Annotated in this window: 55 protein-coding genes and 1 tRNA gene (1 of these 56 only partly in view); 24 read left to right on the top strand and 32 right to left on the bottom strand. The window is 69.3% G+C overall.

From position 1 onward, the window contains the following. Window positions 1-226: 226 nt before the first annotated feature. The 4 genes from ABIE19_RS10385 to hemC all read right to left on the bottom strand — a co-directional run bounded on the left by ABIE19_RS10385 (window position 227) and on the right by hemC (window position 5,079). Window positions 227-2,854: an ankyrin repeat domain-containing protein gene (locus ABIE19_RS10385; RefSeq protein ID WP_354089105.1), complete on the bottom strand. Its 2,628-nt coding sequence runs from the start codon at window positions 2,852-2,854 to the stop codon at window positions 227-229. Window positions 2,855-3,294: 440 nt separating this feature from the next. Next, window positions 3,295-3,370 (bottom strand) — tRNA-Thr (locus ABIE19_RS10380). 50 nt (window positions 3,371-3,420) lie between these two features. Then, window positions 3,421-4,125, bottom strand: a complete 705-nt coding sequence (locus tag ABIE19_RS10375; RefSeq protein ID WP_354089104.1) for a uroporphyrinogen-III synthase — start codon at window positions 4,123-4,125, stop codon at window positions 3,421-3,423. A gap of 3 nt (window positions 4,126-4,128) precedes the next feature. Further along, window positions 4,129-5,079, bottom strand: coding sequence for a hydroxymethylbilane synthase (gene hemC, locus ABIE19_RS10370; protein WP_354089103.1), 951 nt, complete (start codon window positions 5,077-5,079; stop codon window positions 4,129-4,131). A 50-nt stretch (window positions 5,080-5,129) separates the two neighbouring features. On the opposite strand from hemC, the gene tsaD reads away from it, so the two are divergent. The 3 genes from tsaD to ABIE19_RS10355 are packed head-to-tail and all read left to right on the top strand — an operon-like array spanning window position 5,130 to window position 7,803. Continuing rightward, a complete protein-coding gene (gene tsaD, locus ABIE19_RS10365) occupies window positions 5,130-6,371 on the top strand; it encodes a tRNA (adenosine(37)-N6)-threonylcarbamoyltransferase complex transferase subunit TsaD (protein ID WP_354089102.1) in 1,242 nt (413 codons plus the stop codon). 41 nt (window positions 6,372-6,412) lie between these two features. Further along, entirely contained in the window at window positions 6,413-7,411 is a 999-nt protein-coding gene (locus ABIE19_RS10360) for an NAD(P)H-dependent glycerol-3-phosphate dehydrogenase (RefSeq protein WP_354089101.1), read from the top strand. After that, entirely contained in the window at window positions 7,411-7,803 is a 393-nt protein-coding gene (locus ABIE19_RS10355) for a Rieske (2Fe-2S) protein (RefSeq protein ID WP_435521144.1), read from the top strand. The genes ABIE19_RS10360 and ABIE19_RS10355 overlap by 1 nt, the downstream gene beginning before the upstream one ends. Window positions 7,804-7,818: 15 nt before the next feature. Here ABIE19_RS10355 and ABIE19_RS10350 read toward each other — a convergent pair whose 3' ends face one another. From ABIE19_RS10350 to ABIE19_RS10320, 7 genes are all read right to left on the bottom strand, one after another. Further along, on the bottom strand, window positions 7,819-7,977 hold the full coding sequence (locus ABIE19_RS10350; protein WP_354089100.1) for a hypothetical protein: 159 nt from the start codon (window positions 7,975-7,977) through the stop codon (window positions 7,819-7,821). Window positions 7,978-8,068: 91 nt separating this feature from the next. Further along, a complete protein-coding gene (locus ABIE19_RS10345) occupies window positions 8,069-8,530 on the bottom strand; it encodes a phasin family protein (RefSeq protein ID WP_354089099.1) in 462 nt (153 codons plus the stop codon). Window positions 8,531-8,591: 61 nt separating this feature from the next. Further along, a complete protein-coding gene (locus tag ABIE19_RS10340; RefSeq protein ID WP_354089098.1) occupies window positions 8,592-9,353 on the bottom strand; it encodes a creatininase family protein in 762 nt (253 codons plus the stop codon). Window positions 9,354-9,436: 83 nt separating this feature from the next. After that, window positions 9,437-10,039: a TetR/AcrR family transcriptional regulator gene (locus ABIE19_RS10335; protein WP_354089097.1), complete on the bottom strand. Its 603-nt coding sequence runs from the start codon at window positions 10,037-10,039 to the stop codon at window positions 9,437-9,439. Then, window positions 10,039-11,640: a DHA2 family efflux MFS transporter permease subunit gene (locus ABIE19_RS10330; RefSeq protein ID WP_354089096.1), complete on the bottom strand. Its 1,602-nt coding sequence runs from the start codon at window positions 11,638-11,640 to the stop codon at window positions 10,039-10,041. Before ABIE19_RS10330 ends, ABIE19_RS10335 begins: the two co-directional genes overlap by 1 nt. Further along, the gene (locus ABIE19_RS10325; protein WP_354089095.1) at window positions 11,637-12,764 is read right to left on the bottom strand and encodes an HlyD family secretion protein; all 1,128 of its coding nucleotides are present in this window, start codon (window positions 12,762-12,764) and stop codon (window positions 11,637-11,639) included. The genes ABIE19_RS10330 and ABIE19_RS10325 overlap by 4 nt, the downstream gene beginning before the upstream one ends. A 107-nt stretch (window positions 12,765-12,871) precedes the next feature. After that, on the bottom strand, window positions 12,872-14,272 hold the full coding sequence (locus ABIE19_RS10320) for an amidohydrolase family protein (RefSeq protein WP_354089094.1): 1,401 nt from the start codon (window positions 14,270-14,272) through the stop codon (window positions 12,872-12,874). Between the two features lie 102 nt (window positions 14,273-14,374). Here ABIE19_RS10320 and nth point away from each other — a divergent pair, with 102 nt between their 5' ends. Further along, entirely contained in the window at window positions 14,375-15,127 is a 753-nt protein-coding gene (gene nth, locus ABIE19_RS10315; protein ID WP_354089093.1) for an endonuclease III, read from the top strand. Between the two features lie 21 nt (window positions 15,128-15,148). Here the strand turns inward: nth and ABIE19_RS10310 are convergent, their stop codons facing one another. Then, window positions 15,149-16,039 (bottom strand): ATP-grasp domain-containing protein, encoded by an 891-nt coding sequence (locus ABIE19_RS10310; protein ID WP_354089092.1) that lies wholly within the window; start codon window positions 16,037-16,039, stop codon window positions 15,149-15,151. Window positions 16,040-16,135: 96 nt separating this feature from the next. Here ABIE19_RS10310 and ABIE19_RS10305 point away from each other — a divergent pair, with 96 nt between their 5' ends. The 5 genes from ABIE19_RS10305 (at window position 16,136) to ABIE19_RS10285 (ending at window position 18,985) form a co-directional block, all read left to right on the top strand. Further along, the gene (locus ABIE19_RS10305) at window positions 16,136-17,161 is read left to right on the top strand and encodes an adenosine kinase (protein WP_354089091.1); all 1,026 of its coding nucleotides are present in this window, start codon (window positions 16,136-16,138) and stop codon (window positions 17,159-17,161) included. A gap of 57 nt (window positions 17,162-17,218) precedes the next feature. After that, complete coding sequence (locus tag ABIE19_RS10300) at window positions 17,219-17,938, top strand: heme ABC transporter permease (RefSeq protein ID WP_354089090.1); 720 nt, start codon at window positions 17,219-17,221, stop codon at window positions 17,936-17,938. 10 nt (window positions 17,939-17,948) lie between these two features. Further along, window positions 17,949-18,101 carry a heme exporter protein CcmD gene (gene ccmD / locus ABIE19_RS10295; protein ID WP_354089088.1) on the top strand — a complete coding sequence of 51 codons (153 nt, stop codon included), beginning with the start codon at window positions 17,949-17,951 and terminating at the stop codon, window positions 18,099-18,101. Next, on the top strand, window positions 18,098-18,658 hold the full coding sequence (locus ABIE19_RS10290) for a DsbE family thiol:disulfide interchange protein (protein WP_354089087.1): 561 nt from the start codon (window positions 18,098-18,100) through the stop codon (window positions 18,656-18,658). Before ccmD ends, ABIE19_RS10290 begins: the two co-directional genes overlap by 4 nt. A 72-nt stretch (window positions 18,659-18,730) precedes the next feature. Next, a complete protein-coding gene (locus ABIE19_RS10285; protein ID WP_354089086.1) occupies window positions 18,731-18,985 on the top strand; it encodes a hypothetical protein in 255 nt (84 codons plus the stop codon). 15 nt (window positions 18,986-19,000) lie between these two features. On the opposite strand, the gene ABIE19_RS10280 is transcribed toward ABIE19_RS10285, so the two are convergent. From ABIE19_RS10280 to ftsY, 3 genes are all read right to left on the bottom strand, one after another. Further along, on the bottom strand, window positions 19,001-19,639 hold the full coding sequence (locus tag ABIE19_RS10280) for a MarR family winged helix-turn-helix transcriptional regulator (protein ID WP_354089085.1): 639 nt from the start codon (window positions 19,637-19,639) through the stop codon (window positions 19,001-19,003). Between the two features lie 240 nt (window positions 19,640-19,879). Continuing rightward, window positions 19,880-20,524 carry an inner membrane-spanning protein YciB gene (locus ABIE19_RS10275; RefSeq protein ID WP_354089084.1) on the bottom strand — a complete coding sequence of 215 codons (645 nt, stop codon included), beginning with the start codon at window positions 20,522-20,524 and terminating at the stop codon, window positions 19,880-19,882. Window positions 20,525-20,528: 4 nt separating this feature from the next. After that, window positions 20,529-21,464: a signal recognition particle-docking protein FtsY gene (ftsY, locus tag ABIE19_RS10270; RefSeq protein WP_354089083.1), complete on the bottom strand. Its 936-nt coding sequence runs from the start codon at window positions 21,462-21,464 to the stop codon at window positions 20,529-20,531. Window positions 21,465-21,632: 168 nt separating this feature from the next. Here ftsY and ABIE19_RS10265 point away from each other — a divergent pair, with 168 nt between their 5' ends. Together ABIE19_RS10265 and ABIE19_RS10260 are read left to right on the top strand one after the other, a co-directional pair. Next, window positions 21,633-23,684, top strand: a complete 2,052-nt coding sequence (locus ABIE19_RS10265; protein WP_354089082.1) for an NAD(+) synthase — start codon at window positions 21,633-21,635, stop codon at window positions 23,682-23,684. A gap of 99 nt (window positions 23,685-23,783) precedes the next feature. After that, complete coding sequence (locus tag ABIE19_RS10260; RefSeq protein WP_354089081.1) at window positions 23,784-24,008, top strand: alkylphosphonate utilization protein; 225 nt, start codon at window positions 23,784-23,786, stop codon at window positions 24,006-24,008. Window positions 24,009-24,084: 76 nt separating this feature from the next. On the opposite strand, the gene ABIE19_RS10255 is transcribed toward ABIE19_RS10260, so the two are convergent. The 3 genes from ABIE19_RS10255 to ABIE19_RS10245 form a co-directional block, all read right to left on the bottom strand. Beyond that, complete coding sequence (locus tag ABIE19_RS10255; RefSeq protein WP_354089080.1) at window positions 24,085-24,981, bottom strand: alpha/beta fold hydrolase; 897 nt, start codon at window positions 24,979-24,981, stop codon at window positions 24,085-24,087. Window positions 24,982-25,048: 67 nt separating this feature from the next. Further along, entirely contained in the window at window positions 25,049-25,570 is a 522-nt protein-coding gene (locus ABIE19_RS10250; RefSeq protein WP_354089079.1) for a D-glycero-alpha-D-manno-heptose-1,7-bisphosphate 7-phosphatase, read from the bottom strand. Beyond that, entirely contained in the window at window positions 25,567-26,673 is a 1,107-nt protein-coding gene (locus tag ABIE19_RS10245; protein WP_354089078.1) for an AGE family epimerase/isomerase, read from the bottom strand. Before ABIE19_RS10245 ends, ABIE19_RS10250 begins: the two co-directional genes overlap by 4 nt. 197 nt (window positions 26,674-26,870) lie before the next feature. On the opposite strand from ABIE19_RS10245, the gene ABIE19_RS10240 reads away from it, so the two are divergent. Further along, window positions 26,871-28,031, top strand: coding sequence for a DegT/DnrJ/EryC1/StrS family aminotransferase (locus ABIE19_RS10240; protein WP_354089077.1), 1,161 nt, complete (start codon window positions 26,871-26,873; stop codon window positions 28,029-28,031). 5 nt (window positions 28,032-28,036) lie between these two features. After that, window positions 28,037-28,969 carry a Gfo/Idh/MocA family oxidoreductase gene (locus ABIE19_RS10235; RefSeq protein ID WP_354089076.1) on the top strand — a complete coding sequence of 311 codons (933 nt, stop codon included), beginning with the start codon at window positions 28,037-28,039 and terminating at the stop codon, window positions 28,967-28,969. 24 nt (window positions 28,970-28,993) lie between these two features. On the opposite strand, the gene ABIE19_RS10230 is transcribed toward ABIE19_RS10235, so the two are convergent. From ABIE19_RS10230 to ABIE19_RS10220, 3 genes are all read right to left on the bottom strand, one after another. Then, the gene (locus ABIE19_RS10230) at window positions 28,994-30,667 is read right to left on the bottom strand and encodes an MHYT domain-containing protein (protein WP_354089075.1); all 1,674 of its coding nucleotides are present in this window, start codon (window positions 30,665-30,667) and stop codon (window positions 28,994-28,996) included. A gap of 83 nt (window positions 30,668-30,750) precedes the next feature. Beyond that, window positions 30,751-31,218, bottom strand: a complete 468-nt coding sequence (locus ABIE19_RS10225; protein WP_354089074.1) for a MaoC family dehydratase — start codon at window positions 31,216-31,218, stop codon at window positions 30,751-30,753. A gap of 55 nt (window positions 31,219-31,273) precedes the next feature. Beyond that, the gene (locus ABIE19_RS10220; protein ID WP_354089073.1) at window positions 31,274-32,248 is read right to left on the bottom strand and encodes a threonine ammonia-lyase; all 975 of its coding nucleotides are present in this window, start codon (window positions 32,246-32,248) and stop codon (window positions 31,274-31,276) included. Between the two features lie 72 nt (window positions 32,249-32,320). Between ABIE19_RS10220 and glpK the strand changes: the two genes are divergently transcribed. The 4 genes from glpK (at window position 32,321) to ABIE19_RS10200 (ending at window position 36,318) form a co-directional block, all read left to right on the top strand. Next, window positions 32,321-33,865 (top strand): glycerol kinase GlpK, encoded by a 1,545-nt coding sequence (gene glpK / locus ABIE19_RS10215; RefSeq protein ID WP_354089072.1) that lies wholly within the window; start codon window positions 32,321-32,323, stop codon window positions 33,863-33,865. Continuing rightward, on the top strand, window positions 33,862-34,935 hold the full coding sequence (locus ABIE19_RS10210) for a phosphotransferase (protein ID WP_354089071.1): 1,074 nt from the start codon (window positions 33,862-33,864) through the stop codon (window positions 34,933-34,935). The genes glpK and ABIE19_RS10210 overlap by 4 nt, the downstream gene beginning before the upstream one ends. Before the next feature lie 92 nt (window positions 34,936-35,027). After that, entirely contained in the window at window positions 35,028-35,501 is a 474-nt protein-coding gene (locus ABIE19_RS10205) for an Rrf2 family transcriptional regulator (protein WP_354089070.1), read from the top strand. Between the two features lie 10 nt (window positions 35,502-35,511). Then, on the top strand, window positions 35,512-36,318 hold the full coding sequence (locus ABIE19_RS10200) for an SDR family NAD(P)-dependent oxidoreductase (protein ID WP_354089068.1): 807 nt from the start codon (window positions 35,512-35,514) through the stop codon (window positions 36,316-36,318). On the opposite strand, the gene zapE is transcribed toward ABIE19_RS10200, so the two are convergent. Further along, window positions 36,315-37,424, bottom strand: a complete 1,110-nt coding sequence (gene zapE / locus ABIE19_RS10195; protein WP_354089066.1) for a cell division protein ZapE — start codon at window positions 37,422-37,424, stop codon at window positions 36,315-36,317. The two genes, ABIE19_RS10200 and zapE, sit on opposite strands and share 4 nt — an antisense overlap. 159 nt (window positions 37,425-37,583) lie before the next feature. On the opposite strand from zapE, the gene ABIE19_RS10190 reads away from it, so the two are divergent. The 3 genes from ABIE19_RS10190 to ABIE19_RS10180 all read left to right on the top strand — a co-directional run bounded on the left by ABIE19_RS10190 (window position 37,584) and on the right by ABIE19_RS10180 (window position 40,334). Beyond that, complete coding sequence (locus ABIE19_RS10190) at window positions 37,584-38,630, top strand: aspartate-semialdehyde dehydrogenase (protein ID WP_354089065.1); 1,047 nt, start codon at window positions 37,584-37,586, stop codon at window positions 38,628-38,630. Window positions 38,631-38,730: 100 nt separating this feature from the next. Further along, window positions 38,731-39,735, top strand: coding sequence for an EamA family transporter RarD (gene rarD, locus ABIE19_RS10185; protein WP_354089064.1), 1,005 nt, complete (start codon window positions 38,731-38,733; stop codon window positions 39,733-39,735). A 32-nt stretch (window positions 39,736-39,767) separates the two neighbouring features. Continuing rightward, entirely contained in the window at window positions 39,768-40,334 is a 567-nt protein-coding gene (locus tag ABIE19_RS10180) for a YybH family protein (protein WP_354089063.1), read from the top strand. A 212-nt stretch (window positions 40,335-40,546) separates the two neighbouring features. Here the strand turns inward: ABIE19_RS10180 and ABIE19_RS10175 are convergent, their stop codons facing one another. The 3 genes from ABIE19_RS10175 to ABIE19_RS10165 all read right to left on the bottom strand — a co-directional run bounded on the left by ABIE19_RS10175 (window position 40,547) and on the right by ABIE19_RS10165 (window position 44,713). Further along, window positions 40,547-41,692, bottom strand: a complete 1,146-nt coding sequence (locus tag ABIE19_RS10175; protein WP_354089062.1) for a serine hydrolase domain-containing protein — start codon at window positions 41,690-41,692, stop codon at window positions 40,547-40,549. A gap of 48 nt (window positions 41,693-41,740) precedes the next feature. Next, on the bottom strand, window positions 41,741-43,390 hold the full coding sequence (locus ABIE19_RS10170; RefSeq protein ID WP_354089061.1) for a M28 family metallopeptidase: 1,650 nt from the start codon (window positions 43,388-43,390) through the stop codon (window positions 41,741-41,743). Between the two features lie 96 nt (window positions 43,391-43,486). Then, window positions 43,487-44,713, bottom strand: coding sequence for a BaiN/RdsA family NAD(P)/FAD-dependent oxidoreductase (locus ABIE19_RS10165; RefSeq protein WP_354089060.1), 1,227 nt, complete (start codon window positions 44,711-44,713; stop codon window positions 43,487-43,489). Between the two features lie 50 nt (window positions 44,714-44,763). Between ABIE19_RS10165 and greA the strand changes: the two genes are divergently transcribed. Beyond that, the gene (gene greA / locus ABIE19_RS10160; protein ID WP_354089059.1) at window positions 44,764-45,240 is read left to right on the top strand and encodes a transcription elongation factor GreA; all 477 of its coding nucleotides are present in this window, start codon (window positions 44,764-44,766) and stop codon (window positions 45,238-45,240) included. A 12-nt stretch (window positions 45,241-45,252) separates the two neighbouring features. Here the strand turns inward: greA and ABIE19_RS10155 are convergent, their stop codons facing one another. Both ABIE19_RS10155 and ABIE19_RS10150 read right to left on the bottom strand, forming a co-directional pair. Further along, a complete protein-coding gene (locus tag ABIE19_RS10155) occupies window positions 45,253-46,896 on the bottom strand; it encodes a leucyl aminopeptidase (protein WP_354089058.1) in 1,644 nt (547 codons plus the stop codon). Window positions 46,897-47,010: 114 nt separating this feature from the next. Further along, a complete protein-coding gene (locus tag ABIE19_RS10150) occupies window positions 47,011-47,151 on the bottom strand; it encodes a hypothetical protein (protein WP_354089057.1) in 141 nt (46 codons plus the stop codon). Window positions 47,152-47,240: 89 nt separating this feature from the next. On the opposite strand from ABIE19_RS10150, the gene ABIE19_RS10145 reads away from it, so the two are divergent. Beyond that, entirely contained in the window at window positions 47,241-48,194 is a 954-nt protein-coding gene (locus ABIE19_RS10145; protein ID WP_354089056.1) for a LysR substrate-binding domain-containing protein, read from the top strand. Window positions 48,195-48,254: 60 nt separating this feature from the next. Here ABIE19_RS10145 and groL read toward each other — a convergent pair whose 3' ends face one another. Further along, complete coding sequence (gene groL, locus ABIE19_RS10140) at window positions 48,255-49,901, bottom strand: chaperonin GroEL (RefSeq protein ID WP_354089055.1); 1,647 nt, start codon at window positions 49,899-49,901, stop codon at window positions 48,255-48,257. A 53-nt stretch (window positions 49,902-49,954) separates the two neighbouring features. After that, the gene (gene groES / locus ABIE19_RS10135) at window positions 49,955-50,242 is read right to left on the bottom strand and encodes a co-chaperone GroES (protein ID WP_354089054.1); all 288 of its coding nucleotides are present in this window, start codon (window positions 50,240-50,242) and stop codon (window positions 49,955-49,957) included. 239 nt (window positions 50,243-50,481) lie between these two features. On the opposite strand from groES, the gene ABIE19_RS10130 reads away from it, so the two are divergent. After that, window positions 50,482-50,934 (top strand): YMGG-like glycine zipper-containing protein, encoded by a 453-nt coding sequence (locus tag ABIE19_RS10130; RefSeq protein WP_354089053.1) that lies wholly within the window; start codon window positions 50,482-50,484, stop codon window positions 50,932-50,934. A gap of 60 nt (window positions 50,935-50,994) precedes the next feature. Here the strand turns inward: ABIE19_RS10130 and ABIE19_RS10125 are convergent, their stop codons facing one another. Together ABIE19_RS10125 and pgi are read right to left on the bottom strand one after the other, a co-directional pair. Further along, window positions 50,995-51,396, bottom strand: coding sequence for a hypothetical protein (locus ABIE19_RS10125; protein ID WP_354089052.1), 402 nt, complete (start codon window positions 51,394-51,396; stop codon window positions 50,995-50,997). Window positions 51,397-51,462: 66 nt separating this feature from the next. Continuing rightward, window positions 51,463-53,070 carry a glucose-6-phosphate isomerase gene (pgi, locus tag ABIE19_RS10120; RefSeq protein ID WP_354089051.1) on the bottom strand — a complete coding sequence of 536 codons (1,608 nt, stop codon included), beginning with the start codon at window positions 53,068-53,070 and terminating at the stop codon, window positions 51,463-51,465. 162 nt (window positions 53,071-53,232) lie between these two features. Here pgi and ABIE19_RS10115 point away from each other — a divergent pair, with 162 nt between their 5' ends. Next, on the top strand, window positions 53,233-53,709 hold the full coding sequence (locus ABIE19_RS10115; RefSeq protein ID WP_354089050.1) for a hypothetical protein: 477 nt from the start codon (window positions 53,233-53,235) through the stop codon (window positions 53,707-53,709). Between the two features lie 12 nt (window positions 53,710-53,721). On the opposite strand, the gene ABIE19_RS10110 is transcribed toward ABIE19_RS10115, so the two are convergent. After that, a protein-coding gene (locus tag ABIE19_RS10110) for a protein-disulfide reductase DsbD family protein (RefSeq protein WP_354089049.1) crosses the window boundary here: on the bottom strand, window positions 53,722-54,417 show its 3' portion. It continues 1,524 nt past the right edge of the window; only the last 696 of its 2,220 coding nucleotides appear in the window; the start codon falls outside the window, past its right edge — the gene reads right to left on this strand; its stop codon occupies window positions 53,722-53,724.

The following is a 54,417-nucleotide window of genomic DNA, read 5'->3' as shown; positions in this document are numbered from 1 at the left end:
CCCCATTCAGGGTCATGAAATTGAGCCGCCCCACGAACTTCCCAGATTGGCTCAGGGGGCTGTTTCGGCCGTTTCCTAGTTTGTGATCGTTAGCTCAGTCCGACGCGGAAATTCGACCTGCGCCATACCTGCAGAACAACATGCGCCAAGCGACCTGAGCCCAGCGATGGCGTTGCCATGCGTCGTCGCCGCTGATGATGATGACCGCTTGGGGGCATCTAACAGATTAATTTCGCTCACTCTGCTCTAGATCAAGGTCATCAGACACCCGCTCTTCATTTTGACGCTGGGCATACGCCGCAGGATCGAGCTCGGCGGCCGTTCGTCCACCAAGCGCCTTGAGGGCTGCGATCAGATACTCCTCTCGGTAAGTCGTCGCACGATCGAGGGGCGTTTCACCGTCGATGTTGAGAATGTTCACCGCCATGCCGCCCTCGCTGACCAGCAGATCGATGCTGCGGGGATTCATGCATCTAGACGCGACGATGTGCAGGGCGGTGTCGCGTGTGAAATTACTGGCGGGGTAGGTGGTAGGCAATCCTGCCTTAAGGAGGATGCGGCCGGTAGACGGCTTGCACGGTTGCCCCAGTCCCGCCCAAGCGTACCAGATTTCTCCCGGTTGTCGCGCTGACCGCAAGTCTAGGCCATTGGCCAGCAAGATTTCCAACACATCATTGTAGCCGCTGTAAGCCGCGCTCTTGAAGGAGGCTTCGAGAGCTTGCGGGCCTTCGATGCGTGCAGCTTCAGCCGCGACGATGCGGATTGCCTCGAGATTATCGGCTCCGTTGTTGTTGGGCAGGCGTTCAGTGTCTTCGTTGCGTGAGCCGAAAGCGATGGTTTGCAGTCCAGGCGGCGGATTTCCCAAATTTCCTAGCATTCCAATCGTCTGGACCAGGCCGCGAGCACCTGCATCCGCGAGAAGACGTACGCGTTCGCGCTCGCCGCGTCGCGCCGCCAAGATCAATGCGCTTTCGCCCATCCAAGGCTGCTGGAAGTCGAAACCGCGAGCAAGAATCTGTTCAAGCATCGGTACAGACCCGTGCTGCACCACGAGCCCCAGCAAGGGCGGCTTGTTTCGTTCTCGTACGTCGGAGACGTCGGCCAGCAGGTTCTGGAAGGCTGCATCATCGCCCGCCATGACAGCCGCTTCGATCGCCTGTTTGCGCTGGATCGCTTCGTCGATGCAGAGTTCAAGCAACGAACCATCTCCCTGCCTTATCGCTACGCCGCAGGTCTGAAGCCGAGCGGGCGAGAGGAGATTGAGGTCGCCCCCCCGTGTCCGCAACACATCGAGCGGCCCGGCTTGGCGAACTCGGGCAGCTATTCGCCAAAGCTCCGCCTCTGCTGGCGATCGCGCAGTTTCGGCCCCATTGGCTGCGACATATTCCATCAGGACATCGCGATCCCCCAGGGCGTCGAGAGCCTTCAGGGTAATGGAAGCGCGGTGATTCTGCCCTGCATGTGGCGACAAGCGTTGGATCGTGATCCGATCATTTGAACGGACGGCGGCCAGAAAGGCCTCGTCCAGTTCATAAGCGCCGCTCGCCAGCAGAGTCTGGCCCTCTGGGCCTGCGGCCAGCTCATCCAGCAAGTCAAAACGCTTCTTGAGGATCAGCAGACCCGCCCAACTGCAGCCGTTGTTGCCTTCCGGCGGGCCGCTGAAAAGTCCGAAACGTTCGCACCGTCCGGTCGGGCCCTGTAGTTTTGCTCCGCGCGAAAGCATCACTTGGGCGAGTTCAAACTGGTCCGCGTTCAAAGCAACGGCCAGCGGGCCGGGCTCGTTCAAATCGAAGGTGTTTGGATCGGCCCCTGCTTCCATAAGGGCCTTGGCCATGGGTTCATCACGGTTTCGCGTCGCCCAGCTCAGAGCGGTCACGCCGAAAACGTCTTTGACGTTGATGTCGGCGCTCGCTGGTACGTCCGCCAAGCGGGCCGTGTCCTTTGTTCGGGCAGCGTCGGCGTAGCTGCCGATAGCGCCAGTATGACGTTGAGCAGGTTGCCCGCCGTCCGGTCCACAGATGTCCTTGAAGGGGAAGCCGGGCTGTTGAATCAACGTCCGGTTATATGTGGCGATAAAGGACGCTGACGCTGCTGTATGTTGAGGGTCTCCCGGCCTGATGACGTCCTGATTGACGTGCCACTTGCCGACCATGTCACGGGTCCACGCTCTGCAGGTAACGCCTGTCGTGTCCCAACCTTGCGGCATGGGGCCTATGTGGTTTGTCGCCCCTAATCGAAAATCACCCCGAGCCGCCGCGTCGATGGCTTCGCGGCGAGGATCGCGGCCATTGAGCCGTTGGATCTTGGCGGACAGGATGTGGCACCGGGTGTCCTCGGTCTCGCAGTTTGGCAGCGGCCAGGGACGCCAAGGTCGTTCCCAGGTCCACAGCGCGGCGATATGCCCATATCGTTCAGACCCTCCGCAGGTCTCCGCCCGTCTTGCGTTTTCCGCCTCCATTCGTTCGAAGCCATTGTCTGTGTCGCCCCACGAACGGGGATCGAAGGTCATGGCGTCCGAACCGAACTGGCTCAGTGTTTGAATGCAGGCGTCGAGTTTCTGGGCGAGAACAGGCGAGAATCCGACCGCGCCCTGAGCAACCAACGGGACGACCCTTCCGGGCTGTCCGTTTATGCCCGGAATGTATTGGGTGAGAGTGGTCCCAGGGCGCTGCGAAAGAGCCTGGCTCCTCAATGTGTTGGCCCGCGCCGAATCCTGGGGCTGTCCCCTGAGGCCATGGGCGAGGATGATCGCCTTAGCGAACTGGGCCTCCGCTTCACCCCGCGTAACTGCCGTCTCGATATCCGCAGAAGGCGCGGTCAGGGCCAGAAGCAAAGGGTCGGCGGCTGGCGTCACAGCCGAACTGCTCGTCACTGCAGTTGCGCACCCGCCTAGCACAACACACGGCATCGCCGCAGCGGCGAGTATTCTGACAACGAGCCCGCTAAGGCTATTCCCTGCGTCCATCAGCATTGTGTCCCCCGCGCTAATATCGCGAAGGGATAGGTATCGCTTCTTTTTCACGCGGCAAAGATGCGAGACGCATTGGCGGGCCAGCAACAAATCTAGAGCTGTTTCTTGCCGTTAAAGGCCTATGGTCGGCTTAAAAAATAGCGCCCCACCCGCACCCCGACGTGATGTCAGGATGCGGGTGGAGCGCTTTGGATCAGAAGGCGGCCTGCTTCGCCGCCCCGGCCTCGACCGCCTTCAGCACAGAGAACCCACGCAACTCCCAAGCGGAAGCACCTTCCGGCTTATCCTGGGCGGGCGTTAAAGCTAACAGTGCTCTGGAAAGGTGGTGCCGCTTAGGTGACTCGAACACCTGACCCCCTCATTACGAATGAGGTGCTCTACCGGCTGAGCTAAAGCGGCTCCGGTCGGCGGGCTGACGAGTGTCGGAAGCGCCGCGCGAGGTCGGGTCTTTATACGGGTGCGGCGGACTTGCCAAGCGCTGAGAGCATGGAAGCGTCATCCGGCGTGTCCGCGACGCGGATTTCCTGGAAATTCAGGGGCGCCAGGGGGGCTGCCGCGGCGGCGGAGATGCAGATCGCCAGGCGCAGAGCGACGTCAGGGGCGACCTTGGCGGCGAGGGCGCGGGCCGCGCGGGGAGAGTGGAGCAGGACGGCGTCGAAATCCCCGGGCGCAGAAGCCTCCGTCTCGATAGCGGCGTAGACGGGCAGGCGCACGACGATCCGGTCGGGCAGGAGGGCGGGGAGGTCGCCGGCCGGCTCGCGGGCGCCGGGGGCCAGGATCGTCTCGCCGTTCCAGCCGGCGCGAGGCGTGGCGGCGATGAGGCGGGCCAGGGCGTGGATGTCGCCGGCGGCCGAGCGGGCGTCCAGGAAGCCGACGGCGCGGGCGGCCTCGGCCGTGGCGTCGCCGACGGCGAAAACGGGACGATCGCGCCAGAGGGGCGTCAGGGCCGCGAAGGCTTCAACGCCATTGGGGCTGGTGAAAGCCAGGGCGGCGACCGTGGCCGGATCGGGCGCCTGATCCAGGGCTTGAGGCAGGGGGCGGATCGTCAGCAGGGGCTGGATCAGGGGCTGGAAGCCCAGGGCGGCCAGACGCTCGGCCGTGCGCGCGGCGCCGGGCTGCGCGCGGGTGATCCAGACGCGGCGGATCGGCCGCATGGCCTAGAGGTCGATCTTCTGGTCGCCGGCTTCGGCGTGAACCTCGCCGCCGAGGCGCAGGCCCAGCGAGCGAGCGTGGTCGAGGGCGGTCGTGGTTGAGACGTCGGAGATTTCTCCGACCCGACGCCAGCGGGCCGAGCCGTCAGGGCTGAGCATTTCCGTGGTCAGGCGCAGGACGCCCCCCTCGATCATCGCATGGGCGCCGACGGCGGTGCGGCACGAGCCCTCCAGCGCCGTCATGGCGCCGCGCTCGGCGGCGACGGCCAGGGCCGTCAGGTCGTGGTTCAAGGCATGGGTCCAGGCGGCCTCGGCGTCGCCTTCGCGCGTCTGGATGGCCAGGGCGCCTTGTCCCGGAGCGGGCAAGAAGGCGTCCAGCGACAAGCGCTCGCGGATCACCTCGGAGAAGCCGAGGCGGTTCAGGCCGGAACAGGCCAGCAGGATGGCGTCGAAATCGCCGTCCTTCAGCCGCTTCAGCCGGGTGTCGACATTGCCGCGCAGCATCTCGATCTTCAGATCGGGACGCAGGGCCAGGGCCTGGGCCTGACGCCGCAGGGAGGCGGTGCCGAGGCGGGCGCCGTGGGGCAGGTCGGCGAAGGTCGCGAAATGCTCGCTGATGAAGCCGTCGCGGGGGTCCTCGCGCTCGGGCACGGCGGCGATGGCCAGGCCCTCGGGCTGTTCGGCGGGGACGTCCTTCATCGAGTGGACGGCGACGTCGACGCGACCGTCGAGCAGGGCCTCCTCGATCTCCTTGGTGAACAGGGCCTTGCCGCCGACTTCCAGCAGGCGTCGGTCCTGGATGCGGTCGCCGGTGGTGACGATCTCGACCAGGGGGACGAGGGTTTCGATGTCGGCCTCGGCGACGCCCAGGGCGCGGCCGATAGCGCGCTGCATCATGCCGGACTGGGCCAGGGCCAGTTTGGAGCGGCGGGTGCCGATGCGGAGAAGCGGGGTCATGGGGTCGCGCAGCCGTTGCGAAAGAAGACGCGGGCCGCTACCTCGACCCGATGAACACAGGCGCGGACTATAGCAGCGGGACCACGGGGGCAACCAAGCCTGCCTCCGGACCCGCCGGGACGGAAGGCCGCGCCCCCGGCGCCGTGCTGACGGTCCTGGGCCTGGAGACCAGCTGCGACGAGACCGCCGCCTCGGTGGTGCGCCTGTCGGCGGCCGGGGCCGAGGTCCTGTCCAGCGTCATTCACAGCCAGATCGACGAGCATGCCGCCTATGGCGGGGTGGTGCCGGAAATCGCCGCCCGCAGCCATGTCGAGATGATCGACGGGGTGGCGCGTCGGGCCATGAGCGAGGCCGGGATCGACTATGCGGCCCTGGACGGGGTGGCGGCGACGGCCGGGCCGGGACTGGTCGGCGGGGTCATGGTGGGGTTGAGCTACGGCAAGGCGGTGGCCCTGGCGCGCGACCTGCCGCTGATCGCGGTCAACCACCTGGAAGGCCACGCCGTGTCGGCGCGGCTGGGGGCGGAGACGACCTATCCCTTCCTGCTCCTGCTGGTCTCGGGCGGGCACTGTCAGTTGCTGGAGGTGCGCGGCATCGGCGACATGAGCCGGCTGGGCACCACCATCGACGACGCGGCGGGCGAGGCCTTCGACAAAATCGCCAAGGCCATGGGGCTGGGCTATCCCGGCGGTCCGGCGCTGGAGAGGCTGGCCGAAAAAGGCGACGGCTCGCGTTTCGACCTGCCGCGCGCCCTGCTGGGGCGCAAGGACTGTGACTTCTCCTTCTCGGGGCTGAAAACGGCGGCGTCGCGGCTGGCCCAGACCTGCGAGACGGATCAGGATCGGGCCGATCTGGCCGATGCGGTGCAGAAGGCCATCGCGCGCCAGCTGGCCGAGCGGACCGAGCGGGCCATGATCGCCTATGTCGAACAGCACCCGGAGCTTGAACAGGCGGAGGGCGCCCTCAAGCAACCGAGCGCCGCGCGCGAGGCGATAGGGCCTAAGAGTAAGGCGCTTCATTTCGTCGTCGCCGGGGGCGTGGCCGCCAACAAGACGATCCGGCGCACGCTGGAGGATCTGGCGACGAAGCACGGCTTCGGGTTCCTGGCCCCACCCCTCATCTACTGCACCGACAACGCCGCCATGATCGCCCTGGCGGGGGCGGAACGGCTGGAAAAAGGTCTGACCTCCGACATCGATGTCGCCGCCCGGCCGCGATGGCCTCTGGACGAGGCGCGCGCGAACGCCGATCCTGTGCACAAGAAAACGGGCCGCAAGGGCGCCAAGGCTTGATTGGCCGGGGCTCGGGCGGTGGTCGGGGGACCGGAGAAGACATGGAATTTCATACGGCAGGCGTAATTGGCGGCGGCGCCTGGGGCACGGCCCTGGCGCAGAGCGCGGCGGCGGCGGGCCTGGCGGTCGTGCTGCAGGCGCGCGAGCCTGAGGTGATCGAGAGCATCCGCGCGCGGCGGATGAACGACGCCTTCCTGCCGGGGATCGAACTGGACGCGGCGATCAACGTCACCTCCGACCTGGCCGACCTGGCCGACTGCGACCTGATTCTGGCTGTGCCGCCGGCCCAGCACATGCGGGCCACGCTTCAGGCCTTCGCCCCCTACGCCCGGCCGGGTCTGCCCATCGTCCTGTGCGCCAAGGGAATCGAGCGCGGCTCGCTGAAGCTGATGACCGAGGTCCTGGCCGAGACCATCCCGTCAGCCACGCCCGCCGTCCTGTCCGGCCCCAGCTTCGCCGCCGAGGTGGCGCGCGGCCTGCCCAGCGCCGTGACCCTGGCCTGCGAGGACGAGGAGATGGCGATCGCCCTGGCCACGGCCCTGTCGGGGCCGGTCTTCCGGCCCTATCTGGCCGACGACCTGATCGGGGCCGAGACCGGCGGGGCGCTGAAGAACGTCCTGGCCATCGCCTGCGGCATCGTCGAGGGCCGCGAACTGGGCCGCAGCGCCCACGCCGCCGTCATCACCCGCGGCTTCGCCGAGATCGTCCGCACGGCCCAGGCCCTGGGCGGCAAGGCCGAGACGGTGGCGGGTCTGTGCGGTCTGGGCGACCTGGTCCTGACCTGCTCCAGCCCGCAGTCGCGCAACATGAGCCTGGGCCTGGCCCTGGGCCAGGGCATGAGCGTCGAACAGGCCCTGGCCGGCAAACGCTCGGTGGCCGAGGGCTATGAAAGCGCGCCCGCCGTGCGCGAACTGGCGCGCAAGCTGGGCGTCGAGACCCCCATCTGCGAGGCCGTGGCCGCCGTCCTGGCGAACGAGACGACCGTCGACGCCGCCATCGAGGCCCTGCTGACGCGCCCGCTCAAGCCCGAGCGCGAATAGTGTCCGATACGGCCGAAGCGACGCCCGCGCCCGAAGAGCGCAAGCGGGTGTGGAAAACCCCGCCCAACGTGCCGCTCTGCCTCGAAGCCGACCTGGCCGACCCGGGCGCGCGCGGTTTCGTGCTTCAGATCGGCGAGGCCTTCTTCCACGGCTTCGTGATCAGGAAGGATGGCCAGGTCGCCGGCTGGATCGATCGCTGCCCGCACGCCGGCTTCCCCATCGCCATGGAGTTGGACCGCTATCTGACGCCGGACGGCTCTCTGATCCTGTGCGGCTGGCACGGGGCGGCGTTCGAGCCCCTGTCGGGCGCCTGCGTCGCGGGCCCCTGCGCCGGCGGCAAGCTGACGCCCTGGCCGGTCGAGGCCAGGGACGGCGTCATTCGGACGGCCTGAGGCGGCGAGCGGGCTCTAGGTCTTGGGAACCAGCTTGGGGTCCTTGGTGAAGGCCTCGTCGACCTCTTCCTCGGTGATCCGCTTGGACGGGTCGCCGGGCTGGTTGAGGTTCTGTTCTTCCGTTCCGTCGCCCATCATGCCGGGATGAGGGTCGGTCTTGTCCTGTTCGGCCATGGCGTCGCTCCTTGGGTGGGACACAGGCAGGCAACAGCGACCAACCCTGCCGCGTTCCATCACGACGCCTTGAGGCGCGGCGAAACCGTCTTCAGCGCTTCAGGCGCTTGGCGTTGGCCACGGCCGTGCGATGGATCGGCGACAGGGCTTCCGCCTGCATCCTCATGAGGGAGCCGCCCAGCTTCCAGCCGTCGGAGACGGCCCGCGACCAGACGCCCATGCCCCAGGCCGCCTGCAGGGCCGCGGCGCCGGCCAGGGTGTCGGCCTGGGAGAGCCGCGCCAGATGGGCCGAGGCTTCGGCGCCTTCGCGATCCGCGATCCGCCGTCCCTGTTCGGCCAGCCCCAGGGCGCCGGCGGCCACGGCCTCCGCCGAGGCGGTCAGGGCCTGGACCTTCTCGGTTCCCATGCGGCTCAGCTCGGCGTGGTCGGCGCGCAGGGGATCGGCCATGGCCTGGCCCAGTATGGCCATGCGCCGGGCGATGACCTCGGCCGAAGCCTCGGCGGTCTCCTGTCCGGCGTGGGCGGTGCGGGCGGCCTGATCGATCGGGTTCATCTGCGGATGGTGGGCCTGTTTCTCTGGTCGGGCAAGGGAAACAGGCCTCTCCGGCCTGCCGTCAGGGCAGGACCTCGGCCGCGAAGTCGGCCACGTCCTTCAGCAGGGCGGGCACGCTGGCGTCGATGATGGTCTGGCCCTTCTCCGGGCTGGCCTGGGCCGGATCGGAACCGATGCGGCCGTCAGGGAAGCGGGCGCGGTAGTCGAGCGCGTCGCGGATCGGACCCATGGGGGCGATCTTGGGGCTGTAGTCGGCGATCTTGATATGGTCCGGATAGGCGGCCTGCGTCACGGCGATCTCGGACGGGGTGGCGTGGGCGCCGTGGCCGACGGGGAAGATCTCCTCGCACAGCCTGTGCACGCCAGGCAGGTCCCACCAGTTACGCAGCTTCAGCACGAACGGAGGCCGTTCCTCGACGAAGGACCATTCGGCGTAGATCTCGGCGAAGGTCGCTTCGATGGTGGCGACGTTGCCGCCGTGTCCGTTCAGGAAATAGATCCGCTCGAAGCCGTGGCGGGCCAGGGACGAGACCCAGTCGGTGATAGCCGACATGAAGGTGGACGGACGCAGGGAGATGGTGCCGGGGAAGGCCAGGTGGTGCTGGGCCATGCCGATGTTGAAGGTCGGCGCCACGATCAGGCTGTCGTCGCCTCTCTCCGCCGCATGGGCGATGATTTCCGGGCACAGCCAGTCGGTGCCCAGAAGGCCGGTCGGCCCATGCTGCTCGTTCGAGCCGATCGGCACGACCACGGTCTTCGACAGGGCGGCGCCGGACTTCAGGCGCGCGTCGATCTCGGGCCAGGACGACAGGTGGATCAGCATGAGGGGCTCCGCGGACGGGTCTATGAGGTAGGTCGGGCTTTACGCCGATCCGCTTCAAAGGGCCAACCCGCAGACGGGGAGCTTCACTCAGGCGCGAAGGCGCGCATGAAGCGGCGGGCGACGTCCCTGGCCCGGTCCGCCGCATCCTCCGTGTTCGGATGAGGCAGGCCCAGGACGGAGCGCAGGTGGCCGTGGCCCAGGACCATGCCGGCGAACATCTCGGCCGCGACGACCGGATCGGGCACGCTCATGACGCCCGCCCGGTCCTGTTCGGTCAGCCAGGCGGCGATGCGGCGCACGCTCTCGCCCGGACCGGCGTCATAGATGGCGCGGGCCAGTTCCGGGGCCTCGGGCGAGACCAGGGCGACCCCGCGCAGGGAGGCGCCCTTGCCGCCGCTGCAGATCCTGTCGATCAGGGTCTCGGCTATGGCGGCCAGCACGTCCTCCGGCGCCGCGCCCGCGCGCAACAGGGGCGCGGTGATGGCGTCCGACCTCTGGGCCGCCAGGGCCCGGCCGATGTCCGTCTTGTTCGGAAAGCGGTTGTAGAGGGTCTGTTTCGACACCCCGGCGCGCCGGGCGATCTCGGCCATGGTGGCCTTGGCGCCCTTTTCCACGAACAGGTCGGCGGCCGCCCGCAGGATGGCCTGGCTCTTGTGTTCGTCGATCTGGCCGGGCGCGCGGGGCATCAGTGAACCTCGGACGCCCCGGGGGCGGTCGCGCCGGGCTTGGCCGGACTGGCCATGAGGGTGACGAAGGCCGCGCAGGCGCAGGCGATGGCCAGCAGGGCGAAGGCGTCGCCGAAGGCCAGGGTCGTCGCCTGACGCTGCAGCATCCCATAGACCGCCTTCATCGCGGAGGCATGCGGGTCGATGGAGCCCGAGAATCTCTGGGCCATGCCGGCGATCATCCCCTTCACCGCCGCGTCGGTCTGGTCGATGGCGCTGGTCAGCTCGGCCATGTGCAGGGCGGTGTTCTGGGTCAGGGAGGTGTTCAACACCGCCAGGCCGAAGGCGCCGCCGACGTTGCGCGACAGGTTCACCAGGCCTGAGGCGTTCTTGACCATGTGCGGGGGCAGGGTGGCCATGGTCACCTGCTGCGAGGCGATCATGGCGATCATGACGCCGACGCCGCGCATGGCCTGGACGCCCGCGAACTCCCAGAAGCCCCATTCCGTCGTCACCGCATGGGCGTCCCACATGCCCCAGGCGCAGAGCATGAAGCCGACGAACATCAGCACCCTGGGATCGACCTTGCGCACCAGCCGCCCGGCGAAGGGGCCGGTGGCGAACATGGCCAGGCCCGACACGACCATGGTGGTCCCGACCTCGGCGGCCGAATAGTCGCGCACCCGGCCGAGGAAGAGGGGCAGCAGGAAGGTGCCGCCGAACAGGGCCGCGCCGACGATGAAGGTCATCACCACGCCCACGACGAAGTTGCGGTTGCCGAAGGCCCTCAGCTCCACGATCGGATTGCGATAGTTCAGGCTGCGCCAGACGAAGGCCGGGCCGCAGATCAGGGCGACCAGGCTGAGCAGCAGGATATGGTCGTCGGCCAGCCAGTCGTTCTTGGCCCCTTCCTCCAGCACGAACTGCAGGCTCATGAGGAAGGCGGCCATCAGGCCCAGACCCCACCAGTCGAAGCCCTCGGCCAGGGACGGATCGCCCTCGTCGAAATGGGCGTAGCGCCCGACCAGGAACAGGACGATGAAGCCCGGGAAGACGTTGATGAAGAAGAGCCAGCGCCAACTCAGCCACTCGGTCAGGTGCCCGCCGAGCGTCGGTCCCACGGTCGGCGCCAGGGTGACGATCAGGCCCATGATGACGCTGGCGGTGACGCGTTTCTCGGGCGGGAAGGCGGTGAAGGCCACGGCGAAGACGGTGGGGATCATGGCCCCGCCCAGGAAGCCCTGCAGCGCCCGGAAGAAGATCATCATCTCGACCGAGGACGACAGGCCCACGGCCACGCTCATGACCAGGAAGCCGACGCAGGAGGCCAGGAAGACCTTCTGGGTGCCCCACAGCCGCGCCAGGAAGCCCGACAGGGGGATCATGACCACTTCAGGGATCAGATAGGCGGTCTGGATCCAACTGATCTCGTCCGCCGAGGCGCCGACGCCCGCCTGAATCTGGGGCAGGGAGGCCGCCACGATCTGGATGTCCAGGATGGCCATGAACTGGCCGATGACCATGCCGGCGAAGCCCAGCAAGAGGACCGTCCAGTTGATCTCGGGCCGGCTTCCCGCCTGGCCCGCGGCCGGGGCCGCCGATGGCGCGGCGGCGTCGGTCACCGGGCGGGCGCCTGGGCTTGGGCCTGAGCTGGGGCCTGGGCCTGGACGTGGGGTTGAGCGTCGGCGAAGGCGGCGCCGCCCCTGCTCTTCAGATCGACCTTGACCTCGACCGACAGGCCGGGCCGCAGGGCGATGGGATCGCCCGAGGCGGCGCGGTCGACGACGATGCGCACGGGAACGCGCTGGGTGATCTTGGTGAAGTTGCCGGTGGCGTTCTCGACCGGGATCAGGGCGAACTCGGATCCGGTGGCGGGGGCGAAGCTGTCCACATGGCCGACCAGGGCCCGGCCCGGGAAGGCGTCGGCCTTGATCTCCACCTCCTGGCCCAGCCGCATGCGGCCGACCTGGGTCTCCTTGAAGTTGGCGACGACATAGGTGTCCTGGACCGGCACGATGGACATCATCTGTCCGCCCGCCTGAACCACCTGGCCGACGCGCACGCCGCGCGCGCCCACCACCCCTGCGACCGGGGCGCGGATGACCGTGCGGTCCAGGGTCAACTGGGCCTGTTCGACCAGGGCGCGGGCCTGTTCGACGGCGGCGACGCTCTGGTTGCGGGTCGAGCCCAGGACGGCGGCGGTGCGCTGTTCGGCGGTCAGGGCCGCCTGGGCCTGGGCGACCGAGGCGCGGGCCGTCTCGGCCGAGGCGCGCTGGGTCTCGATGCGCTGCTGCGACACCCAGCCCTGGTCCGCCAGCCTGCCGTAACGCTCGACTTCGGCCCGCGCCAGTCCGGCCTGGGCCTGGGCCTGGGTCACGGCGGCGGCGCGGGCGGCGATGGTCGCCTGTTCCTGCTCCGCGCGGGCGTCGACATTGGTCACGGCCGCCTCCAGGGCGGCCAGATTGGCCTGGGCCTGGGCCAGGGCGGCGCGGGCGTCGGCGTCGTCCAGCCGCGCCAGGACCTGTCCGGCCTCGACGCGCTGGTTGTCCTTGACCAGGACCTCGATCACCGAGCCGCTGATGCGCGGGCTGACCAGGACGGTGTCCGCCTGGACGAAGGCGTTGTCCGTTCCCTCCCACCGCTGCTTGCCCTGCCACCAGACCACGCCTCCGGCGATCAGGGCGAGGCCGACGACGCCTCCGACGACGAGCGGGAGGCGTTTCTTGACGGATGGAGGCAGGGCCATGGGGAGACAGCTCTTTGCGGATTTCGGCCCGTAAAATGGACGGCGGCGTCCAGAATACAAGGGGCGTCTGCGCGATTTTGTCGCACCGTGGCCGCAAGGCTGCGCGGCTAGTCGGCGGGCGGCCGGAAATCGGCGCGCGGGTAGGCCGCGCCGCGCTTCACCGTGAACCGAAGGCTTCGCAGATTGGCGACGTCCTTCAGCGGATCGGCGGCGACGAAAATCAGGTTGGCCAGCTTGCCGGTCTCGATCGTGCCCATGTCCTGGGTCTGGTTGGTCGCGCGTGCGGCGGTTCGGGTGGCGGCGACGAGGACGTCGGCGGGCGGGATGCCGACGGCGTTCTGCAGCAGCTCCAGCTCCTCGATCAGGGCGGGCCAGGCGTCGCCGTCCGGCGTCTCGCCGTCGGTTCCGGCCGAGATGGTCACGCCGGCGTCATAGGCCTGACGCGTCAGGGCGAAGACCATGGGGCCGGAGCAGAGGGGCTGGCGGGCGCCCGGCGCGGCGGCGGCGCGGTCCTGCTCGGCGTAAACCCGGACCGTGGCGTCCAGGATGATGTCCTGCACCCGCATCTCCTCCAGCACGTCCTGGACCGCCGGGTTGTCGCCCTTGAGGAAGGGGGCGCGGTCGATGGGGGTTCGGCCGGCGTAGCTGACCGGACGATCGCCGGGCGCCTGGCCCTGATGCGCCAGGATACAGGCGTGGGACATGACGTCGGGACCGGCGACGGCGACCTCCTCCGGCGTGGCCGGATAGACCATGGCGTGGGTCCAGACCGGCACGCCCTGGCGATGGGCCTCGGCGATGATCCGGGCCACGAGATCGGCGGGAAGGTCGGCGTAGATCTTGATGCCCGTCGCGGACGTCCCGCGCGCCATGGCTACCGCCAGAGGCAGGTCGGTGTCGGCCGTGATCGCCTGCATCCAGGGCGTCCGCCCCGCGACGGCTCCGGCGCTGACGGCCTGGGTGCGCGGATCCTTGAAGAAGCCTTCGCCCGCCATCAGGGCGGCGTAGTAGATGTCCGGCGAGGGGACTTCGCCGACCCGGGCCTGACGCGCCAGTTCGCCGACCGAGCGCAGATCGTCGGCCATGCCGCGCACGGCGGTGACGCCGGAATAGAGCCAGCGACGCATCTGCGCCCGCGCGGCCTCGGCGTCGGGCGGCGTGGCGAGATGGACATGGGTGTCGATCAGGCCGGGCAGGACATGGAGGCCCGTGACGTCGATCAGCTCGGCCGCCTCGGGCAGGGGATCGCTGTCCGGCTGGACGGCCGCGATCCGCTCGCCGCGGGTGACGATGGTCAGGCCGGACCGCGACGGCGCGCCTCCCGTCCCGTCGAACAGGACGGCGCCGCGATAGGCGAGGATCTTCGGCTCGGCGGGCGCGGCCGCAGACTGGGCCGGGACGCCGTGCCAGGCGGCGAAGGGGTCATGGGCGTCGGCTGTGGCGGCGGGCAGAGTGGTCGCCAGGGCCGCCAGGGCGGCGCCGGCCAGCCGGTTTCTGAGGGTCGTCATGTCTGCGTCTCCCCGAACATCGCGATCCGCTTTGGGGCAGGGATGGATGGGGAGCAAGCGGGAAGGCGTTGACGCCGCGCGCCGAGGAGGCGAAGCCAGGGCATGACTGTTCGCAAACCTCGCGTCGCCAAGGCTGTCCGCGCCGCCCTGACGCCCCCGCCGGGGAAGCGCTCGCGCGCGCCGAAGAAGGCTCCTGCGGGCGTGATCGTCGCCTGGCCGCCCGACGAAGACCGCGTCGAAACCATCTTCGAACGCCTGTCGGGGGTCATGCCCGATCCGAAGACCGAGCTGGACTTCGTCAATCCCTACACCCTGGTCGTGGCCGTGGCCTTGTCGGCCCAGGCGACCGACGTGGGGGTCAACAAGGCGACCAAGGCCCTGTTCGCCGTCGCCGATACGCCGCAGAAAATGCTGGCCCTGGGCGAGGAGGGGTTGATCCCCCTGATCGCCTCCATCGGCCTCTATCGCACCAAGGCGCGGAACGTCATCGCGGCGGCGCGGATGCTGGTCGAGCGGCACGGCGGAGAAGTTCCGCTGAACCGCGCCGACCTGCAGGCCCTGCCCGGCGTGGGGCGCAAGACCGCCAGCGTGGTGTTGAACGAGCTGGGCATAGAGCCGGCCATCGCGGTGGACACCCACGTCTTCCGCGTCTCGCACCGTCTGGGTCTGGCCAACGCCCCGACCCCCGACAAGGTCGAAACCCAGCTGCACCAGGTGGTTCCCGAGGCCTGGCTGCCCAAGGCGCACCACTGGCTGATCCTGCACGGCCGCTACACCTGCCTGGCCCAGAGGCCGAAGTGCGGAGCCTGCGTCATCGCCGACCTGTGTCCCTCGCGAGCCAGTTTCGCGGCCTAGGCCCCGACCCCGGGTCTTCGCCTAGCGCGCCAGGCGTTCGGCCACGGCCCGGCCGAACCGCGCGCCGGCCTCGGGCGCGGCGTCCAGATAGAAGTCCGGCTCGATCAGCTCGGCCTCCATCAGCACCCAGTTTCCATCGGGATCGGGCGCCACGTCGATGCGGGCGTAGAGCAGGTCCTCGTCGATCGCCGCCAGGGTCCGCTCCGCCAGGGCCAGGGCGCCTTCGGGCGCGCGGTCCAGGCGTTGGTACTGGCCGCCGTACTGGACCTGGATGCGGAACTCCTCGGCATGGCCGGGACGCTTGTTGACCACATGGCTCAACTCGCCGCCGAAGAAGAGCAGGGAGGTCTCTCCCTCGGTGACGACGCCGGGCAGGAAGGGCTGGATCATCGCGCCGCCGACCGGGGCCTCGGTCAGAACCTCTTCGAGCCGATCGCCCGCCGAGACCCTCAGCGTCCGCCAGGCGCCGCCGGACACGGTCGGCTTGACCACTAACTGGCGCGCGCCGGTGGCGGCGAAGGCGGCCTCGACCACGCCGGCGTCGACATGGTCGCTCCAGATAGTCGGCGGAATGGCGACGCCCTTCTCGGCCAGCCGCGCCAGGTAGCGCTTGTCCGAATTCCAGCTCAGGACCTCGGCCGGATTGGCCAGGGGCGCGCCCGCATCGGCCCAGGTCGCGCAGGCCTGCATCCAGTTTTCGTGATCGCGGTGATACCCCCAGGCGATCAGCGGCAGGACCAGGGGAAAGGCCGTCAGGCCGTGCGCGCTCTCGACATGGTCGGTCCAGGGCGTCGGCCTTGCCGTGATCCCGGCGCCGGCCAGGGCGTTCGACAGCCGGTCCAGCACCCCCGGCCATAGGGCGATGTAGGACGGGTCGGCGGGATCGGGGGTCAGGACGGCGACTTCGGTCATGGGCGCTTCTCCTCGGCGCGCCCTGCATAGGCGGTTTTCGGGGCCGGATGAAAGCCTGCGCTGGCCTATTCCGTCATCCGGCGTTATGGGGCGCCCATGACCCAGAACGCATCCGCTTTCGCCCGCTACGACGTCTGCGCCGTCGGCAACGCCATCGTCGACGTGCTGAGCCCGTGCGACCCCGCCTTCCTGGAGGCACAGGCCCTGACGCCCGGCTCCATGCAGTTGGTGGACGAGACCCAGAGCGCGGCCCTCTACGACGCCATGGCGGCGGGGGTCGAGGCCTCGGGCGGTTCGGCCGGCAACACCGTGGCCGGGGTCGGCTCGTTCGGCGGTCGCGCCGCCTATATCGGCAAGGTGGCCAAGGACACCCTGGGCGAGGTGTTCACCCACGACATCCGCGCTGTCGGCGTCCACTTCGACACTCCGGCACTGGAAGGCGGCGCGGGCCAGGGCTTCGGCACCGGCCGCTGCCTGATCAATGTCACGCCGGACGGCCAGCGCACCATGTGCACCTTCCTGGGCGCCGCCAACCAACTGACGGTCGCCGACATCGACGCCGACCTGATCGGCGCCAGCGAGATCGTCTATCTGGAAGGCTATCTGTTCGATCCGGCCCCGGCCCGCGCCGCCTTCGAGGCCGCCGCGGCCCATGCCCACGCCGCGGGCCGCAAGGTGGCCATCACCCTGTCGGACAGCTTCGTCGTCCACCGTTGGCGCGCCGAGCTCCTGGCCTTCATCGAGGCCTCGGCCGACATCGTCCTGGCCAATGAAGCCGAACTGCACGCCCTGTTCGAGACCGAGGACTTCGACCACGCCGCCGCTCACCTGGGCCGCATCGTCGAGGTCGCCGCCGTCACGCGCGGTGAAAAGGGCTCGGTCATCTTCCGGGGCGACGAGCGGGTCGAGGTCGCGGCCTTCCCCGTGGACAAGGTGGTCGACACCACCGGCGCCGGCGACCAGTACGCGGCGGGGGCCCTGCTGGGCCTGGCGCGGGGCCTGTCCCTGGCCGAGGCCGGCGCGCTCGGTTCGCTCGCCGCCTCCGAGGTCATCGCCCACTGGGGCCCGCGTCCCATGGTCGCCCTGGAGCGGCTGGCCGCCGATCACGGCCTGAAGCTCTGACCCCTTCCGTGCGCGGCGCGCTTGCCGTCAGGCTTTGCGCCGCGTAATCGGCGGACCATGTTCGGCCTCGCCAATCCCGACCGCTTCATGCGCTTCACCCGCCCGGTCACGCCGGTCCTGTGGGTTCTGGCGCTTGTCCTCCTGGCGATCGGGACCTGGCTCAGCTTCGCGGCCCCTGCCGACTACCAGCAGGGCGACACCGTGCGGATCATGTTCATCCACGTGCCCGCCGCCTCCGTGGGCCTGGCCGCCTACGCCGCCCTGGGCGTCTCCAGCTTCTTCGCCCTGGTCTTCCGTCACGCCCTGGCCGACGCCGCGGCGCGGGCGGCGGCCCTGCCCGGCGCGGTCCTGACCGGTCTGGCCCTGGTCACCGGCTCCCTCTGGGGCCTGCCGATGTGGGGAACCTGGTGGGTGTGGGACGCGCGCCTGACCAGCGTCCTGGTGCTGTTTCTCTTCTATCTCGGCTACATGGCCCTGCGGGCCTCGATCGACGACGAGCAGAAGGCGGCCCGCGTCGCCGCCGTCCTGGGCCTGGTCGGCCTGATCAACCTGCCCATCGTCAAGTTCTCGGTCGACTGGTGGAACACCCTGCACCAGCCGGCCTCCCTGCTGCGGGCGGGCGGGACCAGCCTGGATCCGGCCTATCTGGCGCCCCTGCTGACCATGATGGCGGCCTATGGCCTGCTGTTCGGCGCCGTATGGCTGACCTCGATCCGCACCGAGATCCGCCGTCGCCGCGTTCTGACCCTGCGCGCCCGCGCCGCCCAGCGCGCCTGAGGAGGTTGCGATGCCCGATCTCGACATGAGCCCCTACGGCCTCTTCGTCTGGTCCGCCTGGGGCGTCAGCGCCGCGGCCCTGGCCGCCCTGAGCGTGCGCGCCCTCCTCGCCGCCCGTCGCTGGAAGCGCGAGCTGGCCCGCCTGGAGGCGAGCGAAGGATGAACCGCTGGTTCGCCCTGATCCCCATCGCCGCCCTGGTCGCCCTGGGCGTCTTCCTGATGGTCCAGTTGAACACGATGTCCGGAGAGCCGGGACAGGGGCGCGAATACAGGCCCGACGCCCTGGTCGGCCGTCCCGTCCCCGAGACCGTCCTGCCCATCCTGCAGGGCGAGGTCGAAACGGATCAGCGCCTGGACCTGAAGACGGCCGGGGTGGGCAAGCCCATGGTCGTCAACCTCTTCGCCAGCTGGTGCGCGCCCTGCCGGCTGGAACACGCCCAGCTTCTGAAACTGAAGGCCCAGGGGATCAATGTCGTGGGCGTGGCCTACAAGGACGATCCCGTCGCCACCCGCGCCTTCCTCGACGAACTGGGCGACCCCTACGCCATCGTCCTGGTGGATCGCGAGGGACGGGCGGGCCTGGACCTGGGCGTCTCGGGCGTGCCGGAAAGCTTCGCGGTCGACGCCTATGGAACGATCGTGGCCAAGTCTTCCGGCCCGATCCTGACCGAGGCGGATCTGCGCAAGCTGGTCGAGGCGCTCAAGGCGTCGCCGCGCTGAAGAACGCTGTCGTCCGAACAGGGTGAATCGCGTATTAACCATATCTAGAGGGTTGGGGCCGATCCTTCGCCCATGCCCGCCATCCCGTCAGAACGTCCGGTCTTCCCGCCCGCCGCAGGCGGCGCGGCCCATGCCCTGCGCACGTCTCAGTCGGCCTTCTTCCGCGCGGCCATGGGAATCGGCGCCCCCTCGGTCGCGGCGCCGGTCGCCGAAGCCCAGCGCGACGAGGGCCAGCGCGACACGCCGGTTCGCGCGGTTGCGACGGAGGAGGCCTCCGCCGTCCTGCGCCATCAACGCCCCGGCGCCCTGCTCGACATCCGGGTCTAGCCGCAGCCCGGCGATTCAGGCCTTGGCGGCTTCCTTCAGCGGAATGATCCGAGCCTCATTCGCCTCGGCGTCCTGAACGGCCTTTTTCTTCTTTTTCGGCTTGGCGCCGTCCTGGGCCTTCTTCGCGGCCTTCTCGGCCTTGCGGGCCTCCTTGGCCGCCTTCTTCACGGCCTTGGCCTCGGCCCTGGCCCGCTCCGGGGCGGCGTCGGCGGCTTCCGTCAGGCTGGTCAGCAGGTCCAGGAAGCCTTCGCGGCGCGCCTTGGGCAGAAGCGCCAGGATGCGCTTGTCCGCGGCCTCGACGCGCGGGCGCGCGGCGATCAGGGCGGCTTCCCCCTCGGCCGACAGGCGCACGGCCTTGGCGCGGGCGTCCAGGGTCGAACGCTCCCGCTCCAGCAGGCCCTTGGTCGTCATCCGCGCCACCAGGTCGGCCAGGGTCGAGCGGTCGATGCCGGTCGCCTTGACCAGGTCCGTCTGGGTCAGGCCCGACCGGGCCGACACGGCTTCCAGCACGGCGAACTGGCGCTGGGTCAGGCCGTCGGGCCCGGCTTCCTCGGCGTAGATGTCGAGCGCCAGCTGCAGCACCCGGTGCATCAGGTGGCTGGGCGATTCCGCCAGTCCGCCTTTGATTTTCGCCTGCTTGCCTGACTTGACCATCGTCCTAGATCCCTGTTTCGGCGGGCCGAACATGGCGCGACAGCTAACAGCCGTGCTTTACGCTTTGACGACGGAAAGCCTGACGGTTTGAAGACATTTATGCTGGCCTACCGCCCTTGCGGGCTGCTTGAGGCCATTGTTCTGGAGCCTGCCGCGTTTCGCGCTACTTGAGGCCCCGGTGGAAAAGCTCGGGTGTCGCGCAGTCGCTGCAGTTTAGGTCGTCAGATCGCAGACGGTTCCCTAAAGGCCGGTATCGGGCGAGACGGGGCCGGGTTCCTCGTCCTTGATCATGTTCTTCATGATCAGCGGCACCTGCGACAGGCCGAAGACCGAGGCGGCGATCCACAGCACGCCGCGGAAACCGGTCCAGACCCCGTTCGGATCGGGCGTTCCCAGGTTCAGCGCCGACCAGATGGCCGTCACTGCGGCGGGGTTGCGGAAGACCTCGTTCAGGATCGCCACGCCCAGGAAATAGAGGCCGTAGCGGAAGGTCAGCTTGCGCCAGGCCTCGTCCGTCACCTTGATGGCAGACCCCAGCAGGGCCTTGAACGGATACTTCTTCAGCGGCAACGAGCCCAGCAGGACGGCGGCCAGCAGGCCGTTCTGCACCGTCAGCTTCAGCTTCACGAACAGGTCGTCGTCGGTGACGATGGTCAGGACGCCGAACACCAGGGCGAAGCCGCCGGTGATCAGGGGCATGGGGGCCAGGCGCCGCTCCAGCACGAAGCCGACCGCCAGGGCGATCAGGGAGGCGACGACCAGGACCCAGGTGGCCTTGATCATGTCGCGCGTGATGAAATAGGCGGCCATGAAGGCGATCAGGGCGCCGAAGTCGACGGCCTGACGAATCCACTGCGGACGCTTGGTCTCGGTCGCTTCACTCATCTACTCAGTCCTCAAGTCCGACCAGGGATCGGGAAAACGCGCGGGCGTCGAAGGCTTGCAGGTCCTCGACGCCCTCGCCGACGCCGATCAGCTTGATTGGGGCGTCCGAGGCCTGGGCCACGGGCACCAGGACGCCGCCGCGCGCCGTGCCGTCCAGCTTGGTCATCACCACGCCCGAGACATAGGCCGTGCGGCCGAAGATCTTTTCCTGCTCCAGGGCGTTGCGGCCCACGGTGGCGTCCAGAACCAGCAGGGTCTCGTGCGGGGCCTCCGCATCGACCTTCTTCAGAACGCGCACGATCTTCAGCAGTTCGTCCATCAGGGTCGACTTGTTCTGCAGTCGCCCCGCCGTGTCGATCAGGACGACGTCGAAACCCTCCGCCTTGGCCTTGGTATAGGCGTCGAAGGCCAGGCCCGCGGCGTCGGCGCCGTCGCGGCGGCTTTCGAAATGGGCTCCGGCGCGCTCGGCCCAGACCTTCAGCTGTTCGCGCGCGGCGGCGCGGAAGGTGTCGCCGGCGACGATCATCACCTTCGCGCCCTTGGCCGTCAGGTCGGCGGCGATCTTGCCCAGGGTCGTGGTCTTGCCCGAGCCGTTCACGCCGACGAACAGGACGACATAGGGCTTGGGTCCCGACAGGGGCTCGAACGTCGCCTGGCGCGGCGTCAGCTCGGCGGCCACGGCCTCGGCCAGGGCCTCCTTGATCTCGCGCTCGTCGGACGTCTTGCCGAAACGCAGGGCGCGGAAACGCTCCACGATCCGGGCCGAGGCGGCGGGCCCCAGATCGCTCTCGATCAGATGCTCCTCCAGCCGCTCCAGCGCCTCCTCGGACAGGGGCTCCTTCACGAAGGTGGAGACGACCTGTTCGGTCATCTGCTTCGAGGATCGGGACAGACCCGCGCTCAGTCGCTGGAACCAGCCTTTTTTGGGCGTATCGCTCATGCTGCGAGCCTTAGCCGAGAGCGGTTCGCAGGTCACGAACTTCCACCATGCTGCGGGGAGATCGGCTTACGACGGGGACCCGGCGCCTTGGCTTCGCGTCGCAACCCTATATTGATTGAACAGCCCTAGGGTTCTGGAGCCCGCACGGCGGGATGAGCGGAAAGATTGATGGCGAAGTCGCAGACGCATCCCTTCTACGCCCCGCGCAGCCACGGCTTCGTGCGCGTCGCCGCCGCGACCCCGGTGGTCCATGTCGCCGACCCGGCCGCCAACGCCGAAGAGCATGAGCGGTTGATCCGTCAGGCGGGCGAGGCGGGCGTGGACCTGCTGATCTTCCCCGAACTGTCGCTGAGCGCCTACGCTATCGACGACCTGCACATGCAGGCGGCCCTGCTGGAAGAGGCGCAGCGTCAGATCGCGCGGCTGGCCGAGGTCGCGGACGCGGCGGGCGTCATCGCCGTGATCGGGGCGCCGATCCGCAACGGCGACGCCCTGTTCAACTGCGCCGTGGTGCTGGGCGGGGGCGAGGTGCTGGGCGTCGTGCCCAAGACCTACCTGCCCAATTATCGTGAGTACTACGAGAAGCGCTGGTTCGCGCCCGCCGCCAGCCGGTCCGAGGACAGCCTTGTCCTGAACGGCGAGAGCGTGGATTTCGCGCCGGGCCTGATCTTCGAGGCGACGAACCGGCCGGGCTTCGTCTTCGCCGTCGAGATCTGCGAGGACTTCTGGGCGCCGCAGCCGCCCTCGACGCGGGCAGCGCTCGCGGGGGCGCGCATCCTGTGCAACCTCTCGGCCTCCAACATCGTCATCGGCAAGGCCGATGAGCGCGCCCTGCTGTGCGCCAGCCAGTCTAGCCGCACCCTGTCGGCCTATGTCTTCGCCGCCTCGGGTTGGGGCGAGAGCACCACGGACCTGGCCTGGGACGGTCAGGCGACCATCCATGAGCTGGGCGCCCGTCTGGCCGAGGGCGAGCGCTTCGCCCTGCACAGCCATCTGACCATCGCCGACGTGGACGTGGATCGCATCGGGCTGGATCGCCTGCGCAACGGCACTTTCGCCGACTGCGCCCGTCTGGAAGGCGAAGCCGCCACGGTGGTCCCGTTCGAGGCGGGGGAGGGGGCGGCCGACGCCCTGATCCGTCCCCTGGATCGCTTCCCCTTCGTACCCGACGACGCGGCCCGCCTGGATCAGGATTGCTTCGAGGCCTTCAACATCCAGGTCCAGGGCCTGATGCGGCGGATGACGGCGACCGGGTCGAAGACCCTGGTGATCGGCGTTTCGGGCGGCCTGGATTCGACCCAGGCCCTGCTGGTCGCCTGTCGCGCCTTCGATCGGCTGGAACTGCCGCGCACAGGCATCCTGGCCTTCACCATGCCGGGCTTCGCCACCTCCGAAGGCACGAAGTCCAATGCCTGGGCGCTGATGCAGGCCTTGGGCGTCACGGGGGCCGAGATCGACATTCGCCCCGCCGCCGAACAGATGCTGCGCGACATCGGCCATCCCTTCGCCGACGGCGAGCCGGTCCACGACGTGACCTTCGAGAACGTGCAGGCGGGCCTGCGCACCGACTATCTGTTCCGCCTGGCCAATCAGAACCACGGCTTCGTCCTGGGCACCGGCGACCTGTCGGAACTGGCCCTGGGCTGGTGCACCTACGGCGTCGGCGACCACATGAGCCACTACAACGTCAACGGCGGGGTGGCGAAGACCTTGATCCAGCACCTGATCCGCTGGGTGGCCGAGCGCGGCCTGGTGGGCGAGGCGGCTACGCCGATCTTGGCCGCCATCCTGGCCACCGAAATCTCGCCCGAGCTGGTGCCGGCCGGCGCCGACGGGGCGATCCAGTCGACGCAGTCCATCGTCGGCCCCTACGCCCTGAACGACTTCTTCCTGTTCTACATCAGCCGCTTCGGCCTGAAGCCGTCCAAGGTCGCCTATCTGGCGCATCAGGCCTGGCGCGACGCCGCGCGCGGGGACTGGCCTCGGGGCCTGCCGCAGGCCGAGCGCGTCGCCTACGACCTGCCGACCATCAAGGCCTGGCTGCGGAAGTTCCTGATCCGCTTCTTCCAGACCAGCCAGTTCAAGCGCTCGGCCGTGCCGAACGGACCGAAGGTGGTGACGGGCGGCTCCCTGTCCCCGCGCGGCGACTGGCGCGCGCCGTCGGACTCCTCAGCCCGCGTCTGGCTCGACGAACTCGACAACAATGTTCCCGACGCCTGACGGCGTCGATTTGAGGCCTATCGCGCTTTCGCGCTACTTGAGGCCGATTCAATCCTTGTGGGTTCGCCGTGAGGCGCGCCTGCCTTCTGTGAGACGACCATGACCGACGACGTGACCAAGGACTCCAACGGCAATCTCCTGTCGGACGGCGACAGCGTGACCTTGATCAAGGACCTCAAGGTCAAGGGCTCGGGCGGGGTGACGCTGAAGCGCGGAACCCTGGTCAAGAACATCCGCCTGACCGGCGATCCCGACGAGATCGAGGCCAATGTCGAGAAGGTGCGCGGCCTCGTCCTGCGCACGGAGTTCGTCAAGAAGGCATAATTCAGGGGCCTACCGCGCTTCGCGCTACTTGAGGCCCGTTGTAGCGCGGGCCTGCCGCGCTTGCGCCGCTCGGGTCTCAGGCCACGCCCGCCAGGAAGGTCAGGATGCCGGCGCGGGCTTCGGGCTCGTCCAGCATGGGGGCGTGGCCGATGCCTGGAACCTCGACATAGGCCATGTCCGGCGCTGTCTCGCGCATCCTTCCGGCGATCTCGGGGCTGAGCAGGTCCGAGATTCCGCCGCGCACCAGTAGGGTCGGGCGTCCATCGGCCAACGCCTTGAAGGCCGGCCACAGGTCGGGGACCAGGGCGCCGGCCCCCGCCGCCTTGATCGGGACCGAGATGTCAGGGTCGTAGTTCAGCACCGGCCGGCCGTCGGCGCCCTCGCGGAAGATGCGGCGGGCGAAGGCGTCCCAGTCGCCGCCGTCAAATTCGGGAAAGGCGACGGCGTTGATGTCGCGGGCGTAGGCGGCGGCGTCCGCCCAGTTTGTGATCTCCACCTTTCGCCCGGTATAGGCCGCGATGCGGGCCAGGCCCTCGGGGGCGACTTCCGGGCCTACGTCATTGATGACGGCGGCGGCGACGGCCTGGGGCTGGAGCGCGGTCAGGGCCATGGTGATGAGCCCTCCCATGGAGGTGCCGAGGAAGACCGCCTTCTCGATCCCGGCCTGTTGCATCAGGGCGATCATATCGCTCGCATAGACATCGGGCCGGTATGTCATGGGATCGGGCGCGCGATCCGACAGGCCGCGCCCGCGCACGTCCACCGCCAGGACGCGACGGCCGCTTTGCGCCATCAGGCCCGCGATGACGCCGAAGTCGGCGCTGTTGCGCGTCAGGCCGTGGATGGCGATGACCGGCAGCCTGGCCTCGCCCGCCGCCGGGGCGTAGTCGCGAGCGAACAGGCTCAGACCGTCGGGCGAGGTCCAGCGACGTTCGACGTAACGATCGGCGAAGGGCGAGGTTGGGGCGGGCATGGCGTCTTCTCCGGCGGTTTCCTATGGCCTGGGCGGCAAGATTAATTCACCAGATGAAGAATTGCGATCAGCCTGTCAGCAGGCCCGCGACGAATTGATCCAGGTCGTCGCCCTCGGTGAAGCGATGGCCGACCACGCCCGCGCGCCGGGCCGCCTCCATGTCCGATCCCTTGTCGCCGATCATCAGGGAGAGGGACGAGTCCAGGCCATGTTCGGCGATGGCCCGCAGCAGCATGCCGGGGTTGGGCTTGCGGTCGGGATGGTCCGGGTGGCGATAGCGCGCCTCGACCGCCTCCTCGTGGAAGGGGCAGGCGTAGACGGCGTCGATCCGGCCGCCTTCCTCCGCCAGGCGTTCGATCAACATATGGTTGAAACCGTGCATGGTCTCTTCGCTGAACATGCCGCGCGCCACGCCGGACTGGTTGGTGACGATGACCGTGACGTATCCCGCCTCGTTCAGACGCCTTACGGCCTGGGCCGCGCCGGGCATCAGACGCAGATGCTCGGGCGCATGCGGATAGCCGCTGTCGAAGATCAGGACGCCGTCGCGATCCAGGAAGGCGGCCGGACGTTTGGCGGCGCGGCTCATGCGGGCTCCGTCAGAAGGGCGGAAAAGGCGGTCGTCAGGTGATAGAGGCTGGACGCCGGGACATCGGCGTCTTCCGCTTTTCCGTCGGCGGTGAAGTTGTCGATCCACAGGCCGGGCGTCGCGGTCGCCAGATGGGTCGCGAACAGGGTCTCGGTCAGGGCCAGGGCGCGGTCGGTTCGGCCGCGCGTCAGAAGGGTGCGGATCGCCTCGGTCTGGCCCCACAGGCGACAACCGCCGTCGCGGACCACGCCGATGCGGTCGATCTCGCGGACCATCATGCCCCGGGCGTCGACGCCGTTGGTCAGGGCCGAGGCGAGAAGGGCCTGGGCCTGTCGTTCATGACCGTCGAAGCCGAGACGACGGGCCTGATCCAGAAGCCAGATCCACTCCATGTGATGGCCGGGCTCGACGACCTGCCCGGCGCCGCCGGGGGCGACGGTCCAGTCGGCGGTGAAGAACTCGCCCAGCATCAGGTGTTCGCGGTCGAAGAAACGCCGGTCGAACAGGTCCAGCACGGACCGCGCCGCCGCCTCGAAGGCCGGATCGGGCGCGACGGCCTGCCAGGCCAGCAGGGCCTCCAGCATGTGCATGTGCGGGTTCTGGCGACGCGGCAGGACAGGCGGCAGGGCCTCCTGCCAGCCGCCGTGGACCGGATCGGCCATCCGGCCTTCGACCGCGGCCAGGGTCGAAAGCGCCAGCGGCCGGGCGCGCTCGTCCTTCAGCACGCGATGGGCGGCGGCCAGGGCGAAGAGGACGAAGGCCAGGTCGTAGAGGTCGGGCGTCGCGTCGATCACGGCGCCCGCGTCGTCGACGGCGCGGACCCACAGGCCGTCGTCCCGGCGATAATCGCGGATCAGGACGTCGAGCGCCCGATGGGCCACTGCCTCGCCTTCCGCCCATCCGAGCGCGGCGGCTTCGGCGAAGACATAGACCTGGCGCGCCTGGACCCGCGTACGGCGCGGACGGCCCGTGATCGGGCGGGCGTCGAAGTCCAGCTTCTCATGGAAGCGGCCCCCGGCGTCGATCCCGGCCCGCGCCCACAGCGGCAGGGCCTGGCCGAACAGCCAGTCGCGGACCCGGGTCTGCATCGTCGAAAGCGTCATGGTCCACCGGGCTTAGGCAGGCTTGCGGGCTTTGCCAAGCACGGCTTTCGTTGCAACCGGCAACGCGAAGTGACCCTCGCGGGTTTGTCGGGAGGCCCCGGGCTTTGGTAGGAGGCGCTCAAGATAGTTTACCCGCCTTCGCGTCCGCGCGCCGAACCGAGTTCCGCCTGCGTGGCCCCCCACCGAGAGAGCGACCCATGACCATTCCCTTCATCGACCTTCAGGCCCAGCGCCTTCGCCTCGGCGGCAAGATCGAGGCCGCGGTCCAGGAGGCCGTCGTCGGCGGCGCCTGGGTCATGGGCCCGCAGGTGCGCCAGTTCGAGGCCGACCTGGCCGCCTTTGGTCAGGCGAAGCACGCCCTGGGCTGCGCCAACGGCACCGACGCCCTGGCCCTGCCGCTGATGGCCTGGGGCATCGGTCGCGGCGACGCCGTCTTCGTCCCCAGCTTCACCTTCGCCGCCACGGCCGAGGTGGTGCCCTGGTTTGACGCCGAGCCGGTCTTCATCGACGTGGATGAGAAGACCTACAACATGGACCCCGCCCATCTGGAGGCCGCCGTCGAGGCGACGCTGAAGGAGGGCCGCCTGAAGCCCCGCGTGGTCATCGCCGTCGACCTGTTCGGCCAGCCCGCCGACTATCCGGCCATCAAGGCGATCTGCGACAAGTACGGCCTGAAGCTGATCTCGGACTCGGCCCAGGGCTTCGGCTGCACGATCAACGGCGAGCACCCGCTGAAGTGGGCCGACATCACCACCACCAGCTTCTTCCCGGCCAAGCCCCTGGGCTGCTACGGCGACGGCGGCGCGGTCCTGACCAATGACGACGAACTGGCCCAGCTGATGGATTCCATCCGCGTCCACGGCAAGGCGGTGGCGGTCGATCTGAAGGACAAGACCTTCGACCACGACCCCAAATACCTGAACATGCGCGTCGGTCTGAACAGCCGTCTGGACACCATCCAGGCCGCCGTCCTGATCGAGAAGCTGAAGGTCTTCGCCCAGGAGATCGAGTGGCGCAACCGCATCGCCGCCCGCTACAACGAGGGCCTGCGCCCCCACGTCGCCGCCGTGCCGGACGTGCCGGCGGGCAATATCTCGAACTGGGCGCAGTACACCATCGAGCACGAGGACCGGGACGGCCTGGCCGCGCACCTGAAGGAACAGGGCGTGCCGACGGCGGTCTACTATCCCATCCCCCTGCACCTGCAGCCGGCCTACGCCCATTACCCGCGCGGCCCGCAGGGCCTGCCGACGACCGAGCGCCTGATGGAGCGGGTCGTCAGCCTGCCGATGCACTCGGACCTGGACGAAGCGACCCAGGACCGCATCATCGCCGCCGTCGCCAGCTTCAAGGCCTGATCATCATGACCCAGCAGACCCCCCTCAAGATCGGCGTCGCCGGCGCCGGCGTCATGGGCCGCAACCACGCCCGCGTCCTGGCCGAACTGCGCGACGTCGAACTGACGACCGTCTTCGATCCCGACGCCGTGACGGCCGAGGGCGTGGCCGCCGCCTATGGGGCCGACGCCGTGACCACGGCCCAGGCCTTCGTCGCCGCCGGTCTGGACGCCGCCGTCATCGCCACGCCGAACCGTTTCCACGCCGAGCTGGGCGTGGCCCTGCTGAACGCGGGCGTGCACGTCCTGGTCGAAAAGCCGATCGCGGCGACCGTGGCCGACGCCCAGGCCATGATCGACGCGGCCAAGACGAACGACCGCGTCCTGATGGTCGGCCATGTCGAGCGCTTCAATCCGGCGGTGGACACGGTCAAGCGCGCCATCGACGGCGACGAGATCATCTCCATCCAGATCACCCGCGTCGGCCCCTTCCCGCCGCGCATGGGCGAGGTCGGGGTGGTCATCGACCTGGCCGTGCACGACATCGACATCATCCGTCACCTGACGGGATCCGAAGTGGTGGAGGTCCAGTCGCTGCTGGGTCACACCCACGCCTCGCGCGAGGACTCGGCCCTGCTGCAGTTCCGCATGGCCAATGACGTGATCGCCCACATCACCACCAACTGGGTCACGCCCTACAAGACCCGCACCCTGCAGGTCGCCACCAAGAACCGCTTCATCGTCGCCGACCTGATCACCCGCCAGGTGACCGAGTATTTCGGCCAGCAGCCGGACGGTTCTTACTCCACGCGGATGCTCAACTCCTGGCCGGCCGAACCGCTGAAGAAGGAGCACGAGGCCTTCGTCCACGCCATCCGCACCGGCGAGACGGCGGCGGTCTCGGGCGAGGACGGCCTGCGCAACCTCGAGGTGGCCCTGCGCTGCCTGGCCCAGGACTAGGCCCGATCCCGGAGCGACTTCGCTTCAGGTTCCGGATTTCGTCCCTGCCTCCCCGGCGCGGAAGGTCAACCGGCAGCGCAGGCGGCCGTCGGCGTAGTCCATCTCCGCCGTCCCCTTCAGGGCGCCGCGCACGCTGGTGTTGATCAGTCGCGTGCCGAAGCCGGTCCGCGTCGGGGGCGGCACGGCGCGGACGCCGACCTCGCGCCATTCCATGGCGGTGACGCCCTCGGCGTCGGCCTCGCCCCAGACGACCTCGATCCGCCCGTCGGGGTCGCTCAGGGCGCCGTACTTGGCGGCGTTGGTGGTCAGTTCGTGCAGGATCAGGGCCATGGCCAGGGCCTGTTCGGCCTCCAGGGCGGCGGGGGGACCCGTCATGCTCACCCGCTCCTCGGCGTAGGGTCGCAGCTCCTGCAGCACTAGGTCGCGCAGATCGGCCGTTTCCCAGCCGTTGGCCGTCAACAGGTTGTGCGTCTCCGACAGGGCCATCAGCCGGGCCTCGAACAGGCGCATGAAGCTCTCGGCGTCGCCCGTCCGGCGCGCCGTCAGGGCGGCGATGGACTGGATCGTCGCCAGGGTGTTCTTCACCCGGTGGTTCAGTTCGTTGATCAGCAGCCTCTGCCGATGCTCGCTCTCGCTCAGGGCGGCGAAGGCCAGGTGGCGCTCGGTGACGTCGATGATCACCCCCGCCAGCTTGACCCACCGGCCCGAGCGCGACCGGATGACCCGGCCGCGCATGTGCAACCAGCGGTCCCGGCCCCGCATCCGGTGCTCGACCTCATAGTCGCCGTCTTCAGCCAGGATGCGCTCGACCTCGGCGCGGGTCAGGGGCGGGGCTTCCGGCGACAGCCGCTGCGTCAGCGCCTCCAGGCCGAAGGGGGCCTCGGCGGGCACGTCCAGCAGGCTGCGCGCCCGGTCCGAGATCCACAGCGACCTGTCCGGCAGGCTCAACTCCCAATAGCCGACGCCGCCGGCGTCGATGACCGACAGCAGCTTGTCGCGCTGGTCGATCATGGAGGCGGCCAGGGCCAGGATCAGGATGATCATGGTCACGGCGGCCACGGCGACCGCCAGCATGACGGGGGAGGCCGCGGCCGCATGCGGCGGCCCGGCTTCGTACATCGGCGTCACCTCCATGGCGAGCATGGCCGTATAGTGCATGCCCACCACCGCCATCCCCAGGATGACCGCCGCCGCGAACCGCCAGACGGGCGACCGCTCGCGCCGGGCGGCGTAGAGGGCGGCGCCCGAGGCCGTCAGGGCGATCCCGGCCGACGCCAGGACCATTCCGCCCGAATAGGACATGAAGACGGCGGTCTTCATCGCCGCCATCCCGACATAGTGCATGCCGCAGATGCTCAGTCCCATGACCGTCCCCGCGCCCAGGGTCAGGGACAGGCCGGGGCCTCGCGCGGCGATGGTGAAGGCCAGGCTGGTGCCGATCACCGCCAGCAGGAAGGAGGCGATCGTCAGCGTCGGATCGTAGCTGACGGCCGCGCCGGGATCGAACCCCAGCATGGCGATGAAATGCATGGCCCAGACGCCGCCGCCCATGGCCAGGGCCGCCGTGGCCAACCATCGCAGCCGTTCCGTTCCCTGGCGCTCGCGCACCATTCGGAACAGGTCCAGCGCCGTCCAGGCGGCGAAGATCGCCACCACGACGGACAGGCCGCCGAAAACCGAAAAGACGTGCGGATGCATCAAGCCTCTGGTTTCCCCCGAAACGCGAGCTTCGCCGAGAAGAAGACTAGTTCAAGAAACGCCGTTTGTCAGTCGGCGGAAGTCTATGATGCAATTCCGGCGCCGATCATCTGCATGCCCAGCCATTCGGCGATCAGGGCGGGCTTGTCCGAGCCTTCGATCTCCACCGTCAGCTCGTGCTTCAGCAGCCAGCGGCCCTCTGCCTTCTCCTCCGCCGACAGGAGCCTGAACCGGCCGCGGACGCGCGACCCGGCCGGGACCGGCGCCAGGAAGCGCAGCTTGTCGAACCCGTAGTTGACGCCCATGACCACCCCGTCCAGCGGCGCCACGGCGTCATAGCTCATGGCCGAGGCCAGACTCAGGGTCAGGAAGCCGTGCGCGATGGTCCCGCCGAAGGGCGTGGCCCTGGCCCGCTCCGGATCGACATGGATGAACTGCTCGTCCTCGGTGATCCGGGCGAAGGCGTCGATCCGCGCCTGGTCCACCTCGATCCAGCGGCTGACGCCGACCTCTGTCCCGACCAGGGATTGCAGTTCGCTGGGCTCCGTCATCTTTCCCTCCCGTTTGGCCCAGCCTTGCGCGGGCGCGGAAGGGGCGCAAGGGGGCTCAGGCGTCGAAACGCCCTTCGATGACGGCGCTGAACAGGCCCGGGTCGACATTGCCGCCCGACAGGACGATCCCGGTGGTCAGCCCCTTGCCCGCGACCTTGCCTGTCAGTAGGGCGGCCAGGGACACGGCGCCGCCCGGCTCGACGACCAGCTTCAATCGGCTGAAGGCGAACCGCATGGCCTCGGCGACCTCGGCGTCGGTGACGGTCGCCGCGCCGGCCAGGCGACGGTTGATCGGCCAGGTCAACTCCCCCGGAATGGGGGCCATGAGGGCGTCGCAGATGGAGGGCTTCCCCTGCGGATGGGCGGTGCGCTCTCCCGCCTCCAGCGAGCGGCGCGTGTCGTCGAAGGCCTCGGGCTCGACCACGACGACGCGGGTCTCGGGGCTCTGTTCGGCCATGACCAGGTTGATCCCGGCGATCAGACCGCCGCCCGAGGCGCCGCACAGCAGTTGGTCCATCGGAACCCCCGCCTGCTCCAGCATCTCCAGCCCGACCGTGCCCTGGCCCTCGATGATGAAGGGATCGTCGAACGGCGGGACCAGGATCGAACCGCGCTCGGCCGCGATCTCGGCCCCGATGGCCTCGCGGCTCTCGGTCCAGCGGTCGTAGAAGCGCACCTCTCCGCCGAAGGCCCGCACCCCCTCGACCTTCACGGTCGGACTGTCCGACGGCATGACGATCACGGCGCGGGTTCCGACATGCCGGGCCGCCGCCGCCACGCCCTGGGCGTGGTTGCCCGAGGAATAGGCCACGACGCCGCGCGTCTTCTCTTCGTCGGTCAGGCGGCTGACGCGGTTATAGGCCCCGCGGTACTTGAAGGCGCCCGCGACCTGGAAGGTCTCGGCCTTCATCAGGACCCGTCCGCCCACGGCCTCGTTCAGGGCCGGATGCTCGATCAACGGCGTGCGGACGGCGGCGGGGGCGATCTGGCGGGCGGCGTCGACGACGCCGGAGAAGGAGGGCGTATGCATGCTTCCCTCTTACGCCAATTTTCTCTTACGGAGAGGCGCAGGCTCTGCATAACTCACATCATGCAAGCAAATATGATCCTCGCCATCGACCAGGGCACGACCTCGACGCGAGCGATCGCGTTTGAAGTTTCTCAGCCTCAAGCAGGGCGAAGCCCGATAGGCGATCAAAAAACAGGCGGTGCGTTCAGCCCCGTCGCCGTAAGCCAGATCGAGCTGGCGCAACACTTTCCTCAGTCGGGTTGGGTCGAGCATGATGCGGCCGAGATCTGGCGCGCGACCCTGCAGACCTGCCGCGAGGTGGTGAGGAAGGCGGGCGGCGTCGGCCGTTTCGCCGCCGTGGGCATCACCAACCAGCGCGAGACCTCGGTGATCTGGGACGCGGCGACGGGCGAGCCCCTGCACCGCGCCGTCGTCTGGCAGGACCGCCGCACGGCCGAGGCGACCGGGCGGCTGGCGGCGGCCGGACATGAGGCCATGGTCCAGGCCGCGACGGGCCTGATCCTCGACCCCTATTTCTCGGCCTCGAAATACGCCTGGCTGCTGGATGCGGTCCCGGGCGCGCGCGAACGGGCGGCGCGGGGCGAGGTCCTGCTGGGCACCATCGACGCCTGGCTGATCTGGAAGCTGACCGGCGGACAGGGCCACGTCACCGACGCCACCAACGCCGCCCGCACCAGCCTGATGGACCTGGCGACCCTGCAATGGCGGCCGGACCTGTGCGACCTGTTCGACGTGCCGATCCAGGCCCTGCCGGAAATCAGGAACTGCGACGCCCTGCTGGGGACGACCGACCCGGCCCTGTTCGGCCGGGCCCTGCCGATCCACGGCGCGGCGGGGGATCAGCAGGCGGCCCTGGTCGGGCACGGGGCGCTGAACCCCGGCGACGCCAAGATCACCTACGGCACCGGCGCCTTCCTGGTGGCCAATGTCGGCGACCGGCCCGTCGCCTCGACCAGCCGGCTTCTGGGGACCATGGCCTATGCGGCGGGCGGAACCGTCGACTACGCCCTGGAAGGCTCCATCTTCTCGGCCGGGTCGGCGATCCAGTGGCTGCGCGACGGGCTGAAGGTCCTGTCGGATTCGCGCCAGTCCGAGGCCCTGGCCCAGACGCTGAAGGACAACGGCGGGGTCTATCTGGTGCCCGGCTTCACCGGCCTGGGCGCGCCCTGGTGGGAGCCGGAAGCGCGGGGAACCGTCGTCGGCCTGACCCGCGACAGCGGCCCGGCCCACATGGTCCGCGCGGCGCTGGAAAGCCTGGCCTATCAGACGCGCGATCTGCTGGACGCCCTCAAGAAGGACGGGGCGCCGCCCCTGAAACGGCTCAAGGTCGACGGCGGCGTCACCGCCAACGCCTTCGCCATGCAGTTCGTCGCCGACATCTGCGAGGTCGAGGTCGAGCGCCCCGCCTTCCAGGAGATGACGGCCATGGGCGCGGCGCGGCTGGCGGCCTACGGCGTCGGCCTGACGTCCGAACTCTGGACCCCGCCGGCCGAGGCGCCCGCCGTCTGGCGCCCGCGCATGGGCGAGGCGGAGCGGGCGCGCCTGCTCAAGGGCTGGCGCGGAGCGGTGAAGGCCGCCATCATCGCCGCTGCGCCGGATGCGGGAGGGGATGCATGAGCGAGGTTCTGGACGCCCAGTCGGCCTTTTCCGGCACGCGCGAGGTCGACGAACGCCACCGCCTGGACGAGGCGGCCCTGGAGGCCTGGCTGTCGACCCATGTCGAGGGCTACGCCGGACCCCTGACCCTCCGCCAGTTCAAGGGGGGGCAGTCGAACCCGACCTATGAACTGACCACGCCCGACCGCGTCTATGTCCTGCGCCGCAAGCCGCCGGGCGCCCTGCTGGCCAGCGCCCACGCCGTGGATCGGGAGTTCGCCGTCATCTCCACCCTGCACGCCCAGGGCTTTCCCGTCGCCCGTCCCTACGCCCTGTGCATGGACGAAGGCGTCGTCGGCTCCATCTTCTACGTCATGGAAAAGGTCGAGGGCCGGGTCTTCTGGGATCTGAAGCTGCCGGGCCTGGCGCCGGCCGAGCGTCGCGCCGTCTATGAAGCCCAGACGGATACGCTGGCGGCGCTTCACGCCTTCGACCCCGCCGCCGTCGGCCTGGCCGACTACGGCAGGCCCGGCAACTATTTCGCCCGTCAGGTCGGCCGCTGGAGCAAGCAGTACCGCGCCTCGGAGATCGATCCGATCCCGGCCATGGACCGGCTGATCGCCTTCCTGCCGGACAGTCTGCCGCCGGAGGGGCCGACCCGCATCGTCCATGGCGACTTCCGCCTGGACAATCTGATCCTCGATCCGGTCCAGGCGCGGGTGCGGGCGGTCCTCGACTGGGAGCTGTCGACCCTCGGCGACCCCATGGCCGACTTCTCCTATCTGCTGATCGCCTGGGCCATTCCGGCCTCCCTGCGCAACGGCCTAGCCGGAGCGGACCTGGAGGCTCTGGGGATCCCCTCGGTCGAGGAGACGGTCGCGCGCTATGCGGAAAAGACGGGGACGGCCGCGCCCCGGAACCTCGACTGGCTCTTCGCCTACAACCTGTTCCGCCTGGCCGCCATCTGCCAGGGGATCGCCGGCAGGGTCCGCGACGGCACGGCCGCCAGCGCCCACGCCCGGACCATGGCGGCCCAGGTCGGCCCCCTGTCCGAGGCGGCCTGGGGCTTCGCGAAAAAGGCCGGGGCGTGAAGCTTGGCGATAACTAAAACAGCTTTTGTTGCGAATCGGATTTGTGAAACGGGGCTGGAAGCCCTACCTTCCGGTCTGGAGCAAGATGCCTGATGTCTGACAGTCAAAGATTCCCCGTCGCCGCCCACGCCCTGGCCTACCTGGCCCACAAGGGCGCCTATACGGCCGCCGACGCCGCGCCCAGCGCGGTTCTGGCCGCCTCGGTGCCGACTAATCCGGTGGTCATCCGCCGGGTCACGGCCCTGCTGGCCAAGGCCGGCCTGATCGCCACCCGCCCCGGCGCGTCCGGCGGGTCCTGGCTGCTGCGTCAGCCCGAGGACATCCGCCTGGACGAGGTGCTGAAGGCGGTGAACGGCTGCGCCCACCTGGGCTCCACCCCCGCCGGCGCCAAGGGCTGCCCGGTGGGCGAGCATATCCCCCGCCAGGTGGCCAAGGCCCTGACCGCCGCCGACCAGGCCGCGGGCGAAGCCCTGGGCAAGATCACCATCGCCGACCTGCTCGAGGCCGATCCGGCCTCCCTGCGCGCCTACGCGCCCCATCCCGCCTGTCCCGGCGTCGCGGCCTGATCCGCGTCGCATGGGGGAGGAGCGACGGACCATACTGATCACCGGGGCCTCGGCCGGCATAGGCGCAGCTCTGGCGCGCGAGTGCGCCGCGCGAGGATACGACCTGATCCTGACCGCGCGCCGCGAAGGCCCGCTTCAGGCCCTGGCCGATGAACTTCAGGCCCGATACGGGGCGGCCGCCGCCGTCCTTCTCGCCGACCTGGCGGATCCCGAGGCGCCGGTGCGCCTGGTCGCCGACATCGCCGCGCGCGGCCTGACCGTCGATGGCCTGATCAACAACGCGGGCTTCAGCCGCACCACCGGCTTCCTCAGCACCGATCCGGCCGCGCATTCCGCCATGATCCGCGTCATGCTGACGGCCCCGGTCGAGCTGTCCCGCCTTCTTCTGCCCGGCATGGTCGAGCGCGGCTGGGGTCGGGTGCTGAACGTGGCCTCCCTGGCCGGCCAGATGCCCGCCACGGGCGGCGACACCCTCTATGGTCCGATCAAGAGCTTCCTGATCAAGGCGTCGCAGGGTCTGTGGCTGGAGATGCGCGGGACCGGCGTCCATGTGACCGCCCTCTGCCCCGGCTACACCTATACCGAGTTCCACGACGTCAACGGCTCGCGCGAACAGGTCTCGGCCGCCTATCCCAGGTGGATGTGGATGGACGCCGACCGCGTCGCGCGCATCGGCTGGGACGCGGTGGAGGCGAACCGTCCGCGCGTCACGCCGGGCGTCATGAACAACGTCCTGGCCGCGCTGGGCGGCCTCCTGCCGGACGCCCTGGCTTTGAAGATGGTCGGCGGCCACGCCAAACGGCTGGACCGGCTTTAGAGCGCCTCTTCCCTGGATTGCTCCAGCCAGTCGGCGCTGCGCATCTCGTTGAAGCGCGACACCGTCCGCTCGAACTCGAAGGCGCCCACCCCCTCGACATAGAGGGCCTCCGGCTCGGCCGCGGCCAGGACGACCAGACGGGTCTTCGCCTCGTAGAGGGCGTCCACCAGGGTCACCAGGCGACGCGCCTCATGGTGATTGGCGGGGCTGAGCAGGGGGACGTCCGACAGGAAGAGGGTGTGGAAGCGCCGGGCGACGGCCAGATAGTCCTGCGGTCCCAGCGGCGTCCCGCACAGGTCGTCGAAGCCGGCGCGGGCCATGCCGCCCACGGTCCGCTCGATCCGCACCTCGCGGCCCAGGACGGTCAGGGCGACCGGCTCTTCCGGTTCACCGCCTTTCAGATCGGCCCACAGGGTCTCGAAACCCTGGCGCGCCTCGGCGTCCAGGGGCGCGAACCAGACCTTGGCCCCCGCCATGCGGTCCAGGCGGAAGTCGCGCGCCCCCGCCGTCTCCACCACCTCGCAACGCTCGCGCAGGATGTCGATGAAGGGCAGGAAGAGCTGGCGGTTGATGCCGTTCTTGTAGAGGTCCTCCGGCGCCCGGTTCGAGGTGACGGCCAGCACCACCCGCTTCTCGAACAGGGCCTCGAACAACCGGCCCAGGATCATGGCGTCGGCGATGTCCGTGACCTGTAACTCGTCGAAGCACAGCAGCCGCGCCTCCGAGGCGATCAGGGCCGCGATCGGCGGGATGGGGTCGTCGCCCTTGTGCGTGCCGAACACGGCCTTGCGGCGTCGGGCGTCGCCGTCGCGCCACTGCTTCACCAGGTCATGGATGCGGGCCATGAAGGCGTGGAAATGGGCGCGGACCTTCCTCTGCTCCGGCGTCGAGGAATAGAAGAGGTCCATCAGCATGGACTTGCCGCGCCCCGGCGGCCCCCAGATGTAGATCCCCTTCACCTCCGGCGGGCGCCCGAACAGACCCTTCTTCGCCAGGTCGGCCTCAAGCCGTTCCAGCGAGACCAGAAGGTTCGCCTGGGCCGGATCCGGGGCGATCACGCCCTCTTCCACGCGGATGTCGTAGGCGTTGCGAATGCGAGAAGTCATGGGCAGCGGCATAGCCCCATGGGGCGGATCAGGGAAGGCGGAGCGGATTCATGCCTTCCGACGCAGGAATTCGGTGAAAAGCGGTTGCTTCGCGCCTGCGAAAGACCCAAATGCAGAAGCGCTTTTCTCCCCAGCGCCCCAACCAAGGATAATCTGATCATGGGCTATCGCGTCGCCGTCGTTGGCGCCACCGGCAATGTCGGTCGTGAAATGATGAACATCATCGAGGAACTGAACTTCCCCGTCGACAAGATGCACGCGATCGCCTCACGAAAATCCAAGGGCGTGGAAGTGGCCTTCGGCGACAAGACGCTGAAGTGCGAAGACCTTGAGCAGTTCGACTTCTCGACCGTCGACCTGGTGCTGATGAGCGCCGGCGGCTCGGTGTCCAAGGAATGGTCGGAAAAGATCGGCAAGGCCGGTCCCATCGTCATCGACAACTCCTCGGCCTTCCGCATGGACCCGGACGTGCCCCTGATCGTGCCGGAGGTGAACCCCGACGCGGTCAAGCTGGCGCGCAAGAAGAACATCGTCGCCAACCCCAACTGCTCGACCGCCCAGCTGGTGGTGGCGCTGAAGCCCCTGCATGACGCGGCCAAGGCCAAGCGGGTGGTGGTCTCGACCTATCAGTCCGTGTCCGGCGCCGGCAAGGAAGGCATGGACGAGCTGTGGAACCAGACCAAGGCCATCTACGGCCTGGGCGACGCCACGCCGAAGAAGTTCCCCAAGCAGATCGCCTTCAACGTCATCCCCTACATCGGGTCGTTCAACGACGACGGCTACACCGACGAAGAAGCCAAGATGTGGAACGAGACCCACAAGATGATCGATCCGTCGATCAAGCTGACCGTGACCTGCGTCCGCGTCCCGGTCTTCGTGGGCCACTCGGAAGCCGTGACGGTCGAGTTCGATCGCCCGATCGAGCCGGACGAGGCCCGCGAGATCCTGCGCGAGGCCCCGGGCGTCCTGGTGATCGATAAGCTGGAGCACGACGGCTACATCACCCCCGTCGACGCCGCCGGCGAGCACGCCGTCTACGTCAGCCGCATCCGCAAGGACCACACGGTCGAGAACGGCCTCAGCTTCTGGGTCGTCTCGGACAACCTGCGCAAGGGCGCGGCCCTGAACGCCGTCCAGATCGCCCAGCTTCTGGACGAAACCGGCGTCATCACCCCGTCCAGCGGCTATCGCAGCCTGACGGTCTAAGTAAGGGGCCCTGACGCCCCGCGCGGGGCTGCTTGAGGGCCTTCGTGTTTCTCTTGAAACCTCCGTCGCGTTTCGCGCGGCGGGGGCTGAAAGGCTCCCAGTGACCGCGTCCCCCTCCCCGGCGGCCCCGTCCTCAGAAGCCCGCGCCGCCCTGGCGGCGGGGGTGATCTGCTACCTGATCTGGGGCTTCGTTCCCCTGGTCTTCCAGCAGATGGCCCATCAGGGGGCGGACGCCTGGGAGATCATGGGCCACCGTGCGGTCTGGGGCCTGGTCTGGGCCGCCCTGCTGGTCCTGCTGTCGCGCCAGTGGACCCAGGTCATGGCCGTCCTGCGCCAGCCCAAGGCCCTGGCCTGGCTGACCCTGTCGGCGGTGCTGATCGCCGGCAACTGGACCACCTATATCGTGGCGGTGAACAACGGGCGGACCCTGGACGCCTCGCTCGGCTATTATCTCAATCCCCTGCTGAACATGGCGGCGGGCGCCTGGCTGTTCCGCGAAAGGATCGACTGGGCGGGCAAGATCGCCATGGTTCTGGCCGCCGTCGGCGTGCTGCTGCAGACCCTGGCCCTGGGGCACGCGCCCTGGGTCTCCATCATCCTGGCCATGACCTTCGCGGCCTATGGGATCATCCGCAAGCGGGTGTCGGTCGACGCCCAGACGGGCCTCTTCCTGGAATGCCTGCTGCTGGCCCTGCCGGGCCTGATCTGGCTGATCCATATCCAGGGCACGGGGGCGGGCCACTTCACCGACTCGCCCGCCGCGACCTTCTGGCTGCTGTTCGCCGGCCCGGCCACGGTCATCCCGCTCGCCCTCTTCGCCTGGGCCGCGCGGCGCATGCCCCTGTCCAGCATGGGCTTCCTGCAGTTCCTGGCGCCGACCATCGTCTTCATCATCGGCGCGCTCCAGGGCGAAGCCCTGGGGCCGCTGCGTATCGCCTCCTTCGTCTTCATCTGGGTCGCCGTGGCCGTCTTCGCCGTCGGGGCGGTGATGAAGGTGCGTCGCGCCTCCGCCACGGCCGAGACCGTGGTCGCGCCGGAGCCTGGCCTGCTCGACGATCCGGTCGAGGACCGCATGGCCGCCCTGGACGAAAACGCGCCGCGTTGAGGTCGGGACCGTTTCCGGCCTAGAAGGAAGCAATGATCCTTACGCGCCTCCCCGCCGCCCTCGTCCTGTCCCTGGCCCTCATGGGGGGAACCTCCGCCTGCGCCCAGAGCGCGGCGATCTCCACGGGCGGCGATGAAGTCATCCGCACCGTGCGCACGGTGCCCGCGCCCGCGCTCCCGGCCGAGGGCGCCGTCCCCCCTCTTGTCGTTCCGACCACGGCCGAGACCTTCGACGCCGTCAGCACGGCGCTGGACGACGCGGCCGAAGCCTGGAGCTCCGGCGACGTCGAGGCCGTGATGGCGGCCTATGTGGCGGACGAACCCCTGCTGGTCTTCCTGGGCGACACCCCGCTGAAGGGGCCGGACGCCGTGCGCGCGGCCCTGCAGCAACGCGCCGCCGAGCCGGGCGGCCTGGGCGTCATGACCTATGAGTGGTTCGAGACCCTGCAGTTCGACGTCAACACCGCCGTCGTCTCCGGCCGGGTCGTGGTCCGTCGCGAGGGCAAGACCCAGCGCGGCCTCTTCACCCGCGTCCTGCGCCGCACCGAAAACGGCTGGCGCATCGTCCATGATCAACTCGGCTGGGGCACCGCCGCGTAAGGCGTCGGCGCGAAGCCTTGCATAACCGCAGGGGGCCAATCCCAATGATTCATTGGGATTGGCGTGGGTCTCGACATGAAATTCCAGCCTGGGTCGGGCGCGGCGTCATAATAGGCGCCTGATCTTTCTCATCGTCCGCCCGACCTCCTCCCTCTCCCGCAGATTGCACTCATTGCACTGTTTTTTCATTGCACGGTGCAACGGCCCGCCGCCTAGAGAGCGGCGTAGAGGGCCTCGATCAGCCGCAGGGCGCGCGGATCGCCGATCAGGTGCGGCGACTGGCGCGTCATCACATAGGCCGCCGAAACCCCGGTCGCCGGATCGGCGAAGGTCATCGACCCGCCCCAGCCGTAATGGCCGACCGCCTCGGGATTGGGACCGAAGACGTTCAGGCCCTGGTTGCGGGTGAAGCCCGCCGCCCAGCTCATGACATAGGGCAGGACCCTGTCCTGGCCGTTGATGCGCTCCCGCGTCGCCTGGGCCAGGGTCGCCTCCGACAGGACGGGCGTCTGGTCCAGGGCGCCGCCCGTGGCGACGATCGACATCATCCGCGCCAGGTCCTTCGCCGTGCCGTGCAGATTGGCCGAGGGGATCTCCGCCATCCGCCATTCGGTCGAACCCCGCCCGCCGGGGGCTGAGCCGCGATCCAGGAAGGCGGCCTTCTTGATCGCGTCTATGGGGCCCAGGTCCGGCGCGGCGGCGGGCTTCCTCAGCTGGGCCACGCGCTCGTGCTCGCTCTCCGGCAGGCCGATCCACAGGTCCAGGTCGAAGGCCTGGGCGAAGTCCTCGCGCAGGGCCGTACCCATGGTCCGTCCGTCGACGATGCGGAACAGCTCGCCCGCCAGATAGCCGATGGTGATCGGGTGATAGCCGGACGCCGTCCCCGGCTCCCACAGGGGCGTCTGGGCCGCCAGCCTGTCCAGCACCGCCTGGCGGTCGAACCAAATGGCCGGCTCCACCCCGTCGGAAAAGCCCGGCAGGCCGGACTGGTGGCTCATCAGCTGGCCGACGGTCAGCCGGTCCTTGCCCGCCGCGCCGAAGGCCGGCCAGTGGTCGGCCACCCGGTCCTCATAGGACAGCAGGCCCCTTTCCACGCAGCGCGCGATCATCAGGGCCATCACCGCCTTGCCGGTCGAGAAGACGGGAACCAGGGTCCGGTCCGTGAAGGGCGTCCGTCCCGCCGTGTCCGCTGATCCAGCCCACAGGTCCGCGACCACCTCGCCGTCGATGACGACGCTGAACCGCGCCGCCAGCTCGTTCAGCCCCTCGGGCGCGTCGACGAAGTTGGCGGCGAAGGCGTCCTTCACCGCGTTGAAGCGGGGCGGGCAGAAGCCGTGGATTTCGGGCAGGTCGGTCATGATCGGGGTCTAGCGCGTCGGGCGGTTCAGGTCACGGGCCGCGACCGATCACCTGCGCGCGGCGGCCGTGGCGTTCCGTGCCGCCTCGAACTCGTCGCCCGGCTTCCATGCGGGCCAGTCGCGCGAATTGGCCAGGGCGGCGCCGACCTCGTACAGCAGTTGAACATCGGCCGCCGCCGCGTCCATCTTCCACTCCGGCGTCCATTCATCCGTGGGCTGATGATAGCGATTGGCCACATAGTCGCGGCTGGCGGCGTTGTGGCCGGTGAAGCCCGCGGCGGCGAACAGGGCGGGCACGCCCTTCCTCGCCAGCGGGAAGTGGTCGGAGCGATAGAAGGCGCCCGCCTGGGGCGCCGGGTCGGGGATCAGCCGCCGCCCCTCGCGCGCCGCCAGGACCGCTAGCCGGTCGTCCAGATCGTTCTTGCCCGCCCCGATGACCACGATGTTCGGATCGATCTCCGTCCCCGGCAGCAGGCTGTCCATATTGATGTTGGCCACCGTCGTCTCCAGCGGCCAGACGGGGTTGGCGGCGTAGTATTCGGCCCCCAGCAGGCCCGTCTCCTCCGCCGCCCAGCTGACGAAGACGGTCGAGCGCTCGGGGCGCGGCCCCTCGGCGAACAGGCGGGCCAGCTCCAGCACCGCCGCCACCCCGGTCGCATTGTCCACGGCCCCGTTGTAGATGTCGTCGCCGTTCTTGGGCGTGGCCCGGCCATAGGCGTCCCAGTGGGCGCCGAACATCACCGTCTCGTCGGGATGGGTGGTTCCGGGCAGGCGGCCGATGACGTTGCGGGTCTGCACCCGGTCCGCCTTCTGGCCGAAGTCGATGGACAGGGTCACGCCGTCCAGCGCCACGGGACGGAAGTCCGGCGTGCGGGCCTGGGCCTTCAGCGCCTCGAAATCCAGACCGGCCTCCTGGAACAGTCTTTCGGCCACGGCCCCCTGGATCCAGCCCTGGGCGGCCACGCGCTCCCTGTCCGGGTCGGCGCGGACGATGTCCAGCTTGGGCGCGGTCGAGGAATTCTGCAGCGTCGACCAGGGATAGCCCGCCCCCGGCGTGTCATGGATGACCAGGACGCCCGCCGCCCCGTGGGCCGCCGCGACCTGGAACTTGTAGGTCCAGCGCCCGTAGAAGGTCATGGCCTGGCCGTCGAACCTGCCCGCGACCGGATGGCCCTCGGGCGCGCCGAAGTCCGGGTCGTTGACCAGGACCAGCATGATCTTCCCGGTCAGGTCGACCCCCTTGTAGTCGTCCCAGCCCCGCTCGGGCGCATCCACGCCGTAGCCGACGAAGACCAGGGGGGCGTCGGTCAGGCTGATGCGCTCCACCGGCCGGTCGGACGAGACGATGACGTCTGTGGGCCGCTCCAGCTTCGTGGTCCCGCTCGGGGTCGTGACATTGATGGTCGCCGGTCCGTCCTGGCGGGTGCGGCTGACCTGGGCGACCTGGACCCAGGCTCCGTCGGGACCGCCGGGCTCCAGGCCCAGGGCCCGGAACTGTTCGGTCAGCCATTCGATGGTGCGGTCCTCGCCGGGCGACACCGGCCCGCGTCCCTCGAACGCGTCCGAGGCCAGGACCCGCGTCGCCTCGCTCAGCCGGGCCGGGTCCACCCTGCCCGGCGCGGTCTGGGCCAGGGCCGAGGCGGAGCTCATCAGGACGGCGGTCAGACCCAGAAGGGCGGCGGAGCGGAAGATCGGCATGGGCGGGAACTCTTGCGACGACGGGTACTGCTCTCACGCTGCCCCCTGAAACCTCTCCTGTCGACCCCGGCCGCCATCGATCGGCCTTGGCGTGGGTCAGCGACGGCGCAGCCAGTCCAGCAGGCCGTCCGCCGCCACAACCCCCGACGCGAAGGAGGCCTGCAGCAGATAGCCCCCTGTCGGGGCCTCCCAGTCCAGCATCTCGCCCGCCAGGAAGACGCCCGGCCGCGCCTTCAGCATCAGGCGCTCGTCCACCGCCTCCAGCCGGACCCCGCCGGCCGAGGATATGGCCCGCTCCAGCCCCCGGGGCGCGGACAGCGCCAGCTCGACCCCCTTGATGCGGCGCGCCAGGGCGTCCGGGGCGTCGGGCAGGGGACCGGCCTCGCGCAGCAGGGCGACCGAGGCGGCGTCCAGGCGCGCCGCCTTCCGCAGCCAGTTGGACAGGCTGTCCTTGCCGCGCGGCCGCGACAGACGCTGGGCCAGGGCCTCGGTTTCCAGATCGGGTCTCAGGTCCAGCGACAGAGGCGCCGACCCGTCGCGTCCGATCGCTTCGCGCAGCCCGGCCGACAGGGCGTAGACCCCGCCTCCCTCGATCCCATAGACGGCGATCATGGCCTCGCCCCGCACCCTGCGCCCGGCGTGGCTCAGGGCGATCCCCTTCAGCGGGGTTCCGGCGAACCGCTCGCGGAACAGGGGCGACCAGGCGACCTCGAAGCCGACGTTGGCGGGACGGAAGGGGGCCATGTCCGCGCCCGCCGCCTCCAGCGCCGGAACCCAGGCGGCGTCCGACCCCAGCCTGGCCCAACTGGCGCCGCCCAGGGCCAGGACCACGGCGTCGGGCCGTTCCAGCCGCTCGCCCTCGGGCGTGTCGAAGACCAGGGCGCCGTCCCGCCACCCCTTCCAGCAGGACCGGGTGCGGACCTCGACGCCCAGCCCCTCCAGCCGCGCCAGCCAGGCCCGCAGCAGGGGCGAGGCCTTCATGGCCTTGGGAAAGACCCGGCCTGAGGAGCCGACGAAGGTCTCCTGCCCCAGGCCCTCGACCCGGGCGACCAGATCGGCGGGCGAGAAGGCCTCCAGCCAGGCCGCGACGCGGTCCCGCGCCGGGGCGTCGTAGCGGTTCAGGAAGGGTTCCCGCGCTTCCGAATGGGTCAGGTTCAGCCCGCCCCGCCCGGCCATCAGGAACTTCCGCGCCGCCGACGGCATCCGCTCGTGGACCACGACCTTCATCCCGGCTTCGGCCAGGCGTTCGGCCGCCGTCAGCCCGGCGGGGCCCGCCCCGATCACGGCGACGGTCGGAGATGCGGAGGAGGGGGCGTCGATCATCATCGCCTTCCTAGACCGGAACGTCCGCGAACGGCATACGCTCTGTCCTCATGAGCGTCGCCTTCACCCGAGAAGAAGATCTGGAAGCCACGGCCGCCGACCTAGTGGACCGCCCGATCTCGCCCCATCCCAACCATGTCACGCCCGAGGGCCTGGCCCTGATCGAGGCCGAGCTGGCCTCGGCCCGGGCGGCTTACGCCAAGGCCCAGATGCAAGGCTCGATCGAGGCGGACCGCACCGCCATGGCCCGCGCCACGCGCGACCTGCGCTACTGGTCGGCGCGACGGGCCTCGGCCCAGCTTCTGGAGACGACGCCCGACGGCCGGGTGCGCTTCGGCGGCTCCGTGACCATCGAACGCGAGGACGGCCGCACCCAGACCTGGCGCATCCTGGGCGAGGACGAGGCCGACCCCGCCAAGGGCAGCGTCAGCCACGTCTCGCCCCTGGCCCGCGCCCTGATGGGCAAGCGGGTCGGCGACGAGGCGACGGTCGCGGGCCAGGCGGTCGAGATCGTCGCCGTCGACTGAAGGCGCGGCGGCTCAGTAGCCGCCGGTCCCCTTTTCCTTCGCCACGGGCTGGAAGTCGCGCACGAAGCGTTCCAGCAGGCGCACGCTGAAGCCCGCCGATCCCGCCGGCTTGACGTCGCTGGCGCCGCCATAGGCCATGTTGGCGATGTCCAGGTGGGCCCAGGGCGTCTCCGGCCGGGCGAAGTAGCCGATGAAGTGGGCGCCGGTCCCCGCGCCCGCGCCGCCCTCGCCGGAGTTCTTGATGTCGGCGATGGTCGAGCCGGTCGCCCCGACATAGGAGGGATGCAGCGGCAGGCGCCACAGGCGCTCGCCCGTCGCGTCGCCCGCGACCCTCAGCTGGTCGGCCAGGGCGTCGTGGCGGCTGAACAGGCCCGCATAGTCGTTGCCCAGGGCGCCGCCGACCGAACCGGTCAGGGTGGCCACGTCCACGATGGCGGCGGGGTCCAGCCGGGTGTCGGCCCAGACCACGGCGTCGGCCAGGACCAGCCGCCCCTCGGCGTCGGTCGAGATGATCTCGATGGTGCGGCCGTTCATGGTGGTCAGGACGTCGCCGGGCCGGATGGCGTTCCCGTCGGGCATGTTCTCGGCCAAGGCCGCCACGGCGGTCACGTCCACCGGCGCGCCCGCCTTGGCCAGGGCCAGGACGGCGCCGACGACGCTGGCCGCGCCGGACATGTCCATCTTCATATTGCCCATGTTGGCGCCCGGCTTGATGGATATCCCGCCGGAATCGAAGGTGATGCCCTTGCCCAGCAGGGCGACGGGGCCGCCGGCCGGCGCGCCCTGTCCCTTGTAGCGCACGACCAGCAGGCGGGGCGGACGCGGCGAGCCCTGGCCGACGCCCAGCAGCGAGCCCATGCCCAGGCGCTGCATGGCGGGCACGTCCAGCACCTCGATCTCGACGCCGGGAACTCCGGCGAAGGCGGCGCGGGCGCGCTCCACGAAGCTCTCGGGATAGACGACGTTGGCGGGCTCGTTGGAGATGTCGCGGGTCCAGGCCATGGCCTCGACCAGGGCCGCGCCGCGGCGCCAGGCGGCCTGGGCGGCCGGAGCGTCGTCGGCGACCACGGCGATCCCGCCGGGTGCGGGGACGTCGCGGCCGGTGGTGCGGTGCAGGTCGGAGCGGTACTGGCCCAGGCCCAGACCGGTCGTCAGTTCGGCGACCCTGTCGGCGGACAGGCCTCCGGTCAGGACGGTCATGGCGCCCGGCTGCGCGATCAGGGCGCGTCCCGCCACGGTCCCGGCCGCCTGGACGTCGGCGGCCTTGGCGTCGCTCGGCAGGCCGACGACCAGGACGCGGTCCCAGCCGCCCACGCCGTGCAGGCTCAGGGTCTGGCGGGCCTTGTAGTCGAAGCGCGCGGCGCCCAGGGCGGCGGCCACGGCCTCGCGCACGGCGGGGGTCAGGGCGGCGCCGCGCGTCGCCAGATCGGCCTCGGCCCCCAGCGGCAGGACCAGGGCGCCCGAGGCCTGACCCGGCGCGGCGACGAAGGCGACAGCGCGCTGCGCGGCCGGAACCGCGCGCGGCGTCAGGTCGGCGGCCGCCTGATGCGACGGAGTCTGACGCGACTGGGCCTGCGCCGGCAGGACGACGGTCAGGCTGACGGCCGCCAGGGCGGCGGCTGCGGCGAAGGTCGGAACGGTCTTGGTGCGGCGCATCGGTCGGAGCCCCCTCATGGCGATGAAGGGGCGTTTATGGCCGGGGTCGTCGAAGCGGCGCAAACCGTTCCCGTCAGGGAAGGGCGCGCCGCGACGCCGTGTCGCGGTCCCGCCTCAGCAGGCGACGCGGCCGGGGCGCAGCTTGGGCGCGGCGGCGGGCTTGGTCGCGACCGGCCTCGACAGTCGGCGGGCCTCCAGCAGGGCGCCGATCCAGCCCCACGCGGGTTCCTTATGAGTGCGGTACATGTTTTCCATCGGTCGTCCTCCTTTCGTGTGAGTTGAATATGCGGTTGACGCGGGAGGAGAACAAACGAGACGATGGGGTCTACGCATAAGGTTTGCTTATGAATGATGTCCTGTCCCGCATCCCCGTCGACGCCCTGCGCGTGTTCGAGACCGCCGCGCGCCTGCTCAGTTTCACCCGCGCCGCCGAGGCCCTGGGCATGAGCCAGGCGGCGGTCAGCTGGCGCATCCGCGATCTGGAGCAGAGGCTGGACCGCGCCCTGTTCGTGCGGGGGACGCGGCAGGTGTCGCTGACGCCGGAGGGCGAGCGGCTGGCCACGGCCTCGATCGAGGCCATGACCCTGTTGCGGCGCGCCGTGGCCGATGTGGTCGAGGCCGATCAGGGCGTGCTGGCCGTCACCACCCTGCAGACCCTGGCGACCCAGTGGCTGGCGACGCGGCTGGGGGCTTTCCAACTGGCCAATCCCGATCTGGCGGTGCGGGTGGACACCAGCCCGACCCTGTCCAGCCTGGGCGCCGACGGCCTGGACGTGGCCCTGCGCTTCGGTTCGGGTCGGTGGCCGGGGCTGGAGAGCCGCTTCCTGATGCCCGCTGTCTTCACCCCCCTGTGCAGCCCCGCCATGCGCGACCGGCTGGACCTGAAGACGCCGGCGGACCTGAAGCGCGCCCATCTGGTGGGGGAGCCGGACGAATGGGCCGCCTGGTTCGCCGCCGCCGGGGTGGCGCCCGCCGACGCCGCTCCGCCGCCGCGCCTGACCGCCGACAACCAGGCCATGGAGGTGGCGGCCGCCCTCGGCGACCAGGGCGTGGCCCTGGGCTCGCCCATCCTCTACGGTCGCGAGATCAAGCGCGGCCTGCTGGTTCGCCCCTTCGAACAGACGGTCGCCCTGGCGGAGGGTTACTGGCTCTGCTACCCGCCCGCCCGCCGCCTGACCTCCAAGATCGCCCGCTTCCGCGACTGGGCCCTGGACACCGCCCGCGCCGACCCCGCGGTGGTCGAGAGCGCACGGCTGGCGGGGCGGGAAGTAGGGGAGGCGGGCGCCCCGCCGGCATAGAAAAAGGGCGGGACCTTTCGATCCCGCCCTTCGGTCGTCTTAGCGTCGGATGGCTTGGACTTAGAAGTCCATGCCGCCCATTCCGCCCATGCCGCCCATGTCGGGGGCGCCGCCGGCGCCGCCCTTCTTGGGCGCGTCGGCGATGGCGGCTTCCGTCGTGATCATGATGCCGGCGACCGAGGCGGCCGACTTCAGAGCCGAACGAACGACCTTGGCCGGATCGATCACGCCCATCTGGACGAGGTCGCCGTACTCTTCGGTCTGGGCGTTGAAGCCGAACGAGGCGTCGCTCGAGTCCATGACCTTGCCGACCACGATCGAGCCTTCGACGCCCGAGTTCTCGGAGATCTGACGGATCGGAGCCTGCAGGGCGCGACGGACGATGGCGATGCCGGCGTTCTGATCGGCGTTGACGCCCTTCAGATCGATCAGCTTCTTGGAGGCCTGCAGCAGGGCCACGCCGCCGCCCGGGACGATGCCTTCATCGGCGGCCGCGCGGGTCGCGTTCAGGGCGTCGTCGACGCGGTCCTTCTTTTCCTTCACTTCGACTTCGGTCGAACCGCCGACGCGCAGGACGGCGACGCCGCCGGCCAGCTTGGCCAGACGCTCTTGCAGCTTCTCGCGGTCGTAGTCCGAGGTGGTGTCCTCGATCTGACGCTTGATCTGGCCGACGCGGGCCTCGATGCCGTCCTTCTCGCCCGAACCTTCGACGATGGTGGTGTCGTCCTTGGTGATCTGGACCTTCTTGGCCTTGCCGAGCATGTCGAGGGTGACGGTCTCAAGCTTGATGCCCAGGTCTTCCGAGATGACCTGGCCGCCCGTCAGGATGGCGATGTCTTCCAGCATGGCCTTGCGGCGGTCGCCGAAACCCGGAGCCTTGACGGCGGCGACGCGCAGGCCGCCGCGCAGCTTGTTGACCACCAGGGTGGCCAGGGCTTCGCCTTCGATATCCTCGGCGATGATCAGCAGGGGACGGCCCGACTGAACCACGGCTTCCAGCACCGGCAGCATGGGTTGCAGCGAGGTCAGCTTCTTCTCGTGGAGCAGGATGAGGGGCTCTTCGAGGGCGACCTCCATCTTGTCGGCGTTGGTGATGAAGTAGGGCGACAGGTAGCCGCGGTCGAACTGCATGCCTTCGACGATGTCGACGGTGGTTTCAGCCGTCTTGGCTTCCTCGACCGTGATGACGCCTTCGTTGCCGACCTTGGCCATGGCTTCGGCGATCAGGGCGCCGATTTCAGCGTCGCCGTTGGCCGAGATGGTGCCGACCTGGGCGATTTCCGAGTTGTTCGAGACCGGCTTGGAGATGGTCTTCACCTCGTCCAGAGCCACGGCGACGGCCTGGTCGATGCCGCGCTTCAGATCCATCGGGTTCATGCCGGCGGCGACGGCCTTCAGGCCCTCTTGCACGATGGCCTGGGCCAGGACGGTGGCGGTGGTGGTGCCGTCGCCCGCGTTGTCGTTCGCCTTGGAGGCGACTTCGCGGATCATCTGGGCGCCCATGTTCTCGAAAGCGTCTTCCAGCTCGATTTCCTTGGCGACCGAGACGCCGTCCTTGGTCGAGCGCGGGGCGCCGAACGACTTCTGGATCACGACGTTGCGGCCCTTCGGACCCAGGGTCACCTTGACGGCGTCAGCCAGGACGTTGACGCCCTTCAGCATCTTGTCGCGAGCGTCGGTGTTGAACTTTACGATTTTAGCGGCCATGCGGGCAGCTCCTATCTAGATGTTTCTATTGAAGAACGTCGAACGTCGGGTGCTTACGCCAGCACGCCCAGGACGTCGGATTCCTTCATGATGATCAGGTCTTCGCCTTCGATCTTCACTTCCGTGCCCGACCACTTGCCGAACAGGATGCGGTCGCCGGCCTTCAGTTCCAGGGCGACGTGCTTGCCGTCTTCGTCACGGACGCCGGGGCCCACGGCGACGACTTCGCCTTCCTGGGGCTTTTCCTTGGCCGTGTCGGGGATGATGATCCCGCCCTTGGTGGTGGTAGCTTCTTCAACGCGCTTGACCAGCACGCGGTCGCCGAGAGGACGAAACGCCATCTGATGATCTCCTGATAGGTGTCGGTTTAAGCCCCGGAACCTGCGGCTTTGGCAGCCGCCCTCCCCGAGTGCTAACGCGACGGGAGTTAGGGGGAGGGCGGGAGACCGTCAAGGGCGGCGCCGGCCGAATTCCGGCGTCCAAGATGACTTGAATATGAACGGGACCCCTTGGGGTCGTTCAGCGGGAGCTTCCTAAAAGGGGGACAACGGATCAACCGGCTTTCGAAAGGAGCCCCGCCATGAAGACCCTTGCGAAGATCGGCGTCGGCGCTGTCGCCTTGACGATGCTGGCGAGCACGCCTGCCGCCGCCCAGCACTATCGCGACCGCGATCGCGACAACACCGGCCGCGACGCCGTCCTGGGCGCCGTCGTCGGCGGCGTGGCCGGGGCCATCATCGGCCAGGGCGACGGACGCTATGTCGCGGGCGGCGCGCTCGCGGGCGCAGCCCTGGGCGCTGTGGCTTCGGACAACGACCGCGACCGCAACCGGTGCGACTATTACCGCGGCGGGCGCTGCTACCAGAACCAGGGCCGGTGGGATCGCGACTACTACAACGACCGCTACGACAATGATCGCTACGGCGACCGACGGGGCTATTATCGCGACGGTCGCTACTGGCGGAACCAGGGCGAATGGCGCAGTCATCAGAACCGCCGCGACCGCGACTATCGCTACGACCGCCGCTGGTAGTCTCTCGCGATCAATGACTGAAGGCTCGGCGGCGACGCCGGGCCTTTTTCATGTCGGGCCTCAGCGGATGCCGACGGTCAGGGTGTAGTTGGCGTGCTCGTCGCGCCGTGCGGCGTTGCGCATCAGATAGACCCGGACGACATAGTCGCCGTTGGACGGCAGACGGCCCGAGAACTGGTTCCCCGAGGTCGAGCCGACGAACAGGGCCTCGTCCGCGCCCTGCTTCGTGACATTGAAGTAGGCGGAGGCGTTGCTGGACTGCAGTCGCACATTGAGCGTCTGACCCCCGCGCGCGCCCAAGACGTAGTCGACCGTGTCATAGCCGTGGATATTGCCATGCAGCGTCGTCGAGGATGTTCCGCGCGCGAACTGGATCCGCTCGGTGCGGCCGTGGTCCTGGGCCATGGCGGGCGCGACGCAAAGCGCGGCGGCGAGAGACAGGGCGAAGGCGGATCTGAACATCTGGGTATCTCCGGTTTCCGGGCCGAAACGGCTTGGGTGTCGACGGGTTCCTGGACCTGTTCCAGGTCAGCGCAGCAGGCGGGTCAGAAGGGCGGCTGTCGAGGGGTCGAGGCCGGGTCCAGGTTCGCCCGCCGCCACATCCTTCAGCACGGCCCTGGCCAGGACCTTGCCCAGTTCGACGCCCCATTGATCGAAGCTGTTGATGTCCCAGATGACGCCCTCGACGAAGGTCTTGTGCTCATAGAGGGCGATCAGGGCGCCCAGGGTCCGGGGCGTCAGTCGCGGCATCAGGATGGCGGTCGAGGGCCGGTTTCCGGAAAAAGTCCTGTGGGGAGCCAGACGGTCGGCTTCGATGTCCGAAGCGCCCGAGGCGATCAGTTCGGCGCGGGCCTGGACTTCGGTCTTGCCTTGCATCAAGGCCTGGCCCTGAGCCAGGGCGTTGGCCCAGAGAGGGCTTTCCGAGCTCGTTCCGTCCGTCGAGGCGACGATGACGAACTCGGCAGGGACCACCTGCGGTCCCTGGTGGATCTGCTGGAAGAAGGCGTGCTGGCCGTTGGTGCCGGGCTCGCCGAAGACGACGGGGCAGGTCTGACGTCCGACCGGCGATCCGTCGCGACGGACGCCCTTGCCGTTCGATTCCATCTCCAACTGCTGCAGGAAGGCGGGCAGGCGACGCAGGGCGTGGGCGTAGGGGGCGACGGTGCGGGTCGGGCGGTGCAGGCCGTCGACATTATAGATCTGGGCCAGGGCCATGAGGACGGGAGCGTTCCGTTCCATCGGGGCCTCGAGGAAGTGACGGTCCAGTTCGGCGGCGCCGTCGAGGAAGCCCTGGAAGGTCTGCCAGCCCAGGCCGATGGCACAGGACAGGCTGACGGCCGACCACAGGGAATAACGGCCGCCGACCCAGTCGTTGAAGCCGAAGACGCGGCCGCACCCGAAGGCAGCGGCGCGTTCCGGGGCGGCGGTGACGCCGATGAAGTGCCTGTCCAGGCCCGCAGCGGGCAGGGCGGCGGCCAGCCAGGCCTTGGCGGCTTCGGCGTTGACGAGCGTCTCGTGGGTGGTGAAGGTCTTGGAGACGGCGACGATCAGGGTGGTTTCCGGATCCAGTCCTGTCAGGGCCTCGGCCATGTCGCGCGAGTCGATGTTGGAGACGAAGCGCAGGTCGATCTCTGGATCGAGCGGGCGCAGGGCGTCCCAGATCAGGCGGGGGCCCAGGTCCGAGCCGCCGATGCCGATATGGACCACGGTCTTGAACGCGCGTCCGCTTGCTCCTGTCTCGATTCCGGACCGTACGGCTTCGGCATAGAGTTTCATTTCGGCGCGGACGGCGTCGACCTGGGCGGAGACCGGGGCGCCCAGGGCGTGGAAATCGGCGCCGGCCGGCGCGCGCAACGCCGGGTGCAGGGCCGCTCGGTCCTCGGTCGAGTTGACGGCCTCGCCCGCGAAAAGCGCGGCGCGACGGCTTTCCAGATCACAGGCTCGCGCCAAGGAAAGAGCGGCCTCGAAGCCCGTGCGGGTCCAGCTCTGCTTGGACAGGTCCAGATGAAGTCCGGCCGCATCGAGCGTCATCCACGACAGGCGATCGGGGTCGGCGGCGAACTGATCGACGATTCGGGCGTCGGCGTCCCGGCGGGCGGCGGCTTCCAGCTCGGCCCAGGCGGCGTACGGCGTCAAATGTCTTCCCCCTTGGTCGTCACGCGGCCCGGCCGTGATTTGGTACGGCGCTTGCAAGCCCTCGTTTACGGCTCAGGCCTAGAAGAGTTCAATCAACGGCCGGGTTCAACCGAGTTTTCCAATTGGTCTTCTCGGACGGTCGCTCAAGAAAGGATGCCGCCCATGTCCTGCGGACTGATGCTCGCCGCCGTTCTCATGCTCAGCGATCCCGCGGTGGCCGAAGCCGCCGCCCAGCCGCCGGTCACCGCCGACGCGCCGGTTTCGGTCGCCCATGAGCCCCTGTTCGCCGATCTGGTGACGCGCTCGGGTTCGCTGAAGGCGGTGGTCGACGGCTGGATCGCCTCCGACGCCGCCCAGGCCGAGGGCTTCCTCACCGGCGCCGCCTTCACCGGCTTCAAGGCCCAGGCGGCCGAACTGGCTGCTCGCGACCTTCAGGGGCATCTGGTGCTGAAGGAACGCGGCACGGACAATGACCTGAAATGCATCCTGCGCGGCATCTCCGAGGACATGCCCAAGAAGGTCGCGGCTGTGGAAAGCGCGGCCGGCGCCGCCGAGCGGAAGGTCGCCCTGGAAGAACTGGCCTATCTGCTGAACGACAATGTCGAGGTCATCACCTCGCCGCCTAAACCGGCCGTCTGAGAGGCGGATGGTTTAGGGCCTTTGGGGCCTATCGCGCTTCGCGCTGCTTGAGGCTCCGATCAACGTTTTTGCGGCGGTCCGCAGGGCGTCGACGACGACGCCCTCGGTCAGAAGCTGGGGCAGGATGCGCGGCTCCGGCTTGCCGGGCGCATAGAGCAGATAGAGCGGCACGCCCGAGCGGCCGTGGCGTTGCAGCTCGGCCGTGATCGCGTCGTCGCGACGGGTCCAGTCCCCGACCAGATAGACGGCGTTCGCCGCCTGCAGGGCCTCGGTCGTGCGCGGCGAGGACAGGGCGGCGCCCTCGTTGATCTTGCAGGTGACGCACCAGTCAGCGGTGAAGTTGACGAGGACCGGACGACCTTCGGCCAGGGCGTTGCGGAGGGCGGTTTCGGACCAGGGGGCGGACGGCAGGCGGCTGTCGCTTGAGGCGCGGTCGGCGGGCGCCGCGCGACCGGCTATGACGCCTAGACCCAGGGCGAGGATCAGGGCTGCAGCGGCCGCCGAGGCGAACACGCGGCCCCGATCGGGCGACGCCTGGCCTCGGCCGAACAGCCACAGGGCCAGGGCCAGCATCAGTCCGGCGCCGAACAGCAGGGCCAGGGCGTCGGCGGTCTGACGGCCGTAGACCCAGGCCAGCCACAGGGCGGCGCCGTACATGGGGAAGGCCAGCAGGTTGCGCAGGCTTTCCATCCACGGACCTGGGCGCGG

The organism is Brevundimonas faecalis (assembly GCF_040549405.1).
Lineage (GTDB): Bacteria > Pseudomonadota > Alphaproteobacteria > Caulobacterales > Caulobacteraceae > Brevundimonas > Brevundimonas faecalis.
This window is presented reverse-complemented; position numbering and strand designations above follow the sequence as displayed.

Bases quoted from the DNA above. Each gene is read 5' to 3' on its own strand.
- ABIE19_RS10375 (WP_354089104.1), bottom strand. From the start codon at position 4,125: ATGCGGCCGATCCGCCGCGTCTGGATCACCCGCGCGCAGCCCGGCGCC.
- hemC (WP_354089103.1), bottom strand. From the start codon at position 5,079: ATGACCCCGCTTCTCCGCATCGGCACCCGCCGCTCCAAACTGGCCCTG.
- tsaD (WP_354089102.1), top strand. From the start codon at position 5,130: ATGAACACAGGCGCGGACTATAGCAGCGGGACCACGGGGGCAACCAAG.
- ABIE19_RS10360 (WP_354089101.1), top strand. From the start codon at position 6,413: ATGGAATTTCATACGGCAGGCGTAATTGGCGGCGGCGCCTGGGGCACG.
- ABIE19_RS10350 (WP_354089100.1), bottom strand. From the start codon at position 7,977: ATGGCCGAACAGGACAAGACCGACCCTCATCCCGGCATGATGGGCGAC.
- ABIE19_RS10345 (WP_354089099.1), bottom strand. From the start codon at position 8,530: ATGAACCCGATCGATCAGGCCGCCCGCACCGCCCACGCCGGACAGGAG.
- ABIE19_RS10340 (WP_354089098.1), bottom strand. From the start codon at position 9,353: ATGCTGATCCACCTGTCGTCCTGGCCCGAGATCGACGCGCGCCTGAAG.
- ABIE19_RS10335 (WP_354089097.1), bottom strand. From the start codon at position 10,039: ATGCCCCGCGCGCCCGGCCAGATCGACGAACACAAGAGCCAGGCCATC.
- ABIE19_RS10325 (WP_354089095.1), bottom strand. From the start codon at position 12,764: ATGGCCCTGCCTCCATCCGTCAAGAAACGCCTCCCGCTCGTCGTCGGA.
- ABIE19_RS10320 (WP_354089094.1), bottom strand. From the start codon at position 14,272: ATGACGACCCTCAGAAACCGGCTGGCCGGCGCCGCCCTGGCGGCCCTG.
- nth (WP_354089093.1), top strand. From the start codon at position 14,375: ATGACTGTTCGCAAACCTCGCGTCGCCAAGGCTGTCCGCGCCGCCCTG.
- ABIE19_RS10310 (WP_354089092.1), bottom strand. From the start codon at position 16,039: ATGACCGAAGTCGCCGTCCTGACCCCCGATCCCGCCGACCCGTCCTAC.
- ABIE19_RS10305 (WP_354089091.1), top strand. From the start codon at position 16,136: ATGACCCAGAACGCATCCGCTTTCGCCCGCTACGACGTCTGCGCCGTC.
- ABIE19_RS10300 (WP_354089090.1), top strand. From the start codon at position 17,219: ATGTTCGGCCTCGCCAATCCCGACCGCTTCATGCGCTTCACCCGCCCG.
- ccmD (WP_354089088.1), top strand. From the start codon at position 17,949: ATGCCCGATCTCGACATGAGCCCCTACGGCCTCTTCGTCTGGTCCGCC.
- ABIE19_RS10290 (WP_354089087.1), top strand. From the start codon at position 18,098: ATGAACCGCTGGTTCGCCCTGATCCCCATCGCCGCCCTGGTCGCCCTG.
- ABIE19_RS10285 (WP_354089086.1), top strand. From the start codon at position 18,731: ATGCCCGCCATCCCGTCAGAACGTCCGGTCTTCCCGCCCGCCGCAGGC.
- ABIE19_RS10280 (WP_354089085.1), bottom strand. From the start codon at position 19,639: ATGGTCAAGTCAGGCAAGCAGGCGAAAATCAAAGGCGGACTGGCGGAA.
- ABIE19_RS10275 (WP_354089084.1), bottom strand. From the start codon at position 20,524: ATGAGTGAAGCGACCGAGACCAAGCGTCCGCAGTGGATTCGTCAGGCC.
- ftsY (WP_354089083.1), bottom strand. From the start codon at position 21,464: ATGAGCGATACGCCCAAAAAAGGCTGGTTCCAGCGACTGAGCGCGGGT.
- ABIE19_RS10265 (WP_354089082.1), top strand. From the start codon at position 21,633: ATGGCGAAGTCGCAGACGCATCCCTTCTACGCCCCGCGCAGCCACGGC.
- ABIE19_RS10260 (WP_354089081.1), top strand. From the start codon at position 23,784: ATGACCGACGACGTGACCAAGGACTCCAACGGCAATCTCCTGTCGGAC.
- ABIE19_RS10255 (WP_354089080.1), bottom strand. From the start codon at position 24,981: ATGCCCGCCCCAACCTCGCCCTTCGCCGATCGTTACGTCGAACGTCGC.
- ABIE19_RS10250 (WP_354089079.1), bottom strand. From the start codon at position 25,570: ATGAGCCGCGCCGCCAAACGTCCGGCCGCCTTCCTGGATCGCGACGGC.
- ABIE19_RS10245 (WP_354089078.1), bottom strand. From the start codon at position 26,673: ATGACGCTTTCGACGATGCAGACCCGGGTCCGCGACTGGCTGTTCGGC.
- ABIE19_RS10240 (WP_354089077.1), top strand. From the start codon at position 26,871: ATGACCATTCCCTTCATCGACCTTCAGGCCCAGCGCCTTCGCCTCGGC.
- ABIE19_RS10235 (WP_354089076.1), top strand. From the start codon at position 28,037: ATGACCCAGCAGACCCCCCTCAAGATCGGCGTCGCCGGCGCCGGCGTC.
- ABIE19_RS10230 (WP_354089075.1), bottom strand. From the start codon at position 30,667: ATGCATCCGCACGTCTTTTCGGTTTTCGGCGGCCTGTCCGTCGTGGTG.
- ABIE19_RS10225 (WP_354089074.1), bottom strand. From the start codon at position 31,218: ATGACGGAGCCCAGCGAACTGCAATCCCTGGTCGGGACAGAGGTCGGC.
- ABIE19_RS10220 (WP_354089073.1), bottom strand. From the start codon at position 32,248: ATGCATACGCCCTCCTTCTCCGGCGTCGTCGACGCCGCCCGCCAGATC.
- glpK (WP_354089072.1), top strand. From the start codon at position 32,321: ATGATCCTCGCCATCGACCAGGGCACGACCTCGACGCGAGCGATCGCG.
- ABIE19_RS10210 (WP_354089071.1), top strand. From the start codon at position 33,862: ATGAGCGAGGTTCTGGACGCCCAGTCGGCCTTTTCCGGCACGCGCGAG.
- ABIE19_RS10205 (WP_354089070.1), top strand. From the start codon at position 35,028: ATGTCTGACAGTCAAAGATTCCCCGTCGCCGCCCACGCCCTGGCCTAC.
- ABIE19_RS10200 (WP_354089068.1), top strand. From the start codon at position 35,512: ATGGGGGAGGAGCGACGGACCATACTGATCACCGGGGCCTCGGCCGGC.
- zapE (WP_354089066.1), bottom strand. From the start codon at position 37,424: ATGACTTCTCGCATTCGCAACGCCTACGACATCCGCGTGGAAGAGGGC.
- ABIE19_RS10190 (WP_354089065.1), top strand. From the start codon at position 37,584: ATGGGCTATCGCGTCGCCGTCGTTGGCGCCACCGGCAATGTCGGTCGT.
- ABIE19_RS10180 (WP_354089063.1), top strand. From the start codon at position 39,768: ATGATCCTTACGCGCCTCCCCGCCGCCCTCGTCCTGTCCCTGGCCCTC.
- ABIE19_RS10175 (WP_354089062.1), bottom strand. From the start codon at position 41,692: ATGACCGACCTGCCCGAAATCCACGGCTTCTGCCCGCCCCGCTTCAAC.
- ABIE19_RS10170 (WP_354089061.1), bottom strand. From the start codon at position 43,390: ATGCCGATCTTCCGCTCCGCCGCCCTTCTGGGTCTGACCGCCGTCCTG.
- ABIE19_RS10165 (WP_354089060.1), bottom strand. From the start codon at position 44,713: ATGATCGACGCCCCCTCCTCCGCATCTCCGACCGTCGCCGTGATCGGG.
- greA (WP_354089059.1), top strand. From the start codon at position 44,764: ATGAGCGTCGCCTTCACCCGAGAAGAAGATCTGGAAGCCACGGCCGCC.
- ABIE19_RS10155 (WP_354089058.1), bottom strand. From the start codon at position 46,896: ATGCGCCGCACCAAGACCGTTCCGACCTTCGCCGCAGCCGCCGCCCTG.
- ABIE19_RS10150 (WP_354089057.1), bottom strand. From the start codon at position 47,151: ATGGAAAACATGTACCGCACTCATAAGGAACCCGCGTGGGGCTGGATC.
- ABIE19_RS10145 (WP_354089056.1), top strand. From the start codon at position 47,241: ATGAATGATGTCCTGTCCCGCATCCCCGTCGACGCCCTGCGCGTGTTC.
- groL (WP_354089055.1), bottom strand. From the start codon at position 49,901: ATGGCCGCTAAAATCGTAAAGTTCAACACCGACGCTCGCGACAAGATG.
- groES (WP_354089054.1), bottom strand. From the start codon at position 50,242: ATGGCGTTTCGTCCTCTCGGCGACCGCGTGCTGGTCAAGCGCGTTGAA.
- ABIE19_RS10130 (WP_354089053.1), top strand. From the start codon at position 50,482: ATGAAGACCCTTGCGAAGATCGGCGTCGGCGCTGTCGCCTTGACGATG.
- ABIE19_RS10125 (WP_354089052.1), bottom strand. From the start codon at position 51,396: ATGTTCAGATCCGCCTTCGCCCTGTCTCTCGCCGCCGCGCTTTGCGTC.
- ABIE19_RS10115 (WP_354089050.1), top strand. From the start codon at position 53,233: ATGTCCTGCGGACTGATGCTCGCCGCCGTTCTCATGCTCAGCGATCCC.